The organism is Imperialibacter sp. (assembly GCF_040222815.1).
Taxonomy (GTDB): domain Bacteria; phylum Bacteroidota; class Bacteroidia; order Cytophagales; family Cyclobacteriaceae; genus Imperialibacter.
This window is the reverse complement of the sequence record NZ_JAVKCH010000022.1, coordinates 173,015-230,685: the sequence shown is the minus strand read 5'-3', so window position 1 is coordinate 230,685 and position 57,671 is coordinate 173,015. Positions and strand designations below refer to the sequence as shown.

At 46.9% G+C, this 57,671-nt stretch carries 40 protein-coding genes (2 of these 40 running past the window's edge); 17 read left to right on the top strand and 23 right to left on the bottom strand.

The genetic code is table 11. The features are described from left to right. The 10 genes from RIF36_RS10770 to RIF36_RS10725 all read left to right on the top strand — a co-directional run. Nucleotides 1–4,446, top strand: the 3' portion of a protein-coding gene (locus tag RIF36_RS10770) for an alpha-2-macroglobulin family protein (RefSeq protein ID WP_350128749.1). Its footprint begins 1,119 nt before the window's first position; only the last 4,446 of its 5,565 coding nucleotides appear in the window; its start codon lies off the left edge, out of view; its stop codon occupies nt 4,444–4,446. Between the two features lie 139 nt (nt 4,447–4,585). Then, a complete protein-coding gene (gene pbpC, locus RIF36_RS10765; RefSeq protein ID WP_350128752.1) occupies nt 4,586–6,970 on the top strand; it encodes a penicillin-binding protein 1C in 2,385 nt (794 codons plus the stop codon). A gap of 88 nt (nt 6,971–7,058) precedes the next feature. After that, on the top strand, nt 7,059–9,452 hold the full coding sequence (locus RIF36_RS10760; RefSeq protein ID WP_350128754.1) for an alpha-L-rhamnosidase-related protein: 2,394 nt from the start codon (nt 7,059–7,061) through the stop codon (nt 9,450–9,452). Between the two features lie 490 nt (nt 9,453–9,942). Further along, nucleotides 9,943–10,344 (top strand): GreA/GreB family elongation factor, encoded by a 402-nt coding sequence (locus tag RIF36_RS10755; RefSeq protein WP_350097741.1) that lies wholly within the window; start codon nt 9,943–9,945, stop codon nt 10,342–10,344. Further along, nucleotides 10,341–10,970, top strand: a complete 630-nt coding sequence (locus RIF36_RS10750; RefSeq protein ID WP_350128757.1) for a hypothetical protein — start codon at nt 10,341–10,343, stop codon at nt 10,968–10,970. The genes RIF36_RS10755 and RIF36_RS10750 overlap by 4 nt, the downstream gene beginning before the upstream one ends. A 225-nt stretch (nt 10,971–11,195) precedes the next feature. Next, nucleotides 11,196–13,814, top strand: coding sequence for a DUF5686 and carboxypeptidase regulatory-like domain-containing protein (locus tag RIF36_RS10745; RefSeq protein ID WP_350128760.1), 2,619 nt, complete (start codon nt 11,196–11,198; stop codon nt 13,812–13,814). A 318-nt stretch (nt 13,815–14,132) separates the two neighbouring features. Next, nucleotides 14,133–14,252, top strand: a complete 120-nt coding sequence (locus RIF36_RS10740; protein ID WP_502880854.1) for a hypothetical protein — start codon at nt 14,133–14,135, stop codon at nt 14,250–14,252. Further along, on the top strand, nt 14,230–14,463 hold the full coding sequence (locus RIF36_RS10735; RefSeq protein WP_339786786.1) for a DUF2442 domain-containing protein: 234 nt from the start codon (nt 14,230–14,232) through the stop codon (nt 14,461–14,463). The genes RIF36_RS10740 and RIF36_RS10735 overlap by 23 nt, the downstream gene beginning before the upstream one ends. Before the next feature lie 62 nt (nt 14,464–14,525). Continuing rightward, the gene (locus RIF36_RS10730; protein ID WP_350128763.1) at nt 14,526–14,918 is read left to right on the top strand and encodes a hypothetical protein; all 393 of its coding nucleotides are present in this window, start codon (nt 14,526–14,528) and stop codon (nt 14,916–14,918) included. Between the two features lie 90 nt (nt 14,919–15,008). Next, the gene (locus tag RIF36_RS10725) at nt 15,009–15,197 is read left to right on the top strand and encodes a hypothetical protein (protein ID WP_152000173.1); all 189 of its coding nucleotides are present in this window, start codon (nt 15,009–15,011) and stop codon (nt 15,195–15,197) included. A gap of 15 nt (nt 15,198–15,212) precedes the next feature. Here RIF36_RS10725 and RIF36_RS10720 read toward each other — a convergent pair whose 3' ends face one another. Beyond that, on the bottom strand, nt 15,213–16,088 hold the full coding sequence (locus RIF36_RS10720; RefSeq protein WP_350097749.1) for a phytanoyl-CoA dioxygenase family protein: 876 nt from the start codon (nt 16,086–16,088) through the stop codon (nt 15,213–15,215). A gap of 150 nt (nt 16,089–16,238) precedes the next feature. Here RIF36_RS10720 and RIF36_RS10715 point away from each other — a divergent pair, with 150 nt between their 5' ends. After that, the gene (locus RIF36_RS10715; RefSeq protein ID WP_350128766.1) at nt 16,239–17,090 is read left to right on the top strand and encodes an AraC family transcriptional regulator; all 852 of its coding nucleotides are present in this window, start codon (nt 16,239–16,241) and stop codon (nt 17,088–17,090) included. A gap of 31 nt (nt 17,091–17,121) precedes the next feature. On the opposite strand, the gene RIF36_RS10710 is transcribed toward RIF36_RS10715, so the two are convergent. From RIF36_RS10710 to RIF36_RS10665, 10 genes are all read right to left on the bottom strand, one after another. Beyond that, nucleotides 17,122–18,015 (bottom strand): metallophosphoesterase family protein, encoded by an 894-nt coding sequence (locus tag RIF36_RS10710; RefSeq protein WP_350128768.1) that lies wholly within the window; start codon nt 18,013–18,015, stop codon nt 17,122–17,124. 262 nt (nt 18,016–18,277) lie between these two features. Further along, complete coding sequence (locus RIF36_RS10705; protein WP_350128770.1) at nt 18,278–18,994, bottom strand: DUF4386 domain-containing protein; 717 nt, start codon at nt 18,992–18,994, stop codon at nt 18,278–18,280. Nucleotides 18,995–19,116: 122 nt separating this feature from the next. Further along, nucleotides 19,117–19,473, bottom strand: coding sequence for a helix-turn-helix domain-containing protein (locus RIF36_RS10700; RefSeq protein WP_350128773.1), 357 nt, complete (start codon nt 19,471–19,473; stop codon nt 19,117–19,119). A gap of 117 nt (nt 19,474–19,590) precedes the next feature. After that, nucleotides 19,591–19,995 carry an ABC transporter permease gene (locus RIF36_RS10695; RefSeq protein ID WP_350128775.1) on the bottom strand — a complete coding sequence of 135 codons (405 nt, stop codon included), beginning with the start codon at nt 19,993–19,995 and terminating at the stop codon, nt 19,591–19,593. Next, a complete protein-coding gene (locus RIF36_RS10690) occupies nt 19,982–20,113 on the bottom strand; it encodes a hypothetical protein (protein WP_350128778.1) in 132 nt (43 codons plus the stop codon). Before RIF36_RS10690 ends, RIF36_RS10695 begins: the two co-directional genes overlap by 14 nt. Before the next feature lie 11 nt (nt 20,114–20,124). Further along, nucleotides 20,125–22,383, bottom strand: coding sequence for an ABC transporter permease (locus RIF36_RS10685; protein ID WP_350128781.1), 2,259 nt, complete (start codon nt 22,381–22,383; stop codon nt 20,125–20,127). A 27-nt stretch (nt 22,384–22,410) separates the two neighbouring features. Then, the gene (locus RIF36_RS10680; RefSeq protein WP_350128783.1) at nt 22,411–24,780 is read right to left on the bottom strand and encodes an ABC transporter permease; all 2,370 of its coding nucleotides are present in this window, start codon (nt 24,778–24,780) and stop codon (nt 22,411–22,413) included. 23 nt (nt 24,781–24,803) lie between these two features. After that, nucleotides 24,804–27,206: an ABC transporter permease gene (locus RIF36_RS10675; protein ID WP_350149345.1), complete on the bottom strand. Its 2,403-nt coding sequence runs from the start codon at nt 27,204–27,206 to the stop codon at nt 24,804–24,806. A 27-nt stretch (nt 27,207–27,233) separates the two neighbouring features. Further along, on the bottom strand, nt 27,234–29,657 hold the full coding sequence (locus tag RIF36_RS10670; RefSeq protein ID WP_350128789.1) for an ABC transporter permease: 2,424 nt from the start codon (nt 29,655–29,657) through the stop codon (nt 27,234–27,236). Nucleotides 29,658–29,971: 314 nt separating this feature from the next. After that, the gene (locus RIF36_RS10665; protein ID WP_350128792.1) at nt 29,972–30,217 is read right to left on the bottom strand and encodes a hypothetical protein; all 246 of its coding nucleotides are present in this window, start codon (nt 30,215–30,217) and stop codon (nt 29,972–29,974) included. A 285-nt stretch (nt 30,218–30,502) separates the two neighbouring features. Between RIF36_RS10665 and RIF36_RS10660 the strand changes: the two genes are divergently transcribed. After that, nucleotides 30,503–30,808 (top strand): helix-turn-helix domain-containing protein, encoded by a 306-nt coding sequence (locus tag RIF36_RS10660; RefSeq protein ID WP_350075235.1) that lies wholly within the window; start codon nt 30,503–30,505, stop codon nt 30,806–30,808. Then, a complete protein-coding gene (locus tag RIF36_RS10655; RefSeq protein WP_350128795.1) occupies nt 30,805–32,037 on the top strand; it encodes a type II toxin-antitoxin system HipA family toxin in 1,233 nt (410 codons plus the stop codon). Before RIF36_RS10660 ends, RIF36_RS10655 begins: the two co-directional genes overlap by 4 nt. Nucleotides 32,038–32,299: 262 nt before the next feature. Here RIF36_RS10655 and RIF36_RS10650 read toward each other — a convergent pair whose 3' ends face one another. The 8 genes from RIF36_RS10650 to RIF36_RS10615 all read right to left on the bottom strand — a co-directional run bounded on the left by RIF36_RS10650 (nt 32,300) and on the right by RIF36_RS10615 (nt 49,149). Continuing rightward, nucleotides 32,300–33,280: a PD-(D/E)XK motif protein gene (locus RIF36_RS10650; RefSeq protein WP_350075239.1), complete on the bottom strand. Its 981-nt coding sequence runs from the start codon at nt 33,278–33,280 to the stop codon at nt 32,300–32,302. Next, nucleotides 33,277–35,514, bottom strand: coding sequence for a Z1 domain-containing protein (locus RIF36_RS10645; RefSeq protein ID WP_350075241.1), 2,238 nt, complete (start codon nt 35,512–35,514; stop codon nt 33,277–33,279). Before RIF36_RS10645 ends, RIF36_RS10650 begins: the two co-directional genes overlap by 4 nt. Before the next feature lie 8 nt (nt 35,515–35,522). Further along, nucleotides 35,523–37,052, bottom strand: a complete 1,530-nt coding sequence (locus tag RIF36_RS10640; RefSeq protein WP_350075243.1) for an ATP-binding protein — start codon at nt 37,050–37,052, stop codon at nt 35,523–35,525. Then, nucleotides 37,049–38,425 carry a DNA cytosine methyltransferase gene (locus RIF36_RS10635; protein WP_350075245.1) on the bottom strand — a complete coding sequence of 459 codons (1,377 nt, stop codon included), beginning with the start codon at nt 38,423–38,425 and terminating at the stop codon, nt 37,049–37,051. Before RIF36_RS10635 ends, RIF36_RS10640 begins: the two co-directional genes overlap by 4 nt. Before the next feature lie 342 nt (nt 38,426–38,767). Next, nucleotides 38,768–41,200, bottom strand: coding sequence for an ABC transporter permease (locus tag RIF36_RS10630; RefSeq protein ID WP_350075247.1), 2,433 nt, complete (start codon nt 41,198–41,200; stop codon nt 38,768–38,770). Between the two features lie 39 nt (nt 41,201–41,239). Then, nucleotides 41,240–43,681, bottom strand: a complete 2,442-nt coding sequence (locus tag RIF36_RS10625) for an ABC transporter permease (protein WP_350128798.1) — start codon at nt 43,679–43,681, stop codon at nt 41,240–41,242. 240 nt (nt 43,682–43,921) lie between these two features. After that, entirely contained in the window at nt 43,922–46,390 is a 2,469-nt protein-coding gene (locus tag RIF36_RS10620) for an ABC transporter permease (RefSeq protein WP_350128801.1), read from the bottom strand. Nucleotides 46,391–46,446: 56 nt separating this feature from the next. Further along, a complete protein-coding gene (locus RIF36_RS10615) occupies nt 46,447–49,149 on the bottom strand; it encodes an ABC transporter permease (protein WP_350128804.1) in 2,703 nt (900 codons plus the stop codon). A gap of 248 nt (nt 49,150–49,397) precedes the next feature. On the opposite strand from RIF36_RS10615, the gene RIF36_RS10610 reads away from it, so the two are divergent. Then, nucleotides 49,398–50,768 carry a sigma-54-dependent transcriptional regulator gene (locus RIF36_RS10610; RefSeq protein WP_350128807.1) on the top strand — a complete coding sequence of 457 codons (1,371 nt, stop codon included), beginning with the start codon at nt 49,398–49,400 and terminating at the stop codon, nt 50,766–50,768. Further along, a complete protein-coding gene (locus tag RIF36_RS10605; RefSeq protein WP_350128810.1) occupies nt 50,758–52,107 on the top strand; it encodes a sensor histidine kinase in 1,350 nt (449 codons plus the stop codon). Before RIF36_RS10610 ends, RIF36_RS10605 begins: the two co-directional genes overlap by 11 nt. A 2-nt stretch (nt 52,108–52,109) precedes the next feature. Here RIF36_RS10605 and RIF36_RS10600 read toward each other — a convergent pair whose 3' ends face one another. Next, a complete protein-coding gene (locus RIF36_RS10600; protein WP_350075259.1) occupies nt 52,110–52,370 on the bottom strand; it encodes a Txe/YoeB family addiction module toxin in 261 nt (86 codons plus the stop codon). Then, nucleotides 52,361–52,744 (bottom strand): DUF2683 family protein, encoded by a 384-nt coding sequence (locus RIF36_RS10595; RefSeq protein WP_350128813.1) that lies wholly within the window; start codon nt 52,742–52,744, stop codon nt 52,361–52,363. The genes RIF36_RS10600 and RIF36_RS10595 overlap by 10 nt, the downstream gene beginning before the upstream one ends. A gap of 209 nt (nt 52,745–52,953) precedes the next feature. Between RIF36_RS10595 and RIF36_RS10590 the strand changes: the two genes are divergently transcribed. Then, nucleotides 52,954–53,946, top strand: a complete 993-nt coding sequence (locus RIF36_RS10590; protein WP_350128816.1) for a phosphotransferase enzyme family protein — start codon at nt 52,954–52,956, stop codon at nt 53,944–53,946. Between the two features lie 7 nt (nt 53,947–53,953). Here RIF36_RS10590 and RIF36_RS10585 read toward each other — a convergent pair whose 3' ends face one another. Further along, nucleotides 53,954–55,036, bottom strand: a complete 1,083-nt coding sequence (locus RIF36_RS10585; protein ID WP_350128819.1) for a Gfo/Idh/MocA family protein — start codon at nt 55,034–55,036, stop codon at nt 53,954–53,956. Nucleotides 55,037–55,041: 5 nt separating this feature from the next. Further along, nucleotides 55,042–56,073 carry a galactitol-1-phosphate 5-dehydrogenase gene (locus tag RIF36_RS10580; RefSeq protein WP_350128822.1) on the bottom strand — a complete coding sequence of 344 codons (1,032 nt, stop codon included), beginning with the start codon at nt 56,071–56,073 and terminating at the stop codon, nt 55,042–55,044. A 233-nt stretch (nt 56,074–56,306) separates the two neighbouring features. Between RIF36_RS10580 and RIF36_RS10575 the strand changes: the two genes are divergently transcribed. Further along, nucleotides 56,307–57,671 carry the start of a TonB-dependent receptor domain-containing protein gene (locus RIF36_RS10575; RefSeq protein WP_350128825.1) on the top strand. It continues 1,584 nt past the right edge of the window, so only the first 1,365 of its 2,949 coding nucleotides appear in the window; it begins with the start codon at nt 56,307–56,309; its stop codon lies off the right edge, out of view.

Below are 57,671 nucleotides of genomic sequence, written 5' to 3'. Positions count from 1 at the left end.
ACAGTCACCAGGGTGTTTGAGGACAACATGCTGCAATACCTGCAAACAAACAACATGGGCGGCCGCTATGAGCTTCGAAGAGTAGGTCGCCCCGTCACACAAACTGTTATACAGCTCAACAACTCCGGTGTAACGAATCTCAATAAATGGAATCGCTTCACACTTAATCTTGAGGAAATTATTAAAACTGCTCCCGGGGCGGTTTATGAAATAAAGATAGGCTTCCGTAAGAAATATTCTCTCTACTTCTGCACTGCTGAAGGCGGCGCTATTGAAGAAATGGATGATATAGAGGAAGACTGGGGAGCGGAAGAGGAAGAATCGTATTGGGACGGCTATGAAGACTATTACAACGACGACTACAGCTATGAAGATCGGGACAATCCATGTACCAGTTCGTATTATGGAGACCGCCGCTCTATCAGAAAGGTTCTTTTCTCCTCAGACCTGGGGCTTATTGCGAAGAAAAGAGACGATGGCAACCTGCATGTGTTTGCCACTAACCTGGTGAACGTTCAGCCCATGTCGGGCGTCGAAGTAAAAGCCTATGATTACCAGCAGCAGTTGCTAAGCTCCGGTCAGACTGATGGAGATGGCAAAGTGGTCTTACAAGGCAAGGGAAATCCTTTCGTTATTATCGCCAAAAAAGACAATCAGGTAGGCTACCTGAAAATTGACGATGGCAGCTCCCTGTCACTTAGCAATTTTGACGTCACTGGGGAGCGGATTCAAAACGGACTCAAAGGTTTCATATACGGCGAACGTGGCGTTTGGCGGCCAGCCGACACCCTGCACCTTGGATTCATTCTGGAAGACATTGAGGAGACTCTCCCCTCGGCGCATCCGGTGATCATGGAGCTGTGGAATCCCATGGGGCAGCTCTACTCCCGCAAGGTGAGCTCTCAGCCGGTGGGTGACATGTATCGCTTTGACCTGCTCACAGACAAGGACGCCCCTACGGGAAACTGGTTAGCCAAAGCCAAAGTAGGCGGCGCCACCTTCAGCAAACAGATAAAAATAGAAACCATCAAGCCCAACAGGCTTAAAATAGAGCTTAATTTCAACAAAAGCGTGTTCACCTCCTCCGACCAGCAAGCATCCGGCGACCTGAACGTGCGCTGGTTGAGCGGTGCCAAGGCAGGCAACCTGAAGGCGGAATTCGAACTGGTTTTGTCTCCTATTAAAACCACTTTCAAAAAATACCCTAACTACAGCTTCGACGACCTCTCCAAGGATTTCTATTCCGAGCGGGAAATGGTGTACGAAGGCAGGGTGAATGCTGAAGGATATTCCCGGATCAACATCAATTTGGGAGAGCCGAACAATGCACCTGGCGCTCTCAATGCCAGGTTCCTCGGCAAGGTGTATGAAGAAGGTGGCGATTTCAGCATCAGCAATGTCAGCATGCCTTACTATCCGTACTCAACCTTTGTGGGCGTGAAAACTCCTGAAGGCGACAAAAGAGGCATTATCCTTACCGACAAAGACCATGCTATCCGAATCGCATCAGTCGACGCCGATGGCAACCCCATCAACCGCCGCAATGTGAAGGTGCAGCTCTTTAAGCTGGACTGGAAATGGTGGTGGGACAATTCCTATGACGCTATCAGCAACTATGTGGGCCGTTCGTACCGTGACCCAGTCTCGGAAGGCTTTGTGGACACCAACAACGGTGAGGGCTCCTGGAACCTTCGGATAGACTATCCACAATGGGGCCGGTATTTCGTTCGGGTGGAAGATCCTATCTCAGGGCACTCGGCTGGTCAGGTGGTGTACATCGACTGGCCTGGCTGGGCTGGCAAAGGCAAAAGAGGCGAGCTGGGTGGCTCGTCCATGCTCGACTTTGGCATCGAAAAAGAAGAATATAAGGTAGGGGAAAAAATCGCTTTGTCTATACCCACTACAGCTGGCAATCGCATACTTGTCAGCCTGGAGTCGGGGAGCAAAGTACTTCAAACCTTTTGGGTGGAAGCCAAGGAAGGCAACACGGCCATTGACTTTGAAGCCACCAGCGACATGGCACCCAACTTTTACGTGAGCCTCACCATGCTGCAACCTCACGGGCAAACTTCTAATGACTTGCCGATCAGGCTGTACGGTGTCCAATCTGTAAAAGTGGTTGACCCCGGCACCAGGCTTGAGCCAGTGATAGCCATGCCGGACGATTTACGCCCTGAGCAGTCTTTCACCATCGGAGTATCAGAAAAGGGTGGCAAAGCCATGGCCTATTCCATTGCCGTTGTCGATGAAGGGTTGCTGGATATTACGAACTTCAAAACCCCTGACCCCTGGAACTCCTTTTACGCCAGAGAGGCATTGGGCATCAAAACCTGGGACGTGTATGACGACGTGATGGGCGCTTTTGCAGGCAAAATTGAGCGCCTGCTGGCTGTAGGCGGTGACGGGGAGATTGAAGCCAAAGAAGAAACGGAAGCCAACAGGTTCAAACCGGTAGTTATGTACCTGGGGCCGTTTTACCTTGAAGCTGGTAAGTCGGCCAAGCATAACCTCAAGCTGCCCCAATACATTGGAAGTGTAAAAACCATGGTCATCGCTGCGAACAACGGAGCATATGGTTTTGCTGATAAGGCAACGCCTGTAAAGCAGCCACTGATGATATTGGCTACCTTACCCAGAGTAGCCGGGCCAACAGAAACAATGAAATTGCCTGTCAATGTTTTTGCGCTGGACAATAACGTAAAAAATGCCAAAGTGAAAGTGGAAGCCACGGGCACTTTAGCGCTCAACGGAGCCGCCGAGCAGTCTGTGACTTTCACAGGACAAGGCGACAAGGTCATCTACTTTGACCTGAAAGCGAAAGAAGTGTTGGGTGTGGGCAAGGTAAAGGTTACAGCCACTTCAGGCAACCTCACTGCCAGCTACGATATTGAGATGAACATCATTCCTCGTAACCCGCCAGTAACACAGGTGGTGGAAAAAGTGCTGGGTGCGACCGAAAACTGGAGTCTCGACTATGTGCCTATTGGCCTGGCAGGAAGAAACGAAGGAGCCATCGAGCTAAGCACACTACCACCATTGAATATCGAACAGCGCCTGGGTTACCTGATCCGGTACCCGCATGGCTGTATCGAACAAACCACCTCCGCTGTATTTGCGCAGCTTTATCTTGATAACCTGACCACCCTGCCGGACGATAAGAAAATGCAGGTGCAAAAAAATATTGATGCTGCCATCAACAGACTGAAAAGCTTCCAGTTGAGCAGCGGCGGCTTCTCCTACTGGCCTGGTAACAGCTATGCCAACTTCTGGGGCACCAACTATGCCGGTCACTTTCTGGTTGAAGCCCGTAAAAAAGGCTACAGTGTACCAGAAGGTATGCTGGCTTCCTGGATCAACTTCCAGACGCAGAAGGCAGACGCATGGGGAAGCCTGAGTGGCGAAGACGACAACGACCTCATCCAGGCCTACAGGCTGTATACGCTGGCACTGGCTGGCAGCCCGGCAGTGGGCGCCATGAACAGGATGAAGGAGAAAACAACCCTGCAAAGAGAAGCACGCTGGAGACTAGCGCTGACATATGCACTGGCTGGATTTGATCAGCAGGCAACCGGGCTTGTCGAAGGGCTTTCGTCAGATGTTGAACCTGACAATAACAGGCGATACTACTACACCTATGGCTCACCCATGCGTGATCAGGCGATGATCATGGAAACACTCCTACAGCTCAAAAGGAAAGAAGATGCCTTTGGGATACTACAGAAAATAGCCAAAGAAATGGGAGATAAAGACAAATGGATGAGCACACAAACAACGGCTTATTGCTTTATTTCCATTGCCAAATATGTGCAGGACTTTCCTTTGGATGAATCGCTCACTGTCTCTTTGGAGGTAGGCGGAAAGCTTTCTCCAGCGGGAGGAAAGGACTATGTGACCCAGGTATACCTTCAAACACCCGACAAACAGCAGCCCATCAAGATAACCAACAACGGAAGTGCTCCCATCTTCGCTAGGGTCATTCGCAAGGGTGTTCCGATTGAAGGTGGCGAAATTGCAGGTGAGAAAAACCTGAGTATGATCGTTAGCTACAAAACCATGGACGGCGACGGGCTCGACGTTAGCAGGCTAAAGCAAGGAACCAACTTCATGGCAGAGGTTGTCGTTCGAAACCCGGGAGAAAAGGGACTCTACAAAGACATGGCGCTCACTCAACTGTTCCCTTCAGGTTGGGAGATCATTAATACCCGACTGGAAGGCACAGAAGATGCGAGCAACGGGCAAAAACCGGACTATACAGACATTCGTGATGACAGGGTCATGAATTACTTTGACTTGCAGGCAAGCAAACAAATAGTAATCAGGGTGTTGCTTAATGCCTCTTACCAGGGCAAATTCTATATGCCTGCCACCTCTGTCGAAGCCATGTATGACGACACTATCTACGCTCACAAGGCCGGAAGGTGGGTAGAGGTGATCACAGATAAATAGGAGAAACGAGTAGCAAACAGATGGCCTCTTTTATTTTGGTAGAGGCCATCTGTTTTTCTTATATCTGCTAAACTTTGCTTTATTTGACCTACCTCAATTCAAATAATTCTATTAATCGCTCTGACTTTTAGTGACAAACGTGGCTGGTTCAGTCCTCATAAATTTACTTCAAAGGAAGTGGTTCAAATGGATGGTGGCTTTGTTCACCCTTCCTTTATCGCTCATCCTGTTTTACCCCCTGCCGTCTCCCCTTTTTCCTAAGAAATACGCCACACTTCTTCAATCTTCCGATGGACAGTTGCTGGGGGCACGCATTTCTTCGGATGGTCAATGGCGCTTCCCTCCGGCTGATTCGGTGCCACAAAAGTTCGAAGCAGCCATTCTCCTCTTCGAAGATGAGTACTTCCACTACCATCCGGGGATCAATCCTGTATCACTTGGCAGGGCAGTTTGGCAAAACATTCGGTCTGGGAAAATAGTAAGCGGTGGCAGCACCCTGACCATGCAAACTGTGAGAATGGCCCTGGAGAATCAGGAGAGAACCTACAGTCAAAAAATCTGGGAGCTCCTGCTTTCCATCAAGTTGGAGCTCTTCTATTCAAAAGAAGAAATACTCCAGTTGTATACTTACCACGCACCCTTTGGCGGCAATGTAGTTGGTCTGTCCGCAGCTTCCTGGCGGTATTTCGGTCGCCCGCCTTATCAGCTTTCGTGGGCAGAAACTGCGGCGCTGGCAGTACTGCCCAACAGCCCCTCCTCAGTATTCCCGGGGAAAAATGAAATCACCTTCAGACACAAAAGAGATGCCCTTTTAGATAAACTAAGCGCAAAGGGCTGCCTCACCAGCGACGAGGCCCTGCTGGCAAAAGCTGAACCTCTGCCCGGCAAAGTAAAGCCCCTGCCAAACGATGCTTTCCACCTTTTGCAACGAGCTGAAAAAGACGGTCTGGCCGGTACCATTGTGCAATCGACGCTGGACTTTGCTCTGCAACGCCATGTGAAAGAAAAAACGGATCGCTATTCAGAGCAACTGGCCTACAACGAGATCCACAACGCAGCTGCCATTGTTATCGATATTGCTTCAGGAGAAACCCTCGCCTACGTAGGTAATTCCTTTCCCAATGGTGACGAAACCAATAACCATGGTCAGTTTGTGGACGTGATCACCGCCCGCAGAAGCCCCGGAAGTCTGCTAAAGCCATTTTTGTACGCCGCAGCGCTGGATGATGGCATTCTCTTACCAAAGGAACTATTGCCCGACATCCCACTCTTCTATCGGGGTTTTGCTCCACAAAACTTTGATAAAAAATACCGGGGGGCTGTTGCAGCCGATGAAGCGCTTGCCAGCAGCCTCAATGTCCCTTTCGTTTTTCTATTGCGGGAATATGGCTACGAAAAGCTGCATCAAAAGCTGCAACAAATAGGGATGCGTTCCCTCGACAAGCCCGCCAATCATTATGGCCTTTCTTTGATTCTTGGCGGCGCTGAATCGACGCTTTGGGAACTGTCCGGCATGTTTGCCGGCATGGCAAGAGCGCTCAACAACTTTCAGGATCGCCCTTACAACAAAGGGTACTCAACGGCGGACTATCGGCCGAACAGCTACCTTCCACTAAAAACGACCAAACAAGAAGGTGACCTCGAAACCAATGGATTCCTGGCGGCGCCCTCCATTCTCTACGCCTTTCAGGCAATGCAGCAGTTGAGGCGTCCTGAAGAAATGTCAGGTGCCGAAATGTATGGCTCGTACCGCCCCATTGCCTGGAAAACCGGCACCAGCCACGGCTTTCGTGATGCCTGGGCCATTGGCCTCAACGACCGCTATTTAGTAGGTGTTTGGGTAGGTAACGCCGATAGTGAGGGCAGACCAGGACTCACTGGCATACGCTCTGCCTCACCGCTGATGTTCAGCATATTCGAACTGCTGGGTGGCGACGCCACCTTCGATGAGCCGTTCGGAAAGATGGTCAGCATCTGCAAAGAAAGCGGACTTTTGGCAGGCGAGTATTGCACGGAAACAACTGGCTCAAATTTACCTGACTATATGCTTCAGGGCAAACGCTGTACCTACCACCACCTTCTCCATCTGGATCAAGCTGAAAAACACCAGGTAAGCAGCGCCTGCTACGCTGTCGACAAAATGCATTCCAAACCCTGGTTTGTACTACCGGCTGTGCAGGCATGGTACTACAAGCAGTATCATGCCAACTACAAAGAGCCACCACCTTTTCTGTCCTCATGCGCAGAGCAAAACACCAATGGCTTCATGGAATTAATTTATCCCAGAGAGTTCACCAAAGTATATGTGCCCGTTGAGCAGGATGGCAAACCAGGCTTGGCCATATTTGAAGCGGCACATCGTAACCCGGCTTCAACCATCTACTGGCACCTGGATGAAGTCTACGTTGGCTCAACGAATTTCATCCATCAAATGGGCTTCCACCCGGAACCTGGCCCCCACATGCTTACACTTGTGGATGAGGAGGGCAATGAGTTAAAGCAGGGATTTGAGGTCCTGCGATGAGCTTCAGGCTCTTCGGCGGTAGTCATTTCACCTTTGCTTCCAAGTAAAGGAATCGGTACTTTTAACCATTTAAAATGCTGCGTTTTTGATGAAACAACTCCTTTGCTTTTTATTGATATCACTGGCCTTTGTGTCCTGCGATACGGACACCAAACCAACCAGCCTTCTGGTCAGCCTGGACAGCGTAGAACATATCAGCGGTAAACCGGAGTACCTGGGCAGCCCATTTGTGACGGCCGGCGACCGGGTGTATATGATTGGCCATCAGGACGGTAGTTTTCCTGATCTTGGCTGGCATGTTGAAGGAGAAATGGGAGGTATCTGGGATCATCCGATTAAATTAATGGATGGATTTTCAATGAATATCGGAGAGGTTGGCAAAGAGGCTCCCTGGTGTCTGGATAAGGCCGATGAATTCATCAACTACCCTTTTGCCAACAAGCATATTTTTCGAAAGGGTGATTTACTTGTGCAAAGAACTCAGTTTGTGCCTGACGGCGGCATGGAAGGGCTCATTGTAGAATATGCTATCACCAACCAAAGCGAAGAGGAAAAGTCGCTGGAGCTGGCGTTCACAGGCATGATAGACCTCAGGCCCGTGTGGTTGGCGGAAAGAAAAAACATTGAGGACGGCAGAGATACCCTCTTTTTGCAGGAGCTTTCCGAGACATATTTGGGAAAAGACCTGAACAACGACTGGTATACCATATTTGGCAGCAGCGAGCCTGTTGTCGGATACAGAATCGATGAAAGCCCCTGCCCTCAGGAAAGAAAGGGGCTGGGCACCGACGGCACCATTGTTTCGAGGGTGACTTTACAGCCCAACGAAACCTACCCGGTTCAGTACTATATCGCCGGCTCATACACATCAGCCGACGAGGCCCATGCCACCTATGATCAGCTAAAAGGAACAGCCTCGGTTACGCTGAAGAACAAAATGAATCGGTATGAGCAAATAGCTCAGGCATCATCCATCTCCATCCCCGACAAAGACATTGAAACCATGTACCGATGGGTGAAGTACAATACCGCCTGGCTTATCAGAGATGTGCCGGAAATAGGGAGGGGCGTTTCCGCCGGGCTACCCGACTATCCGTGGTGGTTTGGTGCCGACAACTGCTATACCCTGCAGGGCATGCTGGCTACTAGCTCCCCGGCTGAAGTGAACTCGACCATCAACCTGATCGAAAAGCTTTCAATGGAACTCAATGGCAATGGCCGGATCATCCATGAAACATCGACCAACGGCGAAACCTATAATCCAGGTAACCTGAACGAAACGCCTCAATTTATTTCCCTTCTCTGGACTTTCTACCAATGGACTGGGCACAAGGAAACACTCGAAAAGTACTACCCGGAAGTGAAGAAGGGCATCAAGTGGATCGAAGAACAGGACAAAGATGGCAACGGCTATCCGGACGGCCCCGGCATGATGGAAATTCATGGGCTACATAGCGAGATGGTGGATGTGGTGGTGTACACGCAACAAGCTTATGAAGCTGCTGCGCAAATGGCAATGGAAATGGACGAGCCTGATCTTGGCGCTGAATACCAGAAGAAGGCCGATGCACTGAAAAAGAAAATCAATGGTGAATGGTGGGTGGAAAGCGCCCAATCGTTCGCTGACTTCCGCTCCACAAAGGCGCAGGCACTTGAGCTGATTGATGCGGCGATTGTGCGAGCTGACACCATCAATAAACCATGGTCGATCAAAGAGCTGGAGCAAACAAAAAAAGAACTGATCGGCAAGGCTGCGAACACCACCAGCGGCTACGTGGTTTATCACAACTGGGTCGTGAATACGCCAACAGAAATGGGTATTGCAGATTCACTAAAAGCGGAAAAGGCGTTGGCTACTGCCAGAAAGTACAGCAACCGTTTCGGCATGTACGTAACTGGGATGGACAGAGATGAAGCCAATGACGCCTCCAGCAAATGGAAGTCGTTCAGCTATGTGGGCGCTGTTATGACGCTGCCCACAGGAGTGCAAGCGATATCTGAAGCCAGATACGGGCACCTCAACGAGGCACTTGGCTACCTGAAAAAGCTGCACAACTCATTTAGCTACGCCCTGCCTGGCTCTATGTACGAAGTGAGCCCTGATTATGGCATGATTGTGCAGGCATGGAACATCTATGCCGTTGCTGTCCCGATTGTTAGTTACTTTTTCGGAATTCAACCAGAGACGCACAAAAAACAGGTGACGATAGCACCCGACATGCCCGAGGGCTGGGACAATGTTTCTATCAGCGATGTGTTGATGGGGGACAACGTCATTGGCTTCACAAAAAATACAAAAGACAGCTTGATCACTTATCAGATAACACAACGAAACCCTGGCTGGACAGTATTATTGAAACTAAAGGGTGAAAAAACCTCCACAATTCAAGTTAATGGAAAGGTATTTTCTTCAATGGCGGAAAATGAAAATATTATTGTCCGTTTAACAGGTGTTGACAATTTGATATCAATTCAGCGGTAGCGGAATCAAAATGCTGATACACTGCAAATCCTGCCATTTGCATCCTATCCACTCTCTTCATTCCTGCAAATAGCGTTCGGTTTATGAGAAAGGGTGAGGCATATGAAGACAAAAGTCGATCTTTCACAACCGATATTACAGAAATTGGCTTGCCAAACCATTTTAAGTTGTATCTTGTTAATAGCAAAAGATCACAACGTGCGCAAACCAAAGGACATACTCAAATTGCCCTTTTCGCCAGATGGCGGAATCGATAGCTGTGTGTTGCTTTGTACGCACAACAAAGCCTTTGTAAAATAGGCCTCCCATTTCATCAAAGAAGTAAGGAGGCCGGTAGTACTGTTCCTGCAGATTTCTTGCTCTGACTACCCGGAGAACGTTATTCAACCTACCTAGCATTTCACTTTCCGGCATAATATCACCATGCGGATGCCCTATTCACTCAGTGGCATTCGCTTGGTGTCATGTTCAATTTAAATACGACGTAACGATGAATCCAATTATAACAAAAGCAGACCACAATACAATTAAATCCCTGATAGCTAATCTGCCGGATCATTTAAAGACTGCTGAGATAAGACAACTGACGAATGAGCTTAATCGTGCTCAGGTTGTTGCAAACGACAAAATACCGAAAGATGTTATTAGACTAAACTCCTATTTTGAAATTGAGGAGATCAATTCAAAACAACAAATCAACTTCACAGTCACTCTTCCGAACAAAGCAAATATTGCTGAGAAAAGGGTATCCATACTGTCGCCACTTGGCATTGCGCTAATTGGCTTCAGGAAAGGCATGACTGTTCAGTGGACGCTACCTGGCGGCCCAAAAAAACTCAAGATATTGAAAGTTGAACAAGCCATGGAAGAGGCTAAAATTCAGACGCCATGAAATGGACATACAGCATTCGAAACAAAACAACTGCGGCAGCACTACTCCTGACTGTTTTTTTGATAGTGTTATTCAATAACCTGAAAGAAAGGAAAAACTCGGTGAAAATCAGCGAAACGATCCATTCGATATTTCAGGATCGGTTGGTGGTGGAGAGCTATATTTTTCAGCATGCAGAGCACCTCCACTTGATCGAGAGAATTATTGATTCCGAGAACATTGAACATGCCGACAAACAACAGCAGGTGGAGGCGGCCTTCCAGCAAATAATGGTATTGAACGAGTCGTACCTGGAAACAGTGCTCACAGAGGAAGAAGAAAGAGTCTTTGGCGGGTTCAACGACCTCAGCAAAAAAATGGGTGCAAAGGCAGCACAGGGTGACCTGACGGCTGCAAAAGCATACGCAAAGGAGGCAGCTTTGTCCCTGAAAACACTTTCTTCCATCCAGGTAACAGAAGGAGCATCTCTAATGACAGACGCTAAAGCACTGTTTAGTGCAAGCACTTTGTCGTCCCAACTGGAAAGTGCCATTTTACTTGTCATTGCACTGATCATCCAGGCACTGATTTTTGCTTCTAGCACCCTCAAAGTGAATAGGCATCCTCAAAACCCAATACTTAATTGAGCGACTAAGCACAGGAAGTCCATTTGCCCAAGTGATGGACTTCCTGAAAAAAACACTTCTTTCACTGCCCCATTCATTTCCCCTAAAAGGTCAATTCCCCAATTTTTCTACCGCTTTCGGCCTGCTGTGCCAGCGGAAAAAAACTAATATTGTAATTACTTACGCAACCCCAACACTGATTATTACATCTAGGCTACAAGGTCAATCAAAACTCAATTTTTTTAGATGCGTTGTTTTTACTCTTTATCCCTGCTACTGCTGGTGTCTTTCACCGCTTTAGCCCAAAACACCGGTATTAAAGGCAAAGTGCTTGGAGAGAATAATGAGCCTCTCCCCTTCGCTACCATTTTTATCCGCAACATCAACACCGGCACTACTTCCAATGTCGAAGGTGACTATGAGGTACGGCTTGCTCCCGGCAAATACGATGTTGTGTTTCAGTACATTGGCTACGAATCGAACGTGCATTTCTTTGAAGTGACTACCGGCTTCGAAACGTACAACCTCACCCTTAAGCCCAGAATATTTCTCCTCAAAGAAGTGGAAGTACGCAGCGGCAAAGAAGATCCTGCCTACACCATCATGAGAAAAGCAATCGGCAAGGCCAGCTTCCATGCCAACCAGCTCGATGCCTACGATGCCAAAGTCTACATGAAGGGATCCGGCCGACTGCTCGACTCCCCCTTTTTCCTCCGCAACAAAATAGCCGAAGAGGGCATTGACAGTACTATGGCATTTACTTCCGAGTCGGTGAGTGAGCTGCACTACGAACGGCCGAGTACCTACTCGCAAAAGGTGGTGGCGGTGTTTTCGCAAGGGGACGACAACGGAACAGGCCCTGGTGAGTTCCTCACGGCCAGTTTCTACGAGCCAAAGGTTGTGGATGCCATTTCTCCGCTTTCACCCAAGGCATTCGCCTACTACCGGTTTACCTACGATGGCTATTTTAGAGAAGATGGCTATGTGATCAATAAGATCCTTGTCACGCCCCGAAGCAAAGGAGACGACATTTTTGAGGGAACAATCTACATCGTTGACGACCTCTGGAGCATCCACAGCCTCGATCTTACGATGTATAAGCTGGGTATCAAATTCGACATTGAACAGGTATACAATCCCATTGAGGACAAAGCCTGGCTTCCGGTAAGCCATAAGTTTGTCATCAACGGCTCTTTCTTCGGGTTCGACTTTCAGTACGATTACCTGGCCACACTCAGCGAATACAAAATCACCCTCAACCCGGATCTCGATATTCCGGTGACAGTGATTGATGAAAAAATAGACAAAGAAGTCGCTGCTGAAGTGAAGCAAAAAACGAAAGGCGAGGAAACACTGGAAAAGCTGGCTCAGAACAAGGAAGTAACCAGAAAAGACCTGCGCAAGCTGGTGAAGGAATACGAAAAGGAGGAAATGGAGGATCTTGAGTTCCCTGAGATTGTTTCTAACATCTCCATACAACGAGACTCAACCACAAGCTACAACAACGACTCCACCTTCTGGACAAGCATGAGACCTGTGCCGCTTACTGCCTATGAAATAAGAGGCTATACAAAGATCGACAGCCTCGACAAGGCGGAAGAAGCCGAATACAAGTCGGATACCACAAAAAAGGGAAAAAACAAAAGAGACAGGAAGGTAAGGATCACCGACCCGATCCTGGGCAACTCCTACAAACTGGGAGAGAAAAGCCGACTCAACATTGAGTCGCCACTTGAAACCATCGGTTTCAACACAGTGGAGGGCTTCAACTTCTTTTATGACATCAATTACTCCAGACGGTTTGAGAACGGCAATAAGCTCCAGTTTGGCCCTGTGCTGCGCTATTCGTTTGCCAGAGAAAAGCTCTTGCCGAAGGGTTATGTTGATTTCCAATACGGGGAAAGTGGCACAAGAGGCACCGCCCGGCTTGAAGCGGGCAGTTACGTGCAGCAGCTAAGTGCCCTTGAGCCCATCCACCCCTATATCAACACTGCCTACGCCCTCCTCTTCAAAGAGAGCTACTTAAAACTGTACGAGAAGGATTTTGTGCGATTTCAAAACGAGAAGCGGTACAGTGACAAGTTTTCAGCAAAAGCAGGGCTGGAATATGCGCAGCGAAGAAGCCTGGCCAACAATTCCGACTTTACTTTTTTCAAACACCCTGGCAAAGAGTATTCAGCTAACAACCCTCTCAATGCCAATACTGATGTGACGGGCTTTTTTGAGCACCAGGCATTTACCTTCAACGTTTCGGGAGAGTATAAGCCATTTTTAAAGTATCGAATGAAAAATGGCTCAAAAGAAGAGATCAGGAAGTCGACGCCCACCTTCACTCTTGAGTACAGGAAAGGCATGCCCTGGGCTGAAAGCGATGTTAACTACGACTTGTTAGACGTAGGGGTAAAACACAGCTTTGAGTGGGGCATCCGCTCCAAGCTGGATGTGCGGGTGAACGCTGGCAAGTTCCTTAACGACAAGGCCATTTACTTTCCGGACTTTAAGCACTTCCCAGGCAACCAAACACTATTTGCTACGCTCGATCCGGTGGAGAACTTCCGTTTGCTTGATTACTACTACTACAGCACCAATGATGAATACGTAACCGCCTTTGTGCATAATCAATGGCGCAAGCTAGTGGTAACACAACTTGCTTTTGTGCGGATGATGGGGATTAAAGAAAACATGTTTATCAATTACCTCGGCACACCCAATTCTAATAACTACACAGAAGTGGGCTATGGTCTCGACTATATCATGAGGGTCTTCCGGCTGGAGGCCATTGCGGCTTTTGAAGACGGGCAATACAAGAATTTTGGGGTAAGAATCGGCATTGCTACGAACCTTGAGGACTTGTTTGATTTCTGAAGTTAATGGTGCTCATTATGGAGAGCTGATCAACATACTGCAAAAGTCTTATATTTATGAAGCATTAGCATTATGTCAGATGCCGACAATTTTAAGACACAAAGGTTATCGATTCTTCTTTTATGCAAATGATCATACCCCAATGCATATTCATGTGTATATAATTGCCTTTTAGTGGTCACATGGAATGTCTTGGTACCCTAATGCTCCACCAAGCCTCTATTTTGCGCCTATATCCATGCTCGGTAGGCATAGCAGCCTTTATGGACATTTCATGTTGAAAAAGGTGACGGCACAGCAAAATTTAACCTTGAGCCAATTGAACTCGTTAAATCGAAAAGATTCAACGCCGCTGAAATCAATGAGATTCGTAAATTGGTGATTGAGATTTTGGAACTGTTTAAGAACAAATGGGATGAGTATTTTAACAAGCTATAAATCCAGTAATGCAGTTGATATTTGGTTTGATGACTTAAAAATGTTTGTCAGATTAGATGATGGCCGTGAAGTCGCCATACCTCTCGATTGGTTCCCAAAACTTAGAGATGCTACAGAAAAACAAAAAAATAACTGGAGACTGATCGGTAGCGGAGAAGGGATCCACTGGGAGAGTTTGGACGAAGACATACTGGTAGCGGGCTTGCTCTGATAATTAGTACGTGGTTCCTTGTTACTAATCTTTTCGAAAAAACTAGGTATCTTTAATGTCACATGTCTCATTTAGCAAACCAAATAGCCCAATCCATTACAAGAGTGGCAATATTTGCCTTCTCCATGCTGTTAGTGCCCTTTGGTTTAAGCTCTGCCCCGGCATTTGCTAATCAGAACCTTCCAGACGCTCCAAAAACCGAGCTGGTATCGCATACTTCAGCCACCCGCTACCATTCCTACAAACAAGCGGTAGTCGATTACCATCAAAGCTTTTTGCGATCCAATTGCTACAAAATTAACTTGTTGGCTATTTCCAGACTAGACGATAGGACATCCAACAACCGGTTCATCCAGGCAACCTACCACGCCCTGGAAATAAAAGCTAGCCATCTTTCGTTGGATCGCTACCATTCCTATTTCACTTACAATCAGGAAGTAATCGCTCATTCCTGAGAATTCCCTCCACGGCCTCTGTGCCACCCTTTCTCTATTATTTACTAACTGATTGAGCCCTTACGGCCTTTCATTTTATTACTACGCTTCATGAAGAAGTTTAAAAAATACCTGCGAACAGCCGGGCTGGTGCTGTTCATATTGCTCAGCGGATTTGGCATGGGCATAGATCCCAATATTTTCAAACCGAAAAGGATAGAAAATGAAGAGGGCGTAAAAACCGAACAAGTAGTTAAGAAAGAAGAGGACGAGGACACCAGACTTCAGGAAGTGAAGTGATTCACCTTCGATGTGTCAAGCCCGATAAAGGAGCGGGAAAAACTTCCCCTCCATCTTTTGCCCTTGTGGAACAACGTCGGCTCCGGTAAGCAACGGCGTGTCGGCATCCGATCTTGTGCCGTCTTTGAAAACATTTGTGACGTATGCTCTGCGCTGCCTGTCGGTTTTGTTTTCGTAGGATCCATGCACCAGCAAGGGGTGATGGAAAGTACCATGCCCCATTTTCATTTCAATGGGAATCGGATTGAACTGCGCCTTCTGCTCTTCGGTGAGGTACTGATCCAAACCGTTCATATCCCCTGCCAGGTCAGGCTTGTCGAGCAAACCCCACCTATGGCTGCCGGGCACATAGTACAGGCAGCCGTTGTCCACATCGGCATCGTCGAGTCCTACCCAGCAAGTGAGGTGCTCCATGGGTTTGGTACGTGTCCAGTACGAGTAGTCTTGATGCCAGGCAACGACGCCCCCATGTTTGGCTGGTTTGCAAAAAAGCTGGTCGTGCCAGAAGCGAACTGACCCACCCAGTAGCTGACTGGCGGCCATCACGAAAGCGGGGTTCCACAGCACGTCGTGAAAACCAGGGGTCACCCGCCATGCACCCAGCGCATGGAAAAGTACCTTCGAAGGGTCGGCGGATTCGTTGGAATGGAATTCGTAGAACAGATGGTGGCCGGGGTGGTTGGGATCGGCAATCTCCTCAAGTTCATTGCGGAGTGACTCTACCTGCATACTGTTGAGTAATTTTACGTTGGCCAAATAGCCATTCTCCTTAAAAAAGGCTACCTGTTCGTCGCTGAGTTTGTATTGTTCCCACTCCTTTTCAGTTTCGGGCCACTCAAACAGACGACTTACCAATTCATGAACCCCGGCCAAATCTGCAACACTACTCATATACTATAAATTACTAATGCTCATCTAAAAGTACCACCTTTTCCGACAGCCCTCTACGTCAATTTTTGCATTTACTTAACTTATTTTAACCTATATATTGATACAGAGTCGTATTATTGGTAATATAAACAAGCATTGCATCGATAACGGATGAAAGCCATCTTTGAAAAAGTAGACCTGGAAGAAGGTCAGTCACTGATAATTCGTGCGCTGAACCTCCCGGAGTTCGATGCTCCCTGGCACTTTCACCCTGAAATGGAGCTCACTTATATTATCAAAAGCCGGGGAACGAGATTTGTGGGCAACAGTATTGAGGAGTTCGTAGAAAACGATCTGGTGCTGCTGGGGTCGAACCTTCCACATATTTGGCAGAACCCTTCTAATCAGTCCGGCAGAAGTGAGGCAATAGTCGTACATTTTTCCGAAGGGATGCTCAACAACAGCTTGCTCAGCTCTCCTGAGTTTGCCACCATCCGGCAACTTTTCGAAAAAGCTAGCTACGGTGTGGTATTTCCATTGGAGCTCTCCAAAAGGGTTGGACAAAAATTGGCACACATGGTAAATGCCGACCCATTTAGCAAAGTACTTGGCCTCATGGAAACACTTCAGCTCCTCGCCACGTCCGATGAGGCGAGAACCCTTGCCAGTGCTGGCTATGCGCACCATACAACGGCAAAGGATGCGGAAAAAATGACCATCGTATTTGAATATGTAAGGCAACATTTCAGGGACGTGATTCGACTCGATCCTGTCGCCAACTTACTTCACCAAACACCTCAGGCTTTTTGTCGGTATTTTAAAAAAAGAGCCAAGAAGACCTTCTTCGAGTTTGTGAACGAGTTCAGGATAGGCCACGCCAGCAGGCTTTTGATCGATACTGAACTCAGCATCACCGAAGTATGTCTGCAGTCGGGCTACAGCACCATTCCCCATTTTAACAAGCAGTTCAAGCGAATCACCGGACTGAGTCCGACCGGGTTCAGGAAGAAGCATGTTGGTTAGCCAGCAAGGCGGGCAGAGTTCCTCATCCGGCTTATGTCGCAGGATAAGACCTGCTCCTCGTCTTTCGATAACCTGTCAACTCCAAATCTCCATTATCAAACCCTTCAATGATGGCATAAGCATTGTTCTCCGGCCCGCTGTTGTCGACCATAGCAGGCAGAAGGGTGTAGTGAATACCATTAATATTGGAATACTCCTCCCTGTGGCAATGGCCATGAAAGACTGCCGCCACTTTGCCCGAATGCTCTAACATGCTCCTCACCGCTGCTGAATTCTCTACATGCATGGTCTCATCGGGTAGCTCATAAAGTGAGTGGTGCACAAACACCACCGTGGGCAGCTTGGTTGCTGCGAGGTCAGCCTTCAACCAATCCATCTGAGGTTGGGGAACGGTCGACTCGAACCATTCAAAATCGCCTTTGTTGTGGTCAGTGCCGTCAGGATGGAAGTTGGGGTCGAGCACTATAAAGTGGAACCCCTTCTTGTCAAACGAATAGTAGCCAAGGCCCGAGTCGATGCCTGTATTCTCCACATTGGCTATAAACTGTGCTTTGCTGATGCTGTCCACATCATGGTTGCCTATGACATGGAAGCGGGGGCCTTTGAATTGTGCATACACCGCCTCCAGGTTCTGTAGGTATTTCAAAGTGTCAGCTTCCCTCCTGTTGGTGTCCTCATCCTTAAAGTCGCCTAAATGAATCACAAAGTCGACCTTTTCCCTGTTCATCACCTCGGTAAACTCGGCCATCTTTTCCAGCGACTCCCGGTAGTACCGAATACCTCCTGGCTCACGGTCGGCATAATGGGAGTCGGTGACTACGCCAAAACGGACTTTGGGCTTTTTGGCAGCCATGGCATTGCCAATAATTCCGATGGTTGGCAAAGTGATAAGAGTGGATTTGAGAAAAAGGCGACGGGTGATCATAAGACTGACGGTCGGTGACTAAACGTTACGTCAAATTAACAGAAATTACCTACAGCGACAACAGGGATTCAATATGAAACACTTCCCATCGTTTCCCACTAAGCGCTTAACGGATTCTCACTAAGCGCTTCATGGAATTCAGCAAAGCGCTTAACGAAAGCTCACTAAGGCCTTAACGGAAATCGGTAAAGCGCTTTACCGAAAACAAAACAGCGCATTGCAAGAAGCCGCTGAAGCTAAAGTAGAATACCGGGGCGTTTCACTAGCCAATAGTCAATGTCTTTTTTCTGAGCGTTGTGCCAACAATCAGCAGCCAAAGACAGATGCCTATCTCCCCTATACTGCTTGGGATACTGATGATGCTGGCTATGGCCAGGTCGTGGTAACCGGCGTAGAAAAAACTACCCACGGCCTCTATCACATAACCAAAGCAGCCCAGCATAAGAAACACACCAAAAAACTTTGGCAGAAAACCAGACTTGTACACCAGGTAGCCAAAAGGAAAAAGCCATAGCCCCCAGAAGATGGAAGCGAGCTGGGTGCCGTTGTTGTAATAGTCGAGGTAGAGCATGACCTGCGCTTGAAGCTGGCTGGTGTCGAGCGCACTCAGATAAGGAGAATCGCCCAGCAACGTCAGCACACTCCACTTGTTGAGCAGGTTCACCAATGAGATGGGTACACTCACTACCGACAAAGCCACCATGAGCACGGCGTGGGTTTTGTTTACGGGGCTGAGCAGCCGGTACAAAACCAGGGGCAAAATCAGAAAGCAGCTAAAGCAAACGACATTGGCCATCATGCCCAGCTTGAACAGCATTTCGGAGTTTTTTATATTGACCACGGTAGTGGCTGGGTCGGCGTTGCTAACAATTTGCGACGGCACATACATCAGGCTGAAAATGCCAGTGAGTACAAGAATGAGATAGATCAGGCCTGCCAGCCGGGCATCCTGCCTTTGGGTAAGTTTGCTTGCTTCCATTGGATGGGGTTAGTTACTCCTTCATGATGCTGGAATATGCGGTGGGGTTGCACGGCAAATCAAACTAATGCCTGCGTTTGCCAAAGGCAAGCCTCACCGGTGCACACGGAGGTGTATTCATGTTAGTAATCGGCTATCAAAGATTCATAAGGTATATTGAGTTTCTCATGCAGGTTCCTTATCATCTTCAGGGTCAGCTTTCTCTTTCTGCTAAAAATCTCCGACACACGGCTTTTGTATCCGATGATCTCAGCCAGGTCCTGGTTATCCATGCCCATCTGTTCCATTCGGAATTTAATAGCCTCGATTGGGTCAGGTGCCCCAATAGGGTAATGTTCGTCCTCGTACATTTCAATCAGGATGGACAGTATTTCAGCTTCATCTCCTTCCTTTGAATCGGCTGGTGCATGAAATATAACCTCCAGGCGTTTGAGTGCTAACTGATAGTCACCTTCTGTCTTTATTACTCTAATATCCATAAGTCAAATGCTATCGGCGTCTACTTGATCGCACTCACTAGCTGTACCAATTAAACAACAAAGTTATCAAAATTGGTAATCACCATTGATTCCAGCACCACTAAATAGGGTCAAGTTTTACTCCATCCTCTGCGCCTCCACCGGATTGGCTTGCGCTTTTGGGATGGCCTCAGCCACCACTATAGCCAGGGCCAGCAATATAAGTCCCGCCCCTGGCAGCGTAAATAGCCACCACTCCAAGCCCATAGCGTAGGCGTAGTTTTGCAGCCATTCATTTACCAGCCAAAAGGTGATGGGCAATGTGACAACTACAGCCAACGCAACGAGCCTGACAAAGCGGCTGGACAGCAAAAGCAGAAGATCAGCAACGGAAGCACCCAGCACCTTTCGGATGCCAATTTCTTTGGTTCGTTGAGCAATGGTGAGCGACACCAGGGCAAAGAGCCCAAGGCAAGAAATGAAAATAGAGAGGCCGGAGAAAACCCCCAGCAGTGTTGACAGCCGGTCTTCAGAGGAACCCATACTGCCCAATGAGAAGGGCGGCCGCCAATGCCAGTCCGAGACCAAAAATGGCAATGGCCGAGGTCGTCTTATGCCGGAGCAGGTTACGGAGGGCGATTTTGAAGTAGTTAGTGAGCATGAGTTGATAGTTTATTCCGTCCGTAAAGCTTCTACAGGATTGGCTCGGGCGGTTTTCCAGGTTTGGAGAACCATGATCACCGACGAAATTACTACCAGTAAAATACCTGGGGCCAGCATCACCCAGGCATCCAATGTGGTAGCGTAAGCATAGCCTGCCAACCACTCCGTACCATAGTAGTACACCACCAGCATTGAAAGGCCGGTGGCCGCCAAAATCCAGATCGCATACCCTGTGTTTACCTGACGAATAACCTGCTCTACTGTGGCGCCCAGCACTTTACGAATAGCAATTTCCTTGAACCGCTTTCGTACAAAGAAGCCTGTGAGGGAAGCCAGTCCTATGCAGGAGATAAAAACAGCCAGCAAAGACAGCACTTTTAATACGGTTGCCAGCTCACTGGCCTCGTGGTGTTTCTGGAGGTACGCATCGTGAAGGGATAGGAGTTCGAAAGGGCGACTGGGATATAACCGATCCCACTCAGTTTTAATCTTTGCCTCCGCAGTTGCTTTAACTTGAGCATCAATTCGCATAGTAAAGTACCCAGAAGAAGGATCGCCAAGAGAAAGAAGCAAGGTGCCAATCGGTGCGTTTAATCTGCTGAAATGAAAGTCAGCTACCTGGCCGACCACCTGGCCTTGAAACTCTCTCTCCACCTCAATATCTTGCCGTACAGCAAGACGTTCGTTCACAATATACCCAGTATCAGGAAGGAAGTCGGGCTGGTCTAAATAAGGGATTTGCAAAACATCTATGAAGTTTTTATCCATATTAACATACGCCACAAACTCCAATTTTCCGTCTGACTGATGGACAATGCCACCCGTGCCAACGAAAGGCAATCCACTTGAAATAGTGGCACTTTGTATCTCAGGAATAGATGGCAGCTGGTCTCGCAACAGTCGTAGGTCAGTGTCCTCCGATGGGCTGGGGATATACCAGAGGTTGTCAATGCCAAATCCCAACGGTTTGGACATAATGAAGTCCAGTTGCTTGTCGACAAGAAAAGTGCCCCCTATTAGTGTGCAGGCAACCAGAAACTGGAGTCCAACCATCGACTTGAGCAACCATTTGCGCTCGCCCAACTTAAACTTGCCTGCGATAACATCCCTGGGCATTACTTTGCTAAACAGGGCGCTCTGAATGGCTGCCAACAAGCTGGTTATGCCCAGCATGAGTGCCAGGAGAAAAGCAGCGCTCATTTTAAAGGGAAATTCGCCAATGTGAAGGTAAGACAAGACCCATCCGCCAGTGAATTGAATGAACGAGATACTCAATAATGTCGCAAAGAACACTACCATGGCAGACTCAACCAGAAACTGTAGCGACATTTGGCCAGGCGTAATGCCAAGCACCTTTTTAACACCCATTTCCCTACCCCGGAAAAGCGTTTTCACCTGGGTAAGATTGATGATGTTGAAAATCGAAATAAACAAGATCACCAGAGAGATCATGGCCATCATGCTGATCATTTCTTTATTGGCACTCTTTAAAATACCTCCCTGGTCGTTCTGAACTCGGTAAATATCTTTTACGCTGACCAGCGTATAGCGAATCTCATCAATAAAGGTATCCATCTCCTCCGATGCTTCGTCCACCTTTTTGTTCAAAGCGACTATGTTGGCATTAGGCCTGACATTCACATAGACCAGGCCCTGACTGTATTTCATCTTTTTGGATGGAAGCGGAATAGCCAGGGCATCGACCACCAGGTGTGAGTTAGTGGGGAAGTCTTTGAATGTTCCTGCTACAGAATATGCACCTTCTTTCAATTCCACCTTCTCTCCTACGGGGTCTTTGTGCCCGAACCACCTAGCCGCCGTTGACTCACTGATCAGCACCGTGCCCACAATGAAGCTACTTCTCACATCAAAGTAGCTGGCATCAAAAATAGCAATGCCTTGAGGCTCGGTGTAAGCCCACTGTTTTTCCAGGAATATTTTACCATCAACTGTTACTTCCTCCTCGCTGCCTTCCTGATAAACCGGCACACTAAAATTCACCTCTGGAAAATGATCTTCCATGTACTGTGCATTAGAAGTTGGCAGCACGGGAAACCTTATGGGAGCATCGAGCGCATCATTACTTTTGAGCCGATAGGTGTGTTCGGGGTCGGCAAAATGCGAATCGGCCGTGTACTCATGCCAAATAAAACTGAAAGTAAAAAAGCACGCTGTAAATGCCAGGGCCAGCCCCACAATGCTTGACAGTGTATACCCCTTTTCCTTTTTCAAATGGCGGAAAGCCAAGAGTATATGGTTTTTTAGCATAGTTGGTTGGTTTAACAGTTGGTCAACTTATTCATTCCTCAAGGAGTCCACCGGATTGGCCGAAGCTGCTTTGATTGACTGATAGCCTACGGAAAGTAATGTGACAGCTAACATGAAAAGTGATATGGCGATATAAGTGCCCCCACCTACCTGCGTCCGGAAGGCATAATCCGATAAATACTCGTTGACTAAAAACCAGGCAATCGGGATACCAGCGAGTAAGCTAAAGCTGAAGAGGGCCACAAAATCATTGCCCAGCATAATAACGAGCCCCCAAACGGAAGCTCCCATCACTTTTCGGATGCCCAATTCTTTGGTTCTTCTTTCAGCGGTGAAAGACGCCAGGCCCACAAGGCCCAAACAGGAAATCAGGATAGCAATGACGGTAAAACTCAATGACAGCTTTCCCACAACTGCCTCCGTTCGGTATTCCCTGTCGAAAACTTCGTCGAGAAAAGTGTATTCGAAAGGGTAATCCGGGTTGTGCTGCTCAAAGATATTTTGAATCTGGGCAACGGTTTCCACCACTGGCCCCTGCCCGCCCAACTTTATAAAGTAGTGAGAACCGTTATTTTCAGTATACATGAAAATCATCGGCTCGATGCCAAACTTCAAATTGTTGTTGTGAAAATCATCTGTCACTCCAACTACTTTCCCTTTTCCATTCCACATTTCGAGGTCTGCTCCTACGGCATGTTCAAGGTCTAACCCCATTACCTCGGCGGCTTTCCTGTTGATAATGTAATTGGACGCATCCTGACCCCCGATGAAATTCCGGCCATTTAGCATTTGGATGTTCATCGTGGGAATGAACTCAGCATCGCAGCGGTATATTTTGAAAAAGATGGAAGAGTTCGCAGGCTTTCCAGACCATACAGGATCTGTAGTAGTGATGGGTACTGTAAATATATTATTGCCCCCAAAGGCTATACTTTTCACCGCAGCCAGCTGATTCAAATCATTTTTAATGGCCGAATAGTTTCTGTCCGTGCCTTCGTTCCGATCCACTACTATGATATTCTCTTTATCAAAACCAAGGTTTCTTTCGCTGATGAACATTATCTGCTTGTATACTGCAATACTTCCCACGACAAGTATTAATGACGTAGTAAATTGAACGATGACAAGTGCTTTACGAAGCGTGTTTCCGGTCAGGCCTGGTTGTGCATTTCCCTTTAAAACCCTGGCTGGATGGAATCTAGACAAAATAAAAGCCGGGTAACTTCCTGCCAACAATCCACAAGTAGCCGCCACTCCCAACACGCCAAAAGCAAGCACAGGATTGGTAAAGTCTAATTCAATAGATTTGCCAGTGATGTCGTTAAAGAAGGGTAGCAGCAGCTGAACAACCCCCATGGCAAAAAGCAGCGCAATGAAAGATAACAGCAACGATTCGGTCATAAACTGAATAACCAGGTCGGATTTGTGAGCACCTATCGATTTTCTCACGCCTACTTCACGACTTCTATTGGCCGATCGGGCCGTTGAAAGGTTCATGAAATTAATACACGCCATAACAAGGATTAAGAGGGCTACAGCGCCAAAAAGGAAAACCTGCTGTATTCTTCCACCGGTGTTTTTCCCATTCTCAAATTCAGCGTACAGCCTCGACTTCAGGTAGGGAAACAAAAGGGGTGTTGTTGAGCAATCGGAGCAGTTCTTTTTGATTATGCCAGCCAGTTTCTGGTTGGCGGCGTCAGTAAAGTCAGCGGATTTCAGCATCACCACTGTTTTTGTCCCGCCACTTTTCCAGTGCTGTGTCCACGGATTCTCCTTTGTGAAAAGCTCGAAAGGAACAACAAAGTCAAATTGAAGGGTTGAGTTTGGCGGAATATTAGCAAAAACGCTGGTGACGGTAAGTTCACTGGATGCTCCCAGGTGCAAGGTTTTACCAATTGGATCTTCCTTTTCAAACAGTTTTTTGGCAAGATTTTCAGAAATAGCAATTGCTTCAATGCCGGTCAGGGGTTGGACGGCATTACCACTTACGATGGGGAAACTAAATACCTTGAAAAGTGCAGGGTCGGCATAGATTCCACTTTCATTGAAAGCATTGGCTTCATATTTCACCAACAGCTCCGTTTCCATGCTGTGCTGGGTGGCCAATTCCACTTCCGGTATTTCACTTACGATGACGTCTTTCAATAATGCAGGAGTGGCAGCATAAGTCTTAATACTCCCGTCCGGATATTCGCCATTGATCAGTACCTGGAAAATTCGGTCACCATTGGCATGAAACCGGTCAAATGACAATTCATCAGTCACCCACAGGAGAATAAAGACATTGGCGGCAATGCCAACCGTCAGTCCAAGGATATTAATAAACGAATAACCCTTGTGGCGAAGCAAATTGCGCCAGGCGATTAAAAAGTAGTTTCGGAGCATAATAAAAGTCATTTCTTGTCATTTAACTTAGTAAATTATTCTGTTCGAAGTGAATCCACTGGGTTGGCTCTGGCTGCTCTTATGGACTCCGCAGCCACTGTTGTCACAGCAATAAGCACCACAAATGTCAGCGCCAGCCCAAACTGCCACCATGCGACATTGGCCCGATAAGCAAAGCCTTCCAGCCAGGCCCGCACCGACCACACAGCCAATGGCACAGCAATTACCTGAGCGACCAGCACGAGCACGACAAATTCTGTGGTCAGCAACCGAAGCAGGGAACTGACTGTCGCTCCCAGCACCTTTCTTATACCGATTTCCTTTGTTCGCAACTGGATGAGGAATCCAGAGAGGCCAAACAAACCCAAGCCAGCCACTGCCAGTGACAATATGGTGAGGTATGAAAACAAGGACATGGCCGATTCCTCCGTTTTGTAGAGTGACTCCATTCGCTTGTCGAGGTAGTGGTATTCCATCGGCTCGCTTGGAAAAAGCTTCTTCCATATCTCAGCAACCTGGCCCCGCATGTCAGTTTGCGATTTGATCAACACAATGTCTGTTTCAAACTGCTCGTCAGGCTTTGTATTGCCCAGCCAATACATAACGATGGGGTCAATGGGATTGTGCATGGAATTATAGTGGTAGTCTTCCAGCACTCCGGTAATTTCATCCTTACCGTCATCCAAAAGGAACGAGCCCAGGTCTGCACCTATGGGGTCATCTGACACGCCTGCTGTTCTGGTAAAGCTTTCGTTTACCACAACTCCTCTCAGTTTTGAGCTGCCGTCGTTGGCGATAAATCCCTCGCCTGACTTCATTTTCATACCCATCAAATCAAAATAGTCTTCATCGACCCGTATGATATTCAGCCAGTATTCATCTTCTCTGCCCCCTTCCAGCACCGTCACATTACCCTGAGGCATGAACGAGCCCGGTGACGCACCGAAATCAGCCAGACTCACTTTTTCGACACCAGCCATGTTCATCAAGTCATGCTTCAGCGCTGGGCCAGCGGTTTGCAGCTTTCTGTTGCGGGGCATCTCCAACACCATGATCCCTTCCTGGTTGAAGCCGACATCCTTGTTGTGTAAAAAATCAAGCTGTAGGTAAATGGCCACCATGCCACACATTAGCACGCTGGAAATAGTGAATTGCAAGACAACGAGCACCTTCCGAAGAGAAAAGCGACGAGGACTGACTCCCAACTTCCCTTTGATCACGTCGACGGTAGGGCGTTTTGAGAGTAGTATGGCGGGGTAAACTGATGAAGCCACAACCAATAAAGCGAGCGAACCAAGTGCAGTGACCGTTAGATAAAAAGTTACTTGATCTGTGAAAGTGAAGTCTTTTCCCAAGATACTATTGAGCGGATACAGACCCACCTGCACAAGCGTGTATGCCAGCAAGCCTGACACACTAACGATTAGCCAAGCCTCAGTAACGAATTGAAAAATTAACTGATTTCGGGTGGCGCCAATGGTTTTTCTTATGCCCACTTCCCTGGCTCTTTCCAGTGTGCGGATAGTAGTCAGGTTAACGTAATTGAAGAGTGCTAAAAAGAAAAGCATAGCGCCTGAAAGGGCAAAAATGATTGGATACGCTTTGTTACCCTTGGCAGTATCTGCTTGTATGCCCTCAGTAAAATGCAGGTCACGCAATCGTTGAGTTTCCAGGCTGATGCTCATACCCTCCATTTCGCCACCTTCCTTCGACTCGGCATAGTGCTTACTGGCAAATTGTTTTACTTTCTCTTCAAATGCGGGCCTGTCGACATGCTCACCCAGCAGCACATAGGTCGTGAAACCTATCATCAAAAAGTCTTTCCGGTCAGGTCGTCCATCTCTGATCAGGGCCCGAATGGGCAAATCAACGTTAGAGGGCAGGTCAGCCATCACGGCCGTTACCTGATAGTCCTGGCCATTGATCTCAATTGTTTTTCCAATAGGAGAAGTGCTCTCAAAGTACTTGTTCGCCAAACTTTGGTCAAGCACTACAGTATTTAACTCCCTCAAAGGATCTTCCTGATCACCCTGGATCAGGTGGAAAGTGAAAACGTCAAACACCTGAGGGTCTGTCACGATAATATCTTCTTCCCTGATAAGCTCCTCGTTCCTTTTGAAATAAAACCTTTCCCTGATGGTGCCCGACACCCTGACAAACTCCTTTACCTCAGGAAGTTCTTCTTTCATGACGGGCCCGACACCCTGACCAGAATAGACTGCCCGTTGGGTTCCTTCAGGTGTTTCAAAAATAGAGGTAACACGTACAATCCGATCCGCTTTTTCATGGTAAGCGTCAAAGGTCAGCTCGCTGTGTACATACAACAATATCAGCACACACGCAGCCAGCGACACCGCCAATCCAAAAATATTGATCAGTGAAAAGGTTTTGTTTTTCAGCAGGCTGCGCCAGGCTATTAACAAGTAGTTTTTGAGCATAATCAGCTTCGTTTCTGGTAACTTAAACTATTCACTTCTTAAGGCTTCCACCGGGTTAATTCTGACCGTCTTTAAAGTGTGATAAAGCAAAGTGATCATGGCTATACCCAAAAGTATGCCGAGCGGCAGTGCAAATTCCCTCCAGCCCAGCTCCATTCGGTAGGCATAGCCATTGAGCCATTCTTCCATCAGGAAGTAACACACAGGAAGGGCTACCGCTGCGCTTATCAGCAGCAACGCAAGAAAGCGACTTGAGAACAGCACCGCAAGCCCTGAGAAAGATGCTCCCAATACTTTCCTGATCCCTATTTCTTTCGTTCGCTGAATAGCTTCAAAAGACGCCAGGCCAAATAGCCCCAAACAGGCGATAACAATGGCAATGAAAGAAAAACCGCTAAAAGCCTGCTGAATTTGCTGGTCGGCGGCATACTGCTGCTCGAACGACTCATCAAGAAAATAGTGGTCGAAAGGATTGCCGGGAAAAAACTCTTGATAAGCTTCCCGGATTTCGGCCACTGCCTGCTGGGTGGTGCCAGGCGATATTTTGAAAAGAAAGTACGAAGGTGCCTGTTGTTCCAGGTAGTAGATCATTGCCTCAATCTCGCTACCCAAGCCATACTGATGGTGGTCCTTCACCACACCCACAATAGTCCAGGCGCCAAAGTCGCCATCCATGTAGCGAATCGTTTCTCCCAATGCTTCTTCGGCATCGGCATACTGGAGCAGCTTCAGCGCCGATTCGTTGACAACCACGGCCCGCTTGTCAGTCTCAAGGACAGGGTTAAAATCACGCCCGGCTACGAACTCCATATCTACAAGTGAAAGAAAATAAGGATCAATAGCGCCCTGCCCATATTTGTCGCTGGCACCTTTCCCCTCCGCTAACTGCCTTGCATAGTTGTAAAATATTGATTCTCCCGGCACCACTACACTCCTGGAAGCATTCACAATACTTCTGCCCGCCATCAGTTCGTTACGAAACAATCGAAACTTCTCCTCCTGGTCACCAGAAACAGCGTCGGGGGCAAGTGCCACCACTACCTGATCCAGGTTGATACCCAGGTCCTGCGAAAACATGAAATCTACCTGGTTCTTGACGGTAAACGTGGTCACCAAAAGCGACAACGACAGCCCAAACTGCACAGCCACCATGATCCTGCGAAGAAGCACGCCTCCGCTAGAATGCGCCACCCGGCCTTTTAGAATGGCCACTGGCTGGTAGGATGAGATGACCCTGGCAGGATAGTAACCTGCCAGAAACGATCCGAAGACGATGACAGCCGCCATGGGAAGCAACAGGTCGCTATCGAGGATCACCTTCCAACTTACAGTGGTGGGCATCACCGACTGAAGCAACGGCTGGGCAAACTGAAACAAAGTAACTGCAAGGATAAGCCCCATCAGGTTAATAAGCAGCGCCTCTAACAAAAACTGCCCCATGAGCTGGTGCTTGCCAGCCCCCACCACTTTCTTGATGCCCACTTCACGGGCCCGTTCCAGGCCCTTGGCAGTGCTCAGGTTGATATAGTTGAGCCAGGCGATGACCAATATCACCAGCGCAGCCACCATTAAGATGGAAACCACCAGGTAGCTGCCGTTGGGCGTCATTTCCTGTGTGTAGTGCGAGTACAGGTGAATATCCTCCAGTGGCATCACGCTTGCGGTGGGCTTGTCTCCTTCGCTCCAGTCGTTGAAGGCCTCGTTGGCAGCCAGCCATGGGTTCAGTTTGGTATTCAGTTGCTCTTTTGTAGTGCCCGGAGCCGTGAGCAGGTAGGTGTAAAAGTTCACCCAGTAAAAGCTTCCGTCGGCATAAGAACCCGGCTTGATATAGGTGTCAAAGGAAATAACCAGGTCTCCCTCCATATGGGTATTGGCCGGCATATCTTCCATAACGCCTGTCACTTGCAGGCTCATGTCCCAATCGTCGCCCTCCTTGAGGCGGAGAATTTTGCCCAGTGGGTCGGCGTCTGGAAAATAGCGATCAGCTGCCGACCGGCTCAGCACTACCTTGTTGGGTGCGTCCAGCACACTTTCCCTTACACCAGACGTCAGCGGCAATGAAAACACTTGAAAGAAGTCCTGGCTGGCGAATAGGATTTTGGCCTCATTAAAAACCTTGTCCTGATAGCTGACATTTACAGGGCTAAAGGTTTTGTAAATCCTGGTCATTGTTTCCACTTCCGGAAAATCGGTAACAAGCTTAGGACCCGCACCTGATGCTGCCTTTGGGAGTGCCAACGCCGTCTCACCTTCCTGATTGAAGCTCCAGTCTACCCTGAATATCCGCTCTTTGTTGTCTAAAAACTGGTCGTAGCTTTGCTCAAAAGCTACATATTGCATGATCAGCAAACTGGTGGCGATGCCCACTGCCAATCCGCCGACGTTGATGAAGGTGAGTAGCTTGTTTCTGGAAATATTGCGCCAGGCTATTTTGAGGTAGTTGAAAAGCATGGAACTTCTTTTAGTGTTTTGATCCTATGACTCTTACATGCCACAAGATGTGCCAAACATCAAAATACTAAAAATCAGGTAATTACAACGAAAACCAGCAGCAAAGTGCACCAAAATGAAACAATGAAGTGTTTCATTTTGAAACGATTGGTATTCATCTTTCAAGGGCTTGACCGGACTCCTGGGTATTCAGGGTTTGCACATAGTTCAAGCGTTCGTGAGGTGATTAACAGTTTATCCTATTGCCCAGTTTTCGAGTTCAATCCCCTCGAGTCTTTCAAATTCCCTCGTGTTTTGGGTAACCATTAGATATTTCATTCAAATCTCTCAATTTCACGATGTTGAACCCCTGATTCTCTGATGTCAGAAACCATCTCCTCGGCAGTTCGGGTATCTTCCCATGCCCCAAACAAATGGTCAATACCCCTTTTTGTATCTCTCTTTGGTTCAATTGAATTGGTCAATTCAATAATCAGCCTTTTCTTAGATTGGGTATCCATATTCTTAAGAAAGCCAAAATATCGGGATATTGATTTATCGCTTATTTTCAAAGTTGCCATAGCATAAAGTTACTTGATCTTACCAATTATAACAGTTTTACCAGCTTTTTAGCTTTTGATCAAGAATTAATTTTGTGGTTGCCCCTGTTAAAACGGAAGGGAGATTCAGGGTTCGCACATAGTTCAAGCATCAGCCTGGATGGAACCTCAAAACCTTTTCGATTCGTCTTGAAAACAGCGCCAACGGGGGCGTGGGCGCATCCTGGAGACTATCCTAAATATAATTCTCATTACTAATACTAGTATATTATTAATTAGTATATTTATCAATTAATTAATATAATAATGTTACTTATATCTATTCCTAAAGCGCAACAAAAGCTTGCTGCGAACATCAAGGCGCTGCGGTTGGCCCAGGGACTGACCCAGGAAGGTTTAGCGGAAAGAGCCGACGTAAGTTTGCCAACACTTCGAAAGTTTGAGCAAAAAGGGGTGCTCTCCCTCCTTTCATTTGTAAAGCTTTGCATGGCCCTTGGCTGTCTGGAGAAAGTATTGGAAGCAACAACCAGCAGACAGGCTCAATTTTCTTCCATTGATGATGTGCTGAAGGGCCAAAAGGCTGCAACACCAAAACGAGGCTGGAAAAAATGAGTAGGCACACACCAGTGAAGGAAATCAAAGTTGGCCTTCTGTTTGCCAGCGACACGATTCCGGTAGGGCGACTGGCCAGCCGGGACAATAGAATTTACTTCGGGTACGACCAGTCGTTTCTTGGGCTTGACTTGCCCATTTCTCCTTTCAAACTACCACTTCAAACAGGGCTTCACAGCTTCGACCCATTTCTTTTTGAGGGATTGCCCGGCGTGTTTGACGACAGCCTGCCTGACGGCTGGGGGCGCCTGCTTATCGATCGCTTTTTAAAAAGCCAGGGAATACTACCGGCTGAATTTTCACCTTTAGACCGACTGGCCCTGGTTGGCTCAACCGGTCCTGGCGCTTTAGTGTATGCCCCAGATCACAGCAGCCAGGCTTCCGGTAGCCATCTTGACCTGAATAAACTGGCCAACCAGACCCGAGACGTTCTGAATGGGGAAGCCAGTGAGGTTTTAAAGGAATTGATTGACTTAGGTGGCTCCTCAGCAGGTGCACGGCCAAAAGTATTGGTGGGCTTGGATGGGGAGAAAAAAAATATCATCCATGGAAAACACCAGCTGCCTGAAGGCTACGAGCACTGGATGGTGAAGTTTCCCAACGCCAATGATGGTGATGACGCCGGAGCCATTGAGTTCGTCTATTCCCTGATGGCACGACAGGCAGGGCTGATCATTCCCCCCACTCACCTTTTTCCTGCTGATAAAGGCCCGGGATATTTTGCTATCAAACGTTTCGACTGCTCGCCAGGCAGGCGCTGGCATATGCACACCGCCGGCGGACTGCTGCATGCCAATTTCAGGGTGCCGGCGCTGGATTATGAAAACCTGCTTGAGCTAACGCTGGCACTCACAAAAGACGCCAGAGAAGTGGAGAAAATGTACAGGCTGGCTGTTTTCAATGTGCTTGCTCACAACAGAGATGACCATGGGAAAAATTTCTCGTTTTTGATGGATCAACATGGAGACTGGACGCTCGCCCCTGCCTATGACCTAACCTTCTCTTCCGGCCCCGGAGGGCAGCAAAGCACAATGGTGATGGGTGAAGGCCAGTTCCCTACCATTGCTCATTTAATGCAGCTTGGTAAACAAACCCACCTTTCCGGTAAAGACGTAACCGCCATCATCGATCAGACAGCTGAAGCACTTTCTCATTGGGAAGAGTTGGCAGGAACCTTCGGAGTAAGGAGAAACAATATAAAGCTGATTAGATCCAGAATGCTAATCTGAGAGTTACTTCATCTTTCAGCCTGACTGCTAACGAACAGCTAAAATCGGTAGACGGACATCGGTAAACAAACCTAGCTGACAAACCTTGACAAGCATATCAGTAAGCCAGGTTTTTTTTAATATCTCCGTTAGCTTTTTGTCTTTCGTCACCCATTGCACCGTTCGTATTTGTTCGTCCATGCGGTGGGAGTAGCCGCTCTCTTTGACAGGTTTTAGTTGCGGGTTGGATTGTGCAACCTGCCAATGGTAATGGCGTTGGGTGCTAGATCGCACCAAATAGAGTTCGTTTGTCCTTAAGAGATGCCAAGTTTACAGACTTGATGTTTGAGAGATCGGATTTGAATTTCACTTCGCTAACATTCAACGGAATGTTTATTTCTTCGATTTTCTCAATATCTGATGTGTCATAAAATTGCAAAGATTGCTTGGCAATTTCATAATCGAATTTTATTGCAATAGAATGTTCCAAAGAATTCCCAAGCGTTCTGAAAACAACAAATGTGAGTTTGTCAATTGTTTCAAAGTCAGAGTCAAGTTTCTCGCTAATTCTTTCAACCAATTGTTGAATATTATGACCTGAATTGTGCTGCTTTAGAAACACCGAGGCAATTAAAACTCGAGAATCATGTGGTGGATTTAATTGCTCGGCCGAGAAGATATGTTTTCTCTCAAAGTTCGAACTGCTCTTGACTTCAATCCTTTCCAGCCCTGTATTAAAATCGAATTTTTCCTCAGGCACATTGTGCCAGTAGTTTAGCAAAACTTTAGGGTCGGTAGCATTTTCAATCACGAAAAGTTCGGCCCATAAACCGTTGACGGTGTTGGCGGGTGATTCTGTGAGCGTTTTGAATACCTCTAAGAATTTCTTCATAGATTCTACAACTTCCTGCTGAGTGGGATTTTGGCCGATTGTTTTTACAAGTGATTCAGATATTCGTAAGAAGTACTCTTGAAGATTAGGATCAATGCACCGAAAGGTTAAAGCAGTTAAGGTCTGAATTTTGGAAGATTCATTTTCGAAAATCTTGCACTCCAGGTTTTGTTCGAGTTGCAAGTACTTTAAGCGGAAATTTTTTAATCTCAAATCCTTAATCCTCTTTGCGACTGAAAGCAATAAAACAGGGTTACCTTCAAAATCAATTCCCATTCGAAAATTAGGAAAATCGGGGATAGGCACTGCATTGAAAACCTTACTATCATTTTCGGGTATATCTAGTGAATTGAATAGCTCAATTAGATTCATGCTTGCCTGATTATATCTGTTCCCATATGCTCAGGTATCCAAATCGCAAGCGTAGGAGTATTTACATATTCAGTATCTCGTATGTTCAAAAGATGAACCTGAATTGTCAAGAGATTCTCTTCTTTGATTTCTGAATCCCCAGGATAAGTTACTTCCCCTGTTCTTGGGTTACGACCTTGAAATAATTGTTGGATTTCATCATTTCTATTCAGTCGACGAGTTCTCGGTGCCCAGTTTTCGATTGAATTGGCACTCATTAGATAGAGCAGGCATTCGTCACTAGGGTGTTCTTCTTGGTATCCCTTTAGGATACCTCTCAAGCTTGAATAAGTTGCTGAATCACTTTCACGTGTGAAACGGAGTTTGTTTAGTAAATGCTCCAAACATTCACCTATTGGTAAGCGAGCAACCAAATGTTTCTGATCCTCCGTCCGTGCAGGATGCCCCGCATCTTGACTGAAAGAGTTTGATCGGGGTTGGAGGAATGCAAAGAGAGCATTCCGATTGTACTCTATAAGTTCATCTGTATCATGTGGAGCATTTATCCTAAACCAATCACTTCCGAATGTATCTCTATTTAGATCATCGTAAATAATGTTACGTCTAGTCAAATTAAGCATCTGATTTAGCACCGCTTCTCTACCCCAATCGTTCAGGTGCCTATCGTTCAAGTGAAACTCTTGCAGTCTGTTTCTTACATCCTCTTCGTGTTCAATAATGAAATTGTAGGAGTCAATTGTTACCTGGTCGAGGAATACCCTACAATATCCCAAGTAACCTCTCTTATATCCAAAGAACCTTGCCCGCTGTTGAATAGTGTCAACATTACCCGTACCTATATTTCTAGGCATGTAGGTAACTGTTAATCCTTCAACTGTAAAGCCTCGATCCATGGATTGACCACCTACCAAAATCCATGAATAAAAGACATTCCAAGGAATTTGAGGAGTTTCACCACTTCTTGAGTTCACCTCAACGATTCTTGTATAACGTAAAGCATGAATCAAATCATTTCCAGTAAGCACCTCAAAACCAGGCAGGTCAGGAACAGTCTCTGATAACTGTTGATACGATTCTCTAAACTCGTCTAATAGTTCCCTCTTTTCATCTTCATCTGTTCCTGAAAGCAGTCTTTGCCAACTATTGCAAGTATTTCTTATCCAATTGGTAAATTCAACATGGTCGCCTTGTAGTCTAGATGGGTGCACAAGCATAGTTCTATTTCGTGGCGGCTGCTTCGGCTCTCCGGCTACAACACCCAAAAAGAAAATACGCAATGCCGACTTCAGGCTGTCAGGTATTTCATGAAGTGGATTGTTGATGCCTGGAATTTCAGCCGGTGGAATTTCTTGAATCAAATTTGGATTATTTCTAAAAAAATCAATCCCACCAGTATACTCCAAACCTGGGGTTAATAGCTTAATAAAGTTTGGTGACAACCTGTCCATAATATTAATGAACAAATTGGCCTGTGGTGTTGCTGTGTATTGTAGAAAAGTATGGTGAGGAAATACATTTCTAAGGACAGTAATTCTTCGATAAATCGTCGAAACTTGAGTTTCTGTTAGACTTTCAATGTCTAAGTTCTGCCGAGCAGCCCATCTAGCTCTGGTGTTTAAACTGGCTTGGTCTCCCTCATCATCGATTATTAAGGTTGGAACCCCTGAAAGATTATGACCTGATAAGGTATTGACAAGATTATTTAGGTGAGATTGATTCTTCATTACTGTAATGAGCAACGTTTGACACCTATCATTCGATAAAGTTGGATCAGCCCATTGAGCGAGGGTTGCTTCTATTGCTTCCGAATCTTGTCTTCCATTCGGATTTTGAAGCATGGTCCATTTTCTATCAAAACGAGAATTGTACCTTAAATCCTCAGCCAATCTTTGAGTTGACTGGTTAACTAGATTTGTCGAAACGCCAGCAATAACGATTACGATTTGATAGTTATTATCCCTTGCCAAGGCTGTAAGAGTAGTAAAGGAAAGGGTTTTACCACTCTGGACATAACCTATAATAATTCCAGTCTCATTATTTGTTGGATTATTTGGGTTACCACAAACCTGCATAATCCTATAGGTCTCATCAAGAATTCTTTCACCACCTTCGGTTAATGTTCCATCTTGGGAGGTAAAACCTTTGCTTCTCAGCAGATCGTTAGTTTCTTCACCGACAAATGGCTGCCAATCACCATTCGACTCTTGGTTATGAATTTCAATAATCTCTGTCATTCGTGAAATTATTTTGAGAGATTGGAAATAAGTTCATTAAAATTTCTTCTTACTTCACCCTGATTCTTGTAACTGTCTTTAGCAATTATTTCCGATAATCCGAATGCTGCTGCAATTCTTAGCACAGGCTCAACCTTATTTGGGTCAGAACCAACATGCTCTACCATAAATGGATGAGTGAGAGAAAGACGGATACCAATTTGCCTTATGCCTTCTTCAAACAAACCATCTTTTATAAAGCTGTCTCCTATTTCAATTAATTCAGTCAGCGATGGGTCATATGATAGCTCGATGGACACTTTCCAATCGATTTTGTTAAACCGTATCTCAAAACTTCTGTGTATAGTCTTTTCAGTTTGAGTAAGTGTTTTTTTATCAGAAGCTTCCTTGCCAATTGTAGTGTTTACAACCTCGGTTACTGCTTGTGTTCCTTTATTCTGTAAATCGTCAGCAGTTCGATTGAGGGCTTTAATGGATGCTTTATATTCTTTCTCTGTTGCTCTTACTCGATATTGCTCAGCTTGCTGAAGCAATGGGAAGTTTTGAGAGCTAATATCATCTTTTAGTAATCTCAGAAAGACGTCCAAATTTTCATCCCATTGAATCCCCTTTTTTGTAAACGAAACATCAAAACCCTCAAGGTGGAGTTCACCAAATACTCTCTGATATCTGTAGCTATTTGGCGCCCCGAAGATGAAATCTGGCCTAAATCCATTATCAAAACTTCCTTCGATAACTCTACCCCTTCGAAATAATGCGAAACCAGCCTCAGCTGTTGACCCAGTTTCTCGAATTGCTACAAAACCTCGAACCCTGAGGCCTTTCTCAACTGGAAAATCAATATCCTTTTTCCATAGAATTGGTTCCCCCTTTGGGTCGTCGTATTTGGGGACATCCAAGATTTTTGGATCTTGATATTGCAGTACCATTGAATCAACAGTTAATTTCAATTCCCCACTTCGTATGAACTCTCGGTAAATGCTAGTAAGGTGTGATTTCACTTTGCCAAGTCCTTTGCGTCTTGGCATTTTGTTTACACTAAGAAGTTCAATAATCGTGTAATGATATTCTTCCTTAGTTGGCTCTGATATGAATTCCAGTTCTTCAATCTTGTCCTCGAAGATTTTATTCATATCAAATTTCACCGTCTTCTCAACTGGTTCACCAATCGCAGTTGTTCTTACCGTCCATTCATCAGAAAACCAGCAAGAAGCAGACTTCATTCCCATTCCAAATTCGGATAAACCTGTTGTGTCAGACGGGATCTCAGCCGCTCTAAAAGCTCGTGGATAGTTGTGTTCTTCAATCCCCGCAGCGTTATCACGGATTGTTATTTTATTTTCAGGATCATTTATTTCAATGCTAACGCTAAGCTGGAAATTGCCTCCATGTAATTGGTTGAGCCGTTCCTTATTGTTTTGATAGCTCGCAATTGCATTATCAACATATTCTGCTAACGCAAACCACGTTTCATACTCAAGGAACTTGAGAACGGATAACATAGAAACATTGGGTCGAATATTGATTTTACCGCTCATGATTCCACAGCCTTAGAAATTGGGACTTGATTGGTCTGCATTATTCCATTAATGTTTTTATTGTGCTTTAAAGATGTGGGACTTGATTCCTTAATTAACTCCTCAGCAATAAGGCTGACAATTCTAGCATTAACAGCATTTCCCAAGGCCTTAAATGCTGTTCCAAATTGATTTGGCATTTTCAACCTTTCTAATGATTGAAGTTTTGAAGCTTCTTTGATAGAGATATATCTGTTTTCCCATCCAATAATTGGGATCTGGGTCGACGTACTTGCAACCAATGCTGGTGAATAATTCCTTCTTTTCACCCTTATTCCTGACCCTCGGAATTGTACAATATGACTCCTAATATTTCTAGATTCACCTTTACAATTCCATTCGAATTTTTGCCAACTAGGAGGCATTTTCTGAATTTCTGGTAGAACAGGATCGACGTATTTTTTTATCCGATTGTAGTACTCTCGGTTCTGTAGAATAAACCTTTGCTTCCACTTTGGAAATTCTTCATTTTCTTGCTCCGTTCTAGCATATTTGGGTAATCTCTCTAGTTGATCATGTTTTGTCATACCGTGCAAAGATTGTCCAAACGAACCAAGGTAGTCATCGAGTTCTTCTCGTTTAAGATGGTATGGGGCTTTTTGATCAATAGGATAGTCGGCTCCAAACTCCATCGTCCAGATTGGGAACGAAGGTAATTCAATGTTAGCAGGTACTCTGTCTACAAATTCTTGCCACAAATCAAGACAAGTAGATTCTCTTGCAGGTAGGTATTTTGTGGTTGTTGAAATTGGTTCTAATATGTTGTCAATACTCAACTTTGAGTTCTCGAGTGGTTCCGGCCAAGAAAAATGAGTCAAGCCGTCTCGTGCACCTACAATAAATATCCTTTCTCTAATTTGTGGAATTCCAAATAAATGAGGCGAAAGCTTTCGGTTATCTATTTCATACCCTAAAATGTCTTCTAATGTATGCGAAATGATATCCCAAGTTCTTCCCCTATCGTGATTTTTTAGATTGGCAACATTTTCTAAAATAAAATACTTTGGTTTGTGAAATTTGATGATTCTTGAGATATCGTCAAAAAGAGTTCCACGATGAAGATCATTCATCCCGTTTTGAGATCCCGCTTTTGAAAAAGGCTGACACGGAAAACCGGCACATAGGAGATCATGTTCAGGAATATCTTCTGCATTAATCTCACGAATATCTCCAGCAGGTTCGATTTTGAAGTTATCTGCGTAAAGAGACCGAAGTGATAAATCTATTTCTGAGGCAAAAACACATTCGAAATTTAATGAACTTAAACCTTCATGAAAACCACCCAAGCCTGAAAATAAATCTATAAACTTTAATTGTTCGGCTTCATCAATCATTCAATTAATTTGTTTTTCGAAATACATCCAAATCTATCGTTATTAGTCCATGTTAGCAAGACTCAGGTTATTTTGGTTTTTGTGATTTGGTGTTGCGCTGAAAAGAGCCAAACGTGCCTGAATGTACGGCTAGTCTACGTCACGGCATAAAACGATTGTATAAACCACACCCTACCCCAATTAGCGTTTATAGTCCAGTTAGTCATAAGGTCTCCAGCGCCAACACTTGGCTCATACCAACCATATAAACATATATTTTGAATGATTCTTACAATGCCCCCTGGAGAAAAGAGCGTCGGTGACATTGCCTACTGCGAAACCCAATCGAGACATTGCCGCAACTCATTCATCTCTCAGCGACTCAACAGGATTGATCCTTATCACTTTCAAAATATGCCACCCACTAACGGACAAGGCAAATAGGACAATGCCTGCCAGCGGTGCAACCAAAGCCCAGATGGGCAGGGCAATTCTGTACGGATAGCTTTGCAGCCATTCGCTCATTCCGTAATAAACCATTGGAATACAAATGACAGCAGCGATCAGCAGCATGAACACCACTCCTTTTGAAAGCATAATAAACAACCCAACGCCCTCAGCACCCAATACCTTCCTGATGCCTATCTCCTTGGTTCGCTGGTGGGTGTTAAAGGCTGTCATGGCAAAAAGCCCCATGCCTGAAAGAATAACGGCCAAAGTTGTGAACATCTCGAACAGACTACCTATCTTTTTTTCTTCTTCAAAAGTCTTCAGAAAAAACTCATTGAGGTAAGACTTATTGGCGGGCTTTTCAGAAAACTGCTTCCACATGTCAGGAAATGCTGCATTCAACGCCGGGAGCTCATTAGTATTGAAGCGGATCACAGCAACGAAGCCCTCCTTTGAGTACCGAAAAAAGAACGGAATGATAGGATCCTGCATGTTGAAAACATGAAAGTCATCGACGATGCCGATAACGGTGAAGCCCCGGTTAAAATCAACGTCTGTGACGGTCTTTCCGATGGCCTCTCCGGTTGCTACGTCCCAGCCAAAAGCACGACTCATGGCAGCATTGATAATCACATTGGAGGACTCATCGCCGTAGGCCTCAGAGAAATTTCTTCCGTACAAAAGCTTCATTTGCATCGCTTCCAGGAAGTGTTCGTCCACGGCAGCGTGAGTCACTCTAAAGGTTTCCGGTGCTTCAGCAGTCAGGTCCTGCATGGCGTTTCGGTCAAAATCGCTGGGGCCGGAAGGCACGTAACTGGCAATTGATACCGCCTCCACACCTGGCAGTGCCTCAAGTTCCTGGCGAACTGCGCTTCTGCTGGCAGACAAGTGGTCGATACTATTGATCAGCATTACCTGATCTTTGTTGTATCCCAATGGTTTTGTCTGGAGGTAATGCACCTGAGCCATGATCACCATTACACACGACAGCAATCCAATCGTAATAGCAAACTGAACCACCATCAGGGCATTTCGGGTGCTGCTCTTCTTGCTGCTAACTGATGTCTGCCCTTTAAGTGCATTTATTGTTTTAGCATTAGAAAGTAAAAAAGCCGGATAGATACCCGCAGCAGCGCCAATGACAATGCTACCGGCGAGCGCAACAGACACATACCAGCCAACTGACACCACGCCATCTCCCATATTAACGCCAAAATACTGCCCTACAAGAGGTGTCACTCCCTGCTGAAGGGTTAGCGCCAGGCCAAAGGCCACTACCGTGATCAGGATAGCTTCTGTCATGAACTGCAGGACAAGCCCTTCTCTCCTGGCACCCATCACTTTCCTTACGCCCACTTCTTTCAGTCTTTGGATATTGGAAGCTGCAGAAAGATTGATAAAATTAATGACTGCGAGTAGCAGGATGAGTACCCCTACGCCAAAGAAAATATTGACATAAGTACCATTGGCGTTGACAGCGATTTCGGTTTCGGCGTGAGATTTTAAATGTATATCCTCTATAGGCGTAGTTGTAAACTCGAATTCGCCCCCGGTCGCCAAAAACTCTGATAGGTTGACACCGAGGAATTCTTTTATTTCGGGGCCGATGTACTTTTCTGTTAATGCCGGGAATATGTCGTGCAATTGCTCAGCCGTTTGTCCCTTTGCCAGCTTCACATAGGTGAATACACCTTCTCCCAACCAATATTGTCTGCCACGAGGATTTAGATCAGAGGAAATTAAAACATTGAAGGTAAAATGCGTTTGCTGAGGCACATCGGCGCATACCGCAGTTACCCGCACAACTGCCTGATCCTCTATTTCCACCAATTCTCCTATCACAGACTCAGGTGATGCCTGATCGCCAAAATACTTTTTTACCATACTTTCAGTAAGCACAATCGATTTTGGCTCCGTGAGGGCAGTGGAAGGGTTTCCGGCTACAACAGGTATGGAGAACATGCTGAAAAAGAGAGAATCGGCATACACACCTTGCTCGCTGGGAAAACTCTTATCGCCAACGGAAATGTTGAACCTGAAATAGGGGCGGCTGAATATTGTCGCAATTTCGTCGATTCCGGGAAGCTCTTCTTTAAAAGCCTTTGCAGCCGGAGCACCTACTGTGGGAGAAATGATCACTTCACCTCCAAGCTTTATCCTGGTACCTACCCTAACGATCCTGTCTGCATCTGCGTGGTAGGTGTCAAATCCTCTGTGGAAAGACACAAACGTGAAAATAACAAGAAAAGTAGCCAGACCTATTGAAAGACCTGCCAGATTGATAAGCGAGAAAACCTTGTTTCTGCTCAGGTGGCGAAGGGCGATGATGAAATAGTTTCTTAGCATAGTTTGATCGTTAAAATTCAGCAACCCATTCAAGGAGGGTTATTCATATCTCAATGCCTTCACCGGGTTGTCCGTTGCAGCTTTGAATGCCTGCTGCGCCACGGTAAGAAAGGCGATCAAGAGCGCAAAGCCTCCGGTAAGGATGAACAGCAAAAGCCCTGGCTCAACACTGTAAGCAAAATCCTCCAACCACATCAAGCCTAGCCAGTAAGCGATGGGAGCAGCCACCACGGAGGCGATCAACACCAGTCCAAGGAAGTCTCTCGACATGAGCGACACAATATTGCCCACCGTGGCTCCCAGCACTTTCCTGATGCCAATTTCTTTGGTTCGCTGAATCGTGCTAAATGACACCAATCCGAACAGCCCGAGACAAGAGATCAAAATGGCAATAAGGGTCGCTGTAGAGGCGAGCTTCACCGTCCGGCGGTCAGATTCATAGGTTTTATTGATCGATTCATCAAGAAACTCATATCGGATGGGGTGGTTCGGATATACTTCATCCCACGCAGCTTTCACTTTGTCAACCACTGCGTCGGCACTGGCATGGCTACCACCTTCCAGGTTCAGCTTCACCCCTATATCGCTGCCCTCTTCGTCGTATACAAGAACCAACGGGTCAATTTCACTATGCAGTGACCTGTTGTGGAAGTCGCTGACAACACCCACAATCGTATGCTTTTCTGTTCCCCAATTTACTTGTTCGCTAATGGCATCATTGGGGGTTTCGTAGCCCAATTCCCTGGCAAATTTTTCATTAATCACCACTTCCTTAAGCGAATCGTTAGGCAGAAATGATCGGCCAGCCAGGAAATCAATCTCATAGAAGGAGAAATAGTCCACCTTGCCCCTTTTTATATGCACATCATGAATGACCTCATTTCCACTTTCGTCATAAGACTTAAGCAAATCTGAGCTCCAGTTGTTACTGGACGGCGGATTATCGTGCAAGGAGATGGCAGAAATTTCAGGTATTGAAGCCAGTTCAGCGGCAAGTCGCTCTCTTTTCTGGGCAGTTTCCCGCCAGGGAGTCCCTACCACCAGTATCTCGTCTTTCTTAAAACCCAGGTCTCTTTTCGTTAAAAAATCAACCTGCCAAATCATAAGCAGGCAGCATGCAATAAGTATTTGAGAAAAAGTAAACTGAAAAATGGTCAAACCTCTGCGGAGCAGCGCAGAGAAATTCTTCCCTTTTTCGGTATAAATCTGGCTCTTCAATGCCTTTACTGGCAAAAACTTACTTAGCACCAATGCCGGATACATGCCTGCCAGCGTTCCCACGAAAAGCACCAGCGCAATCAAATACCCCATTGTGGTAGGGTCGCCCAGATTTAGCGACATATCAGGAGACAGGAATTCATCAAAATAGATCAGCGCAAACTGACACAGGGGCAAGGCGAATGCCGTGGCTATTGATGTGAGCAAGATGCTTTCCGCCAGAAATTGAAAGACCAGTGTCGACCTCGAGCTGCCCAGCACCTTTCTGATGCCTATTTCCTTCGCCCTTCTGGTGGCCTGTGCGGTTTCCAGGTTAATATAGTTAATGGCAGCAATAAGAAGAATCAGCACAGCAACAAGGGCCAAAATCTTCAGGGTGGACCTGTTGGCCACGTCGCCAACGGAATTGAAAATCCCCAGCTCCGGATTAAAGTGAAGCTCCGACAACGGCTGAAGCATAAAATCCGCCACGAAGTCACCGTCCGTATGCTCTTCCATGTATTTCTCCTTCAGCAGTGCCACCTGGCTTTCGAAGTCTTCAACCTTGGTGCCTGGCGTCAGCACCACAAATGTTTGAGAGCCACTGTTTGTACTCCTCCAATCATTGAGGTTCACCCCAAAACGCTTTGCGGTAGCCACCGACACAAACTCGGTAAAACGAAAATCAGTTCTGAATGGAATTTCATTGACAACCCCCGTTAGCGTGGTCTGGATCGAGTCACGGTAGGAGATCGTTGTTCCCAGCATGTCCTGAAGAGAGGCCTTATCTCCAAAGTATTTTCTGAAAGTGCCTTCAGTCAAAACAACTTGATTGATGCCGGAAAGAGAAAAGGAAGGATCTCCGGCGATCCATTTGTAGGCCGGAAACATTTGAAAGTAGGAACTGTCCGTCAATATAGCGTGCAACCCCTCTCTGAACACAGCAGGGTCGGCGTCTGGTTGCGGCACTGCCACTTTGTTGCCCCCAACTTCAAAAAACTGAGCCACAGTTTCTACATTGGCAAAGCTCTCTCTGATGGCTGGACCAGAGCCGTTCGCCACCCCTCTGTTGGAGCCGGTAAAGGCACCGGTGAAGGTGGTATAGAGCCGGTAGATCCTGTCTCCATTGCTGTGCTGCGTATCAAAACCATTTTCGAACTCAATCATCAGCAGCATAACGAAACAGGTGCTGATGCCTATAGCCAAACCGAGCACGTTGATAAAAGCGAACATCTTTTTGCGAAGGATGTTGCGCCAGGCGATTTTGATGTAGTTAAAAAACATATTTTGATGTTTCTGTTTAGTAAAAGTCAATTGTTATCAATCAGCCCTTTGCATTACTATTCAACCCACAAATCGATCACGCAAAGGAGCAAAGCCCGCTAAGGTTCGATTTCATCTTCCGGCGGCTGACGGTTTCCTAGCACTGCCCCACGCTACTGTACCGACGCCTATCGCTCTCCTTTGCCCGCCGTAGCCTCAAGCGTTGGTGGGCCACTCTCCAACTTCTTACTGTTTACTCCACTACTCATACCTCAAGCTCTCCACCGGATTCAGCCTAACTGCCTTCAACACCTGAAACAGGATAGTTAAAAAGGTCAGCACCAGCAGGCTGGCTACCGGGATGGCAACAAACCACCAGCCGATCTCAATTCTGTAGGCATATCCCTCCAGCCAGTTGCTCACCAGCCACCAGCCCGCAGGTATGGCTACCAGGTTTCCCATAAGAACCAGCAATAGAAATTCCTTTGATACCAGTACCATGATGTCGCCGTACCTGGCGCCCAACACTTTCCTGATACCAATCTCTTTGGTCTTTTGGTAAAGCGTGTAGGAAGCCAGACCAAAAAGGCCCATACATCCAATGAAGATCGCAAAGGCAGAGAAAAGAGTAAACAGGGCTCCGAATTGCTGGTCGGCTTTATATTGTTGGTTGAACTGTTCGTCTAAAAAAGAATAGTCGAAGGTGCTCTCGGGAAATGCCTCTTTCCAGGACGATTCCAGGCTGGACAGCACTGGTGCCAGCGCAGTTGTTTTTTCTTCAGCGGTTCCCTTAAGGTTCAGCTTTACCAGGTAGTAGTTGCTCCAGTTGGAGAGGACATAGATCACCGGCTCAATGGAAGACTGCAAAGCCTGGTGATGGTAATCGTCGGTCACGCCAATAATCCTAAGGTCGGCACCGCCAAAAACCGGGCACGCCAGGTGCTGATACAGTGCCTCCTCTGGCGACTGATATCCCAACATTTCGGCTGCCCGTTTATTGATCACAATTTCTCCGGTAACCCAGGGCTGCTCGTGTCCCTGGAAGAACTCCCCTGCCATCAGGCTAATTGACAAAGCTTTCAGATAATCTTTGTCGCAAGCAATCAAACTGAACGACGCTCCCTCGCCTTCGGCCTCACCCTTTCTCCTCACCTTTGTTGATGTCCAGCCAATTTTATGTCCGGGCATGGTGCTGGCTGTTGTCATCGCCGCAAACTGCGGATTTCTCAGCAGCTCCGTTTTAAAATAGTTGACCTTCTTGTTGAACTCTACACTGCTCAAGGCAGAAGGAGGTGACTTTAACACCACCACATCGTTGATATTGATCCCCAAATCCTGGCTGCGCATATAGCTGATCTGCCTGTATACTGTGATAGTGCCCGCTATGAGCAAAGCGGATACAGCAAATTGAAAAATCACCAGCGACCTGCGCAGAAAAACACCTTTGCTATCGCTTTTAAACCTGCCGCCGAGCACTCTTGAAGGCCTGTAGCCTGACAATATAAAGGCAGGATAAAACCCGGCAAAAAATGAGGCGGTTAGCCAAAACAACACGACGCAGACCCAAAACAGCGGCTCCGCAATCAGGGTCGAGTGGATTTCTATGCCCGTCCAGTTGCCAATCCTCCCGAGCAGGCTTTGGGCCAGCGTGAGTGCCAGCACAACGCTGATAGCATTGACCAACATTGACTCAAAAAGGAATTGGCTGATTAGCTGCCTCTTTAATGAACCAAACACCTTTCTAATTCCTACTTCTCTTGCCCGCTCCACCGACTGCGCAGTGGCAAGGTTTACATAGTTGACCCAGGATATGATCAGCACCAGCGCACCAACTATACTTATAAACACCACATAGGTAAAGTTGCCAGTTTTGGCCGATTCGAATTCGAAAGAAGAGTGAAGATATACGTCAGCCATTGGCTGAAGCGAATACTCGTAATCGACGCCCTGATTCTTCTGGCTCTCCGGGCGGTGCTCCTGATAAATAGAGTTGTATGCACTTGTAACAAGGTCTAACGACTGCGGGCTGTTAAGTACCACATAGCTACCCAGGTAGCTATTCTCCCAGTCGTTGATCTTCACATTGATCTTGTCATAAAACGTCAGCGGGATAAGTACTTGTGGAGAGAGGTGGCTATTGAATGGTGGGTCTTTCATCACTCCTGACACCTGAAAGGTGTATTTTCCCCAATTGTTTCCCATTTCAACCTCTCTGCCCATAGGATCCTGAGCGCCAAAAAGCTTCTTTGCCACGCTCTCGGTCACTACCATATTTTCCGGTTTCGTAAGGGCAGAGCGTTTGTCGCCACTTACCAGCTCGAAGCTTAGCACCTCAAAAAAAGTAGAATCTACAATATAAAAGTTACCCTGAAATACCTGACGGGGAGTGGTTTCAGACTTGGTTGTTAACGAAACATTGGTATAATCAATCCGGTCAAACCTGACGTAAGTCTCAATCTCAGGCACCTGAGCTGCCACCGCCACCGAAAGCGGGGCCTGGCTGCCGGGATTCGCTGCCGACTCTTTTCCGGCCTGGGTCACAGTACTAACAACACGATATGTTCTGTCGAGCTTTTCATGAAAGCTGTCGTAGCTTGTTTCCTGCACCACATATTGCAGAATGACCAGTACCACAGTCAGGCTAACACCCATGCCAGCGATATTGATGAAAGCAAAGCCCTTTTTTCTTTTTAGATGCCTAAAGGCTAGAATGATGTAGTTGCGAAGCATATCAAATGATTTTATTGTTCTGGTCACTTTTTGGTACTACCTGTCCCATTCGTTTTCTACTCATACCTCAAATTTTCCGTCGGATTGCCTTTTGCGGCCTGAAGTGTTTTATAACCAACCGTAACAAAAGCAATCATCATTACGGCTATCAACGGCAACACATAAAACCACCAACCCAGCTCGATTCGATTGGCAAAACCCGACAACCACTCACTATTGAAATACCATACCGCCGGCAGAGCAAGTACACTGGCAATCAGCACCAGCTTCAGATACCCCTGAGAAAGAAGATAGAAAATGTTAGAAACAGAAGCGCCTATCACCTTGCGAATCGCTATTTCTTTACTCTTTAAAGTATTTTGATACGACACCAAACCGAACAACCCCAGGCACGCAACAAACAAAGCCAGAAAGGTAAATGTGGTAAAGACTGTCTCGAACCGTTCCTCCGCAGCATACTGTTTGTTAAAGGAATCCTCAAGAAAGAAGTATTCCATCGGATTGCCAGGAAATGAGGTTTCCCACGCTTCGGTCAGCTTTGGAAGCAATGTCTGCAAATTGTCGCCTTGTAGCCTCAGAGAAGCAAGACCTCTTGCCCATGGATAATTATACAGGGCAATATTCGGGTATTCGCTTTTCAGCGACTCATGTGAATAGTTTTTGAATACGCCTATAACCTTCATCCGATCCTCTCCGCTGCTGATAAAGGAGTTGACAGCCTCCTCTGGCGTAGTGAAACCCAGCGCCTTTGCCGACGCCTCGCTTAACAGCAATTCGGAATAGTCGGTGCCTTCAGCAGGCTTTTCGCTAAAATTGTTTCCGGCGAGGATTTCAATTTTGTAGGTCTCCACATAGGACTTGTCTGTCACAATCACGTGGTGCCTGGATCGCTGATCTTCTGGCGCTCCCTCTTTTCGCCATCCTCCCGACGTCCACTGATATCCTTCCCCGGGCACAGCCGAAGAGTTGGAATAGCTTACCACCTCGGGAATAGCAGCCATTTGAGTCCGGAATTTCTCAACGTTGTTTCTGAAATCACTCCCTCTCAGCAACGGGGCTTTTAGCACGAGCACATCACTAATATCAACTCCAAGCGGCTGATTGCGGAGGTACTGTAGTTGTAAAAAAACCACGAGAATAGAGGCCACTAGTCCGGCGGAAACCATAAACTGAAAAACGACCAGCCCCTTTTTTAGAAAATTGCCTTTTGCAGAATTGCCAAACTTGCCCTTGAGCACCACCACCGGCTGGTAGGAAGATAGCACCATAGCCGGATATATGCCCGACAGCAATGTGCCCACCACAAGCATCCCACCAACGAGTAGCCAGAATAATGGTACCGACCAAACGCTAAGCGACTCCGGAATTCCGGCCACCTCAGCCATGTAAGGCAGTGAAACCTGAAAAAGGGTGATTCCTATTACCAGCGCTATCAGGTTGACCAGAAAAGCCTCAAAGAGAAACTGGCGTACGAGCCAACCCCTGGAGGCTCCTGTCACCTTGCGAACACCCACTTCTTTGGCCCTCGATACTGCCCTGGCCGTGGAAAGATTAAGAAAGTTGATACAGGCGATCACAAAAATGAACAAGGCCAGCAAAGAAAGAAATCGCACCGTTTCCATACTTCCATTGGTTTCCAACTCAGCAAAGAGGTTTGACCTCAGGTGGATGTCCGCTAATGGTTGCAGGAACAATATTTCTTTTACATTTCTTTGCCTAAGCTCCTCCCCCTGGTGTTTTTCCACAAAACCAGGTAGCTGTGCACTTAAAGCCAGTGCATCGGCCGATTCCTTAAGCTCGACATAGGTATAAAAGTTGGTCCAGCCCCAGGGTGCATCTTTGTAAGTGGCAATGATGTTCGCCATCGGCATGAGAAAATCGAAATGAAAATGCGAGTTGTCCGGCATATCGTCTATCACCCCCGTCACAGTATAGCTTTGCCTGTTGCCAATTCTCAGCACTTTACCAATTGGGTTGTCGCCCTGTAAATATTTTTCAGCAATTGTTTTCGTAATCACCAGGGTGTTGGGGCCCTCCAGCTGATGATCGGGGTCACCAATAACGACCGGAAATGAGAAAACCTTCAGAAACGAAGGGTCAACAAAAGCTAAATGCTCCTCCCGAAAGGATATTTCCTGTCCGCCTCCCAGCGCTGCCTGCTCTGGTGCTGCAATATGGATGATGGAAGCGTCCCCATCTTCGTTGGTCTCTTCTATGCCCGGATCGACGATGGTGGTGTCACCTATGGCAAATTGGTACATGTAATCGCCAGGCAACAGCATCACTGTAGCCTGCCATTTGTTGTCTTTTTTCTTTAGCTGAACTCCTTCGCACCAGCCACAGAAGTTTCCGGTTACGGCAACCAATTGTATGGTGTCATTGGTCGGTAAACTAAATGTGTGCGCAATCTGCCTTTTTTCAAAATCAGTGAAGTAAGTAACGAGCGCAGAGCCATACTCCGGATGAATTCTGGCAAAGTTGGCAACGTCAGGAAAATCAGCCTTCAAAGCTGGCCCCATTTCCCGCCCTGAAACGACAGCCTTCTCAGATAATATGTCGCCATTGTAGGTCTCAGTCGTCACACGATATATCTGGTCTTTCCTTGCATGAAACTTGTCGTAGCTGGTTTCATGCCTCACATAATACAGAATAGCCAGCGTAGCGGCCATTCCAAGAGCGAGGCCAAGTATGTTGATGGCAGAAAAACCTTTGTTTTTCAGGAGGTTCCTCAGTGCGATGGTAAAGTAGTTCTTAAACATGCTTCAAAGTTTAAAGCGCCCGTGTTGCCCCTTTAGTTTCCAAACCGAATGCCACATTTCATTATTTGTTGATTATCAATTAATTACAACCTAATACATCTGTATTGAAGCCCACAATTGTTTCATTTTGGAACAATTTTTCGTTTCATTGTGGAACAGTTGATATATTTCTGCTTTAAACCTTCCAAGGGCTCTTGCTATGCTGAAGATCAGCCCTTGGAGGGTTATCTACAAACGAATTACTGGTAATGCCGAAGCTCAACGCCAATATACTCATCATTGAAGACGACGAGGACGTGCTCTACACCGCAAAGCTGGTGCTTAAGCAAAGATTCGGTGAAGTGCATACCGAGACCGACCCAAAACGACTGCCAAGGCTATTGGAGAAAACTGCCTTCGACGTGATTCTGCTCGATATGAACTTCTCCCATGGGCAAACAAGCGGGAACGAAGGACTCTTTTGGCTGAGAGAAATACTTAAGCTTGATCCGCAGGCGCACGTCATTATGAACACCGCCTACGGCGACATCCAGCTGGCGGTTGAAGCCATGAAAATTGGTGCCATCGATTTTCTGGTGAAGCCCTGGGAAAGGGAAAAGCTGATAGCTACCGTCGAAAACGTCTTTCAGCTTTCCCGCTCCAAAAAAGAGGTGCTTAAGTTAAAATCGAGGGAAAAGGTAATAACTGGTGACATTGACAAGGCGTTTCCCGACATGATCAGTCGTTCCGATGTGATGGCTCCTGTGTTTGAAGCGATAGAAAAAGTAGCAAAAACAGACGCCAACGTGCTCATTCTCGGCGAAAACGGAACAGGCAAAGAGTTGGTAGCGAGGGAGATCTACCGTCAGTCGCTCCGGGCAAAAGAGCCTTTCATTAAAGTAGACCTTGGTTCATTGGCAGAAAGCCTCTTTGAATCGGAGCTGTTTGGGCACAAAAAGGGTGCTTTTACTGATGCCAAAGAAGACAGGCAGGGGCGGCTGGAAATAGCGTCGGGAGGCACGCTGTTTTTAGATGAAATTGGCAACCTGACCACCACCCAGCAGTCCAAGCTACTCACGGTGCTTCAAGCCCGGCAGGTGACACCTATCGGCTCGAATCGTCCGGTCGATATTGACATCCGGCTGATTTCAGCCACCAATAGCCGAATAGATGAAATGATTGAAAGTGGTGATTTCCGACAAGATCTGTTGTATCGGATCAACACGGTAGAGATTACGCTGCCTCCTCTTCGGTCACGGATCGGCGACGTGGCATTACTGGCGGAGCATTATCTTAACTTGTACGCTGCCAAATACAACAAGCGACAGCTGTCACTGAACAAATCAGCGCTAAAAAAGCTAGACCAGTACCCCTGGCCTGGCAACATCCGTGAGCTGCAACATACGATGGAAAGAGCAGTGATCATGGCTGATACCACTGAGCTGACTGCCGATGATTTCCCGCTCGACAAAAAGCCTCAGCCCGCCATGATCAACGAAGTGCTTCAGAAAGATGAAATGGAAAAGCAGCTTATCCAAAAAGCCATCAAAAAATGGGAAGGTAACCTGACCAAAGCCGCTGACGAAATGGGCATGGGCCGCACCACGCTGTACCGCAAAATGAAGAAGTATGGTTTTTGACAGGTTTCGCTGGCAGGTCATCGTCCGTATTGCACTGATCCTGGTGCTGGGCTACGCAGGCATGTACATCATTATCAGCACCGATTTCTGGCTGGCTGGCTGCTGGCTGATGTTGTTTACTGCCATTGCCACGGTATCCTTGTTCCGCTATGTGGAAATCTACCGGAGGGAGCTCTACAATTTCCTTTCTGCTATCAAACAGGGAGATTTTACCAATTCTTTTTCCGGCCACACCGCCCGCTTCCGGGTCGACGACCTGAAGTTTGCCTATTCCGAAATCATCAGGGTCTTCCATCAGCTAAGCTCCGAGCGTGAGTCGCAATACCTGTTCCTTCAGACCATTGTGGAACATGTGAGGGTGGCCCTTGTTGTAGCCGACCCAAAAGGCGAAGTGCTGATCTACAATCGGTCGTTTACAGAGCTCACGGGCAAGAAGTTTATTAAAAACATGGGCTCTCTTCGCAATGTTGACGAAGCCTTTTATAACACCATCGACGCTTTGGAGCCGGGCCAGCGCATTCTCACCAAGCTGCTGCACAAGGAGCTTTACAACCTGTCCGTTCAGTGCTCATCGATTACCGTAAAGAACACTCAGTACCGGATCATTTCCTTTCAGGACATTAGAAACGAGCTGGAGGAAAGAGAACTAGACTCATGGCAGAAACTAATTAGGGTATTGACCCACGAAATCATGAATTCAGCGATTCCCATCTCCACGCTTACATCGGTTATCAGGGAAATGCTCGAAGACGAGGCAGGTCAGCCTCTGCCTCTTTCAGCGTTGGATGACGAATCGGCGAAAGATGTTGTGGACAGCCTCAAAACGATAGAAAACCGCAGTAAAGGCCTCGTCAGGTTTGTAGAGGCCTACCGCAGTTTGACAAATATTCAGCCTCCCAGGTTTGAAAAAATAAAAGTATCAACGCTGTTTGGCGAGGTTGAAAAACTCTTTTTGAAGGACTTTGATAAAAAGAAAATCAAGCTGGAGACAGAAACCTCCCCAGCCGGGCTGGAAATTACCATCGACAAAGACCTGTTTGAGCAGGTATTGATCAACCTCGTAAAAAACGCTGGTGAAGCAGTGGAAGCCACCGCTTCTCCCCTTATCAAAATGAGCGCAACGCAAGATAATGGAAATGTTATCATCTCAATCTCAGACAATGGGCATGGAATACCGTCTGATGTACTTGATAACATTTTCGTGCCTTTCTACACAACAAAAAAGCAGGGCTCAGGCATTGGCCTCAGCCTTAGTCGGCAGATAATCAGGCTGCACAAAGGGACGTTAACTGTGAATACTGAATTGGGGAAAGGGACTAGCTTTGTGGTGAGGGTATAGGCTTACTTGTAATGTCCCCTTAAAGAATAAATGTAAATGAGGTCATTCTCGATTGTATAAACAAGCCGGTGCTCCGCATTGATTCTTCTCGACCATTTTCCAGAAAGATTGTGCCTCAATGGTTCTGGCTTACCAATTCCTTGAAATGGATCAACCTGGATAGCTTTAACCAAAATAGTTATTCGCTGCTGGATTTTCTTGTTTCCAGATTTCTTCCAAAAAGCGAGATCAAGAATGGCCTCTGGAAGGTAAATTACTTCCATAAATCATCTGTGTCGATCTTGACACCCTTTCCTTCTTTCAAGTCATTGTCTCCTTTCATGATTTTGGAAACGAATTCAGGGTTAAACTGCCCAGCGTCCTTTTCTTCAAAGGAAATCTTCAAAGCCTTCATGAAAGCTTTTAAGGCAACTAATTTCTCCTTGTTATCTGGATATGCTATTACTTGACTCATGTTACAAAGATAAGAAATTCGGAAATCAATATTCCAAGCCGAATCATTCAAAGAAAGGAAGCTTGCTGCATACCCAGCCGTGGGGCCAGAAGTAACTATCGCTCCAGAACATTCCAGTGGACGGCGCTCATGTCGGCGGCAATCTGGTAACAGCTCCTGCCTGGCTTGCTCCCCTACTGTCATTAGAGGTTTTCTAAAGGTAAACGGTGCTAAGACTGACATCTAAGGAAGACCGACTAAAGAAAAGGAGATGACTAAATAGCCACCTACTTTTTTTATGACTTTGTGTCTTCAGGCAACAGTTTTCAGACAAAGGAAAAAGTTAGCCATGAGCGTGGCGGGCTAAAAGTTTTATTTAGTTTTGTCCCCCATTTTTAAACTTTCTTCACCCAATGAGCTCGCTCTTCCCAACCAGTTATTCTACCCTTTCGGCCTCTGCTTTGGAGCAATACATTGCAAAAGCTTATCACTGGTCGGTGGTGCGATGTGAGTTGCTGCTGAGAGGTGTAGGCGACACTTATCTGATTCAAGTCTCGAACCAAAAGTATATCCTAAGAATTTACCGTCACGATATCCGTTCTTATGAACATGTGGCTGCTGAAGTCGAATTGCTTTTGCAGTTAAAAGCTGCCGGAGTGCCTGTTTCAGTTCCGATAGCAGATACCGAAGGACGCCACATCCATACCTTTGAGGCTGCTGAGGGAAAGAAGTATGGTGTTTTGTTTTCCTACGCTGCCGGTCAATTTGTGTCGGTGTTGGATGACAACCAGCTCAAGACATTAGGCTTTGAAATGGCAAGGTTCCATGAGGTATCGACTGACCTGGTGCTTACCTACCCCCGCTGGACATTCGATATTGAAACGACATTGCAGCAACCCATAAAAGCCATCCAACCCTACCTTGGGGCCGAAAGCGAAGATTGCCGCTGGCTCGAACAGGCAGCAAATAAAGCGTCAACAGCAATCAAAAATGTAGACGACACCTCATTCTCCAAAGGCTACTGCCACTACGATTTCATGCCCAAGAACTTCCATATCGACGACAACGGACAGTTTACCTTTTTCGATTTCGACTTTATGGGCTATGGATGGCTGGTTAACGATATCATGACCTTCAAAATCAGCCTCGACCTGGATGTTCAATATGGCAAGTTAAAAAGAGAGGTAGCCGATAAGGCCTTTGCTACCTTCCTGAAAGCCTATCAGTCGCACAAAACCGTGAGCGACGCAGAGATTGGTATGATCCCTCCGCTTTCGTTAGGCTTCTGGCTTTTCTACCTTGGCTTTTACACCACCCATGACCAGTTCCTGCCCTTGCTGCAGCCACCTCATCTGGGCAAAAGAGTGCAGATGATGAGACAAATGATGCAGCCGTACGGCTACTAACCAGTTGCTATAGCGGCCATTTAATCTCTTTCCCTTCTTTCATCGAGCGGTAGATGGCCGTAAATATCTCCACCGTCTTCCTGCCTTCTTTGCCATCGACCATGGGTGGTCTGTCATTGATGATCGCATCCACGAAGTCCTGGTTCTGGGCCCGGATGAAGTATTCAATCGGATCCTCTCTGTGAAACAAGTCAACGTCTTCTTTTTCCCACTTCGCCACCAGGCCTTCTTCCCCCGGCACTGTCCACAGGTCTGTTTTCGGTGGTTCCTGAACTTTCGATATGCCTGCGATGAACATGGCCCCACCGTCTGTTTGCACACCTACTGAAGCACCATTGGAGCCATGAACATGCACTTTGCCATAGAGGCCTGGCTTTTGCGAATTGCTCAAAATGAGGTTAGCAATACCGCCTCCCTTGAACTTAATGATAGCCACCGCTGTGTCGTCCACTTCAATGTAAGGATGGTTGATATTGTTCCATACACCGTACAGCGATTCCATTTCTCCGCCCATATACCATTGCAGCAGGTCGATTTGGTGCGGGGCCTGGTTCACCAGCACACCACCACCCTCATGCTCCCAGCTGCCTCTCCAGGGGTCGCTTCTATAGTATTCTTCGCCACGCCAGCCCAGCAACTGAGCAATGCCAAGCGCAGGCGTGCCAATCTTCCCGGCGTCTATCGCTTTTCTTATCCTTTGTGAGGCTGGCAGGATACGCCGCTGGCTCACCATGCCCAGCTTTTTGCCATATTTCTTTGAGGCGGCAATCATGGCGTCGCAATCTTCCAGCGTAGAAGCCAGCGGTTTTTCTACCAGCACATGAGCACCCTCGCTCATGGCCGCTTCCACCGCCTCAAGGTGGTTAGGGTGAGGCGAACAAACGGTAACCATCTCCAGCTTTTCAGCCGCAACCATGTCGGCAATATCCTGATAGGATTTGGCTCCATACTTCCCGGCAAAAGCCTCGCCCCTTTCCTTGCTTCGGCTATGAATCGCCATAAGACTGGCATTTTTGATATTCATAATGCCATCAGCATGCATGCCTGCGGCTTTTCCACTTCCAACTACTCCTACTCTAATTTTCTCCATTTTTCTTAGGGCTTTAGCATCACTTTCATGAGGCCTTTTTCTTTATTGTATAATCGATCAAACCAGGTGGCGCCCTCGGACAGCGGCGCCTCTACCGACAAGATGCTGCTTACATCCAGGCGACCCGAAGCGATCAAATCCAGCACCGCCGGGTATTCACCATTAATAGCGCACGATCCCTGCACTCTTATTTCCCGGGTAACTACCGACTGCACAGGAAAATTGATGGTAGGCGTTACGTTGCCGATCAGTGTTACTTTGCCTCCTTTGCGAACAGCCGAGATGCAGGTATTCACACTGTCCTCCTCTCCTACCACCTCAAAAACTACATCTGCCCCACGTCCGTCGGTCAAGCCTTTCACTGTTTCCATCAACTTTGGATCATTCGGCAGAAAGGCGTGGTCGGCGCCAAGCTTCCTGGCCAGATCCAGCTTAATGTCGTCGATATCGACAGCAATCACCTTCCGGCAGCCTCTGATTTTCAGCAACTGAAGCACAAACGTGCCCACCATGCCTACTCCCACTACCACCACGATATCGGTCATGGAGGGTTGGGTAATTTCGATGCCATGAAGCGCTACCCCCGCCGGCTCCACAAAAGCAGCCTGCGTGTATGAAATGGTATCAGGAAGTTTATAAAGAATGTGCTCAGGCAAGACGACATATTCTGCAAAGGCACCATCTTTTCGGAAATCTGGTGTAGATACGCCCACCACCATTTTGTCATCACTGAGCTGGTAATGACCCCGTTGTGTAAACCAATCGTCTTTTTTAAAAATAGTCGAATCAAACGTAACCCTGTCGCCTGCCTTCCAGTCGGTAACATCGCTCCCCACCGCTGCTATTTCGCCCGCAGCCTCATGCCCCATAATAACGGGTGGAAGCCTTCTTCCGGAGCTGCCATCCATTCCATGCACATCGCTGCCACATATTCCCGCAGCTTTTACTCTCACCAGCACTTCGTTATCAGCGATCTTCGGGTCGGGTACTTCTTTATAAATAAATTGATTGTAAGCTTCCAGCACAAGGGCTTTCATTGTAAGGGGTGTTTAATGAGTTCATAAGTTAAGGCAATTACCCATCAAGAGGCAATCCGTGTGTCATATTTTGTCTGGTCGATAGCTCAAGTTTGCGCAATAGTTATATCTTTATTATTGCCAGCCAAAACAAGCCTGCTGATCAGGCTCTATTTAAATATCCCATACAGAGATTCGCTTTGCCAAATTCTCAAAAAAAGATTTAGATTTAAGGATTAGCTAAACATGACCCTATGAATAAGACTACTACTTACTTAAACTTACTATTTCTGTTTTTATTCGCTGCCTCCACGGCGATAGCTCAAACCAGCATTTCGGGCAAAATAACTGATGCCGCTAATGGCGACGGACTTGCCGGAGTCAACATCCTTGTGAAGGGCAAGGTGTTGGGTACGGTAACCGACATCAACGGTAACTTCAAACTCAGCGTCGGCGATGCCCCTCCTTTCACACTTCAAATATCCTATATAGGGTATACCACACAGGAGTTTGTGGTGAGCAATGCCGCCATGAGCAATATTGACATCAAAATGGAGGAGCAAACGATGCTTGGGCAAGAGGTGGTCATTTCAGCCTCCAGGGTAGAGGAAAGCATTTTGGAGTCTCCTGTGTCCATTGAGAAAATGGATATCCTGGCTGTGCAGTCCACTGCATCTGACAACTACTACAAGGGCATTGCAGCCCTGAAGGGCGTGGACGTTACCAGCAGTAGTATCAACTTCCAAATCATCAATACCAGAGGATTTGCCAACACAGGCAACACCCGGTTTGTGCAGCTTACAGACGGGATGGACACACAGGCTCCTGCCCTCAATTTTCCGATAGGGAACCTCAACGGCCCCTCAGAACTCGACGTAGAAAGTGTGGAGCTGATTCCGGGTGCCTCCTCTGCGCTATATGGCCCCAATGCTTTTAACGGCATTCTACTGGTCAACAGCAAGAGTCCTTTTGAGTACCAGGGATTGAGTGCCTTCTCAAAAGTGGGTGTCAACCACCTTGGTGGCGGGGAAAAATCAGGTCATGACGCCGCTCCCCTTTATGAAGGTGCTCTTCGTTACGCAAAGTCATTCAATAACAAGTTCGCATTCAAGGTAAACCTCGCCTACAGCAAGGCCGAGGACTGGCACGGCACCAGCGACGTTGACCGGGAAATAGCAAGAACACCTGAGGGATTCAGCTCCAACCCAGGGTCAGACAGGTTGCATTATATGGGCGATGAGGCTTCCATCAACCTCGCTATTTTCCCTCTCAGCGCCAACTGGAATGTACTGGCTAGAAATGCCGTATTTGAGCCTGGTGTTTCTGCCCAGACCTATGCAGCCGCTGGCGACCTTCCGAGCAACGTGGTTTCAGTCACCCCATACAAGGAGGTTGATCTCATCGATTACGGTGCTGAAAACAAGAAAGCAAGCGTGGGGCTTTTCTACCGTCCCAATGATAGAATGGAATTGAGTTACCTGTTCAATGGAGGCTGGGGAACGAGTATCTATACTGGTGCCCAAAGATATTCGCTAAACAACTTCGGCATTATGCAGCACCGCCTGCAGTTGAGAGGCGACAATTTCTATGTAAGAGCTTATACCACCAGGGAAAACTCA

Coding starts and splice junctions, on each gene's coding strand:
- RIF36_RS10760 (WP_350128754.1), top strand. CDS start 7,059: ATGAAACAACTCCTTTGCTTTTTATTGATATCACTGGCCTTTGTGTCC.
- RIF36_RS10755 (WP_350097741.1), top strand. CDS start 9,943: ATGAATCCAATTATAACAAAAGCAGACCACAATACAATTAAATCCCTG.
- RIF36_RS10750 (WP_350128757.1), top strand. CDS start 10,341: ATGAAATGGACATACAGCATTCGAAACAAAACAACTGCGGCAGCACTA.
- RIF36_RS10745 (WP_350128760.1), top strand. CDS start 11,196: ATGCGTTGTTTTTACTCTTTATCCCTGCTACTGCTGGTGTCTTTCACC.
- RIF36_RS10735 (WP_339786786.1), top strand. CDS start 14,230: ATGAGTATTTTAACAAGCTATAAATCCAGTAATGCAGTTGATATTTGG.
- RIF36_RS10730 (WP_350128763.1), top strand. CDS start 14,526: ATGTCTCATTTAGCAAACCAAATAGCCCAATCCATTACAAGAGTGGCA.
- RIF36_RS10725 (WP_152000173.1), top strand. CDS start 15,009: ATGAAGAAGTTTAAAAAATACCTGCGAACAGCCGGGCTGGTGCTGTTC.
- RIF36_RS10720 (WP_350097749.1), bottom strand. CDS start 16,088: ATGAGTAGTGTTGCAGATTTGGCCGGGGTTCATGAATTGGTAAGTCGT.
- RIF36_RS10715 (WP_350128766.1), top strand. CDS start 16,239: ATGAAAGCCATCTTTGAAAAAGTAGACCTGGAAGAAGGTCAGTCACTG.
- RIF36_RS10710 (WP_350128768.1), bottom strand. CDS start 18,015: ATGATCACCCGTCGCCTTTTTCTCAAATCCACTCTTATCACTTTGCCA.
- RIF36_RS10705 (WP_350128770.1), bottom strand. CDS start 18,994: ATGGAAGCAAGCAAACTTACCCAAAGGCAGGATGCCCGGCTGGCAGGC.
- RIF36_RS10700 (WP_350128773.1), bottom strand. CDS start 19,473: ATGGATATTAGAGTAATAAAGACAGAAGGTGACTATCAGTTAGCACTC.
- RIF36_RS10695 (WP_350128775.1), bottom strand. CDS start 19,995: ATGGGTTCCTCTGAAGACCGGCTGTCAACACTGCTGGGGGTTTTCTCC.
- RIF36_RS10690 (WP_350128778.1), bottom strand. CDS start 20,113: ATGCTCACTAACTACTTCAAAATCGCCCTCCGTAACCTGCTCCGGCAT.
- RIF36_RS10685 (WP_350128781.1), bottom strand. CDS start 22,383: ATGCTAAAAAACCATATACTCTTGGCTTTCCGCCATTTGAAAAAGGAA.
- RIF36_RS10680 (WP_350128783.1), bottom strand. CDS start 24,780: ATGACTTTTATTATGCTCCGAAACTACTTTTTAATCGCCTGGCGCAAT.
- RIF36_RS10675 (WP_350149345.1), bottom strand. CDS start 27,206: ATGCTCAAAAACTACTTGTTAATAGCCTGGCGCAGCCTGCTGAAAAAC.
- RIF36_RS10670 (WP_350128789.1), bottom strand. CDS start 29,657: ATGCTTTTCAACTACCTCAAAATAGCCTGGCGCAATATTTCCAGAAAC.
- RIF36_RS10665 (WP_350128792.1), bottom strand. CDS start 30,217: ATGGCAACTTTGAAAATAAGCGATAAATCAATATCCCGATATTTTGGC.
- RIF36_RS10660 (WP_350075235.1), top strand. CDS start 30,503: ATGTTACTTATATCTATTCCTAAAGCGCAACAAAAGCTTGCTGCGAAC.
- RIF36_RS10655 (WP_350128795.1), top strand. CDS start 30,805: ATGAGTAGGCACACACCAGTGAAGGAAATCAAAGTTGGCCTTCTGTTT.
- RIF36_RS10650 (WP_350075239.1), bottom strand. CDS start 33,280: ATGAATCTAATTGAGCTATTCAATTCACTAGATATACCCGAAAATGAT.
- RIF36_RS10645 (WP_350075241.1), bottom strand. CDS start 35,514: ATGACAGAGATTATTGAAATTCATAACCAAGAGTCGAATGGTGATTGG.
- RIF36_RS10640 (WP_350075243.1), bottom strand. CDS start 37,052: ATGAGCGGTAAAATCAATATTCGACCCAATGTTTCTATGTTATCCGTT.
- RIF36_RS10635 (WP_350075245.1), bottom strand. CDS start 38,425: ATGATTGATGAAGCCGAACAATTAAAGTTTATAGATTTATTTTCAGGC.
- RIF36_RS10630 (WP_350075247.1), bottom strand. CDS start 41,200: ATGCTAAGAAACTATTTCATCATCGCCCTTCGCCACCTGAGCAGAAAC.
- RIF36_RS10625 (WP_350128798.1), bottom strand. CDS start 43,681: ATGTTTTTTAACTACATCAAAATCGCCTGGCGCAACATCCTTCGCAAA.
- RIF36_RS10620 (WP_350128801.1), bottom strand. CDS start 46,390: ATGCTTCGCAACTACATCATTCTAGCCTTTAGGCATCTAAAAAGAAAA.
- RIF36_RS10615 (WP_350128804.1), bottom strand. CDS start 49,149: ATGTTTAAGAACTACTTTACCATCGCACTGAGGAACCTCCTGAAAAAC.
- RIF36_RS10610 (WP_350128807.1), top strand. CDS start 49,398: ATGCCGAAGCTCAACGCCAATATACTCATCATTGAAGACGACGAGGAC.
- RIF36_RS10605 (WP_350128810.1), top strand. CDS start 50,758: ATGGTTTTTGACAGGTTTCGCTGGCAGGTCATCGTCCGTATTGCACTG.
- RIF36_RS10600 (WP_350075259.1), bottom strand. CDS start 52,370: ATGGAAGTAATTTACCTTCCAGAGGCCATTCTTGATCTCGCTTTTTGG.
- RIF36_RS10595 (WP_350128813.1), bottom strand. CDS start 52,744: ATGACAGTAGGGGAGCAAGCCAGGCAGGAGCTGTTACCAGATTGCCGC.
- RIF36_RS10590 (WP_350128816.1), top strand. CDS start 52,954: ATGAGCTCGCTCTTCCCAACCAGTTATTCTACCCTTTCGGCCTCTGCT.
- RIF36_RS10585 (WP_350128819.1), bottom strand. CDS start 55,036: ATGGAGAAAATTAGAGTAGGAGTAGTTGGAAGTGGAAAAGCCGCAGGC.
- RIF36_RS10580 (WP_350128822.1), bottom strand. CDS start 56,073: ATGAAAGCCCTTGTGCTGGAAGCTTACAATCAATTTATTTATAAAGAA.